This window comes from Christiangramia aestuarii (genome assembly GCF_009735585.1).
In the GTDB taxonomy this organism is placed as follows: domain Bacteria; phylum Bacteroidota; class Bacteroidia; order Flavobacteriales; family Flavobacteriaceae; genus Christiangramia; species Christiangramia aestuarii.
In genome coordinates, this window is record NZ_VJVW01000002.1 from 230,686 (window position 1) to 288,356 (window position 57,671).

Consider the following 57,671-nt stretch of genomic DNA (forward strand, 5'->3'; position numbering starts at 1 on the left):
GCCGGAGGAAGCCCTAAAAACCCACAGGAGGTGAAATTCGCCCGGATGGCTGCTGCCAGGGGTTACGCCGTAGGTCTTATTTCCTACAGGCTTTCTCGCAAAGGCCAGTCTTTTGGTTGCGACTATGATGCTGAAGGAAAGATGGAAACTTTTCAAAAAGCGGCTACAGATCTTATGGATGGCTTCAAATACCTTAAGGATCATTCTGCTGACCTTAAAATCGATCCCGAGATCACCGTAGTTGGCGGCAGCAGTGCCGGGGCCGAAGCCGTTCTGAATGCCGTTTATAATCCACAGCTCATGTTCAAGAATTCTGAAAATTATTCTGAGATCAATATTTCGGCGGTAATGTCGCTGGCCGGAGCACTACTAGACGTAAGGTATATAACAGAAGACCTGGCCATCCCGGGTATCTTTTTCCATGGAACAAAAGATAACCTGGTGCCCTATGCCACCGCCCCGCATCATTATTGTAAAACTTCAGATCCCGGGTACCTCATCCTTGATGGTTCCAAGACGATAGTTGAGAGACTGGAGCAGTTAGACACTTCTTATTTGTTCTACAGTTTCCAGGACGCCCGGCATGAGATCTCAGGAATGCCATTCGAATATTTACCGGAAGTTTTCGAATTTCTTCAGAAGGTAGTTTTCGACAAGACAAAAATTCAATCAAGTATCTATAAATGAAAAAGTATTTAATTCTAAAGGCCGTTATAATTTGCCTTTTCAGTATTAATCAAAGTTATGCCCAGCAGAAAAACTGGTATAAGGGAAACCTGCACACGCATTCCTACTGGAGCGATGGGGACGAGTTCCCTGAAATGATCATGGAATGGTATAAGGACAGGGATTACCAGTTCGTGGCATTATCAGATCATAATATCATCGCGGAAGGGGTGAAAGCAAAAATGGTCCCCCAGGAACCGCTATACGAGAAGGCTTTTGCAGAATATCTGGATAAATATGGGGAAGACTGGATAAACTACAGAAAGACCGAAAAAGGCATACAGGTTCAGCTAAAGACCCTGCAGGAATTCCGGCCGCTTTTCGAGGAGGATGGGAAATTCATGATCTTCAAAGCTGAAGAGGTAACCTCTTACCTGGATAATAAGGCCGTACATATGGGAGCCATCAATATCGAGGAAGTTATTAAACCGAAAGATGGCGAGAACATCGTGGAGCTTATTCAGAATAACCTGGATGCCATCATAGAGCACGGTGAGAATACCGGCCGCCCCGTGCTGCAACATCTTAACCATCCAAATTTCACCTATGCCATTTCAGCAGAAGACATCAAGCAACTTGATGGAGAAAGATTCTTCGAGGTATTTAACGGTCATCCTTATGTTAACAATTATGGAGACAGCATTCACGACAGTACCGAGGAGATGTGGGACCAGGTGAATATCGCCTACCACGCTATGAAAAAGCCTCTCTTGCTGGGAATCGCCACAGATGACAGTCACCATTACCATAAATTTGGATCTCAATGGAGCAATGCCGGCAGAGGCTGGGTAGAGGTCAGGGCTTCAGAACTTACTCCCGAAGCCATTATCGAAGCCATGCAGAAGGGAGATTTTTACGCCAGTACCGGGGTGGAACTTTCTGATGTGAACTTCCAGGATCATACCTTATCGATCAAGATCAGGGAAAAAAAGGACGTGCATTACGAGATAAGATTCATCGGGGTAAAAGAAGGCAGCCTGAAAAGCGAAGTCCTTCAAATTACTGAAGGCAGCGAAGCCAGTTTCAATATCCCAGAAAATGTCCTGTTCGTTCGCGCTAAGATCGTTTCAGATAAACTGAAGAAGAATCCGTACCGAGAAGGTGATACCGAAGTCGCCTGGACGCAACCGGTCACCAGAAATTAACCTCTGTAATGAAAATTTTCAATCTCCTACTGCTCTGCCATCTATTTCTGAGTTTTGGAGCACAAGCTCAAAGGCAGGTAAAAACAATGAATTCCGGCTGGGAATTTAAATTAGAGAATTCAGCCGAAAGTGAAACTGTAAACATCCCTCACACCTGGAATGCCCGGGATGCCTTTACGAAAGGCCAATATTTTCGGGGGAAAGGAGTTTACCAAAAGCAGATCTTTATCCCGCAATCCTGGGAAGAGCGAAAGGTTTTCTTAAAATTTGAAGCGGCCAATCAGGTTACAAAACTGTTCGTGAATGATAAACTGGCTGGAGAACATACAGGCGGGTATACCGCTTTTGTTTTCGAGCTAAGCGATAAGCTGAAATTTGGACAGGAAAACCAGATCAGGATAGAAGTAGATAATTCTCATGATCTGGACATTCCACCTCTCGAAGCCGATTTTAATTTCTATGGTGGTATCTACAGGGATATCAAAATGATAGTTACCGGGAAGAGCCATTTCAAACTGACCGGAGAACGTGCCGGGAATCTGCTCATCAAAACTCCCCAGGTAAGCAGGGAGAAAGCCCGGATCACTTTTGAAGGAGAGGTTGAAGGCATTTCTAAAGAGCTAAGGATTGAACTAAATATTAGGGATCCGAAAGGCGAAAATCTTAGCAGCCAGAAAAAGGATATCACTTCAAAAGATTTCATTTTCGAGCTCGATATCGACCAGCCAAACTTATGGTCACCAGACAACCCGAACCTCTATAGCCTTGAAGCAAACCTGATAGACCGGGACGGAAAGATCCTGGACAGTTTCACTTCGAAATTTGGCTGTCGCTGGTTTAAAGCCGATCCAGAAATGGGCTTTATTTTGAATGGAAAACCAATTAAACTTATTGGAGCCAATCGCCACCAGGATTTCGAAAATATGGGCAATGCCGTTCCCAATTCCATCCACCAAAAGGATTATAAAATGATCAAGGAAATGGGAGCAAATTTTATAAGGACTGCACATTATCCCCAGGATCCCGAGGTATACAGGATTTGCGACGAACTGGGCTTACTGGTCTGGACAGAAATACCCGTGATCAATGATGTAACAGATACAGACGCTTATCACCAGAATTCGATTAATATGCAACGTGAGCAGATCTTACAGTTATATAATCATCCTTCCATTGTATTCTGGGGATATATGAACGAGATCTTCATTAGGCTGGTGTTCACCGGGAACATGAGCGAAGCTGCCAGGAAGGCTAAGATCGAAACTAGTGTAGAACTTGCGAAAAAGCTGGAGGCCGAAACCAAGAAACTGGATTCCAACAGGCTGAGCGTAATGGCCCTGCACGAGAATGAGATCTATAATAGCTCGAAAATAGCCGATATTCCAGACGTGATCGGCTGGAACCTTTATTTTGGCTGGTATACCCCGGGGCTTGAGAACCTGGGTAAATTCCTCGACGAGCAGCATAAAAGGTTTCCAGACCGGCCGATCCTGATTTCAGAATATGGCCCTGGAAGTGATTCACGTATTCAGACCAATACCCCCAAACCCTGGGATTATAGCGAGTCTTACCAGCTTAAGAGCCATGTGAGCTATTTTAACCAGGTATTGGAAAGAGATTATATGCTGGGGATGGCGGCATGGAACTTTGCCGATTTTGGCTCTTCCGGAAGGCAGGATAGCAGGCCTTACATCAACCAGAAAGGCCTGGTGAACTTTAACCGGGAACCCAAGGACATTTACCATTATTACCAGGCGAGGCTGCTAGAGGAGGATTTCGTCTATATCGCCGGAAAGGATTTCAGCAGCTGTTACCTCAATAAAATAGAAAATGTGGCGGTCAAGGTGTTTTCGAATTCAGATGAAGTAGCGCTTATAGTTGATGATAACGAGAAATTAAAAGCACAGGTTAAAGACAATATTGCTGAATTCAACCTCGACCTGCCCGAAGGTAAACACAGGCTGAAAGCTATTTCAGGAAAGGCAGAACACCAAAGAGATATAGAGGTGATATTCAGAAAAAACTTGCTTGCGAATATTCAGAAGGAGCCTTTAAGAATAAATGTGGGTGCTCATACTTATTTTACTGAGGAGCAAACCGGGGAGGTCTGGATCAGAGACCAGGCGTTCCAGGGAAATCAATTTGGATACTCAGGCGGAGAAATATTCCAGCAATCTGCCAGCAAATTCCAGGGTACGGCCTCGAATATTGCACTTACCGACAAGGAACCTTTATTCCAAACCATGAGAGAGGGCCTGGATAGTTATAATTTCGAGGTTCCTGCAGGGAATTACCGGGTCAGCCTTTTCTTTACAGAGCCTAATCGAAAAGTTTCTGCCAGGAACATTTATAACCTGGGGTCTGATGCAGCAGAGATCAAAGAGGAAATAAGAAGTTTCGACATCCTGATAAACGACCACCTTGTTGAAGAAGACCTTAACCTGGCGCGGGATTACGGGATTCTACAGGCAGTAGAGCTCAATTATGAGATCTCCATAGAAGAGGACCTGTTGAGAATTGAGTTTAAGCCTAGAAATGGCAAACCCTTACTTTCAGGGATAAAACTGGAAAAGCTTTAAATAAAAAAAGCCCCGGAATGAAACAATTCCCGGGGCTTTCACAACTAAAACTACAATTATTACTTTTTCAGGGTAAAAGACGCCTCAAAATCGGCATCAGAAGAACCTGCTATGAAGAATTCAAATTCTCCTGGTTCAGCTACATGCTCCAGGCTGGAATTATAAAATTTGAGATCTTCGGCGCTAATTTTAAAGCTAACCGTCTTAGACTCTCCTTTTTTCAGCATAACCTTCTTAAAGCCTTTCAATTCCTTTCCGGGAGGAGTTACGCTTCTCACCTTATCATGAATATACAGCTGTACGATCTCCTCACCGTCGCGGTCACCGGTATTGGTCACGGTGGCACTTAACTGAATGCTGCCATCTTTCGCCAGGTCCTTAGAACCGGCCTTCACGTTGGAATATTCAAAAGTGGTGTAGCTAAGACCAAAACCAAATGGAAGCAGTGGTGAATTTGGAGAATCCAGGTAATTCGTTTTGAACTTCTGGAAATCTCCATTTTCGGGACCGGGCCTTCCGGTAGTTTTCATACGATAATGGATTGGCACCTGGCCTACACTTCTCGGCCAGCTATTGGTAAGTTTCCCAGATGGGTTATAATCACCAAAGATAACATCAGCCACGGCATTTCCGGCTTCCACACCCGGATGCCAGACCTGCAGGATACTCACCGGAAGGACCATCTCCTCTGAAATATCCAGTGGGCGACCACTCATAAGAACAAGTACCACAGGCTTGCCGGTTTTAGCCAGTTCATTGATCAGTTTTTTCTGGCTGGCCGGGATCCTGATATCGGTACGGCTGGCCGCCTCTCCACTCATTTCGGTAGCTTCACCCACCACGGCCACGATAATATCTGAATTATTAGCCAAATCAAGAGCCTCCCTTAGTAGGGCTTCAGGAGACTCTTCTGAGATTTGGATACGTTCTCCAAAGACATTCACCTTCTTCGCGAAGCTGGTGTCATTAGAAATATTCGCTCCCTTAGCGTAGCTGATCTTTGCTTGTGGAGCCACATTTTTCATCCCCTCAAGAATGGGTACAGATAATTGCGGATTCCCGGTAGGTGCCCAGGTTCCCAGCATATTATTCTTGTTATTCGCTAACGGACCTACCAGGGCGATCTTCGCATCTTTGGCCAGCGGTAGGGTATTGTTGTGCTTTTTCAACAAAACAAAAGACCTGGTAGCAGCTTTTCTGGCGAAATCCCTGTTTTCCCTGGTAAGTATATCTTTTTCTGGTCTGCGTTCATCAGAATATCTGTAAGGATCGTCCAAAAGGCCAAGCTTGTGTTTAGCTTCCAGTATCCTCCTGGCGGCCTTGGTAATCTGTTCTTCGGAAACCTTTCCTTCTTCCACAGATTTTTTAAGGGTGGTAAGGAAACCTTCCCCAACCATGTCCATATCCAGGCCGGCATTAATTGCCATAGCCGAAACTGCCTGCAGGTCGCCCATGCCATGAGCGATCATCTCGTTTACCGAAGTATAGTCTGAAACTACGAATCCGCCGAAGCCCCATCTTTCTCTTAAAAGATCGGTTAGCAACCATTTATTTCCAGAAGCGGGAATACCGTCAATATCGTTAAAAGAGGTCATGACACTTTCCACGCCCGCATCTACAGCGGCCTTATAAGGAGGCAAGTATTCATTGAACATTTTAAGTCGGCTCATATCTACCGAGTTGTAATCCCTACCAGCTTCAGGCGCACCATAAAGGGCCATGTGCTTTACAGTAGCGATCATGGTATTAGGCTGGGTAAGATCTTCTCCCTGGTAACCCTTCACCATGGCTTTAGCCACCTGGGATCCCAGGTAAGGATCCTCACCGGCTCCTTCGGCGATACGCCCCCATCTCGGGTCCCTGGCGATATCTACCATGGGCGAGAAGTTCCAGTTGATCCCATCTGCCGTAGCCTCTTTGGCGGCAAGTTGAGCAGCTTCCTGGATAAGTTCCATATCCCAGCTGGAAGAAAGTCCCAGCGGAATTGGATAAGTGGTTTTGTAACCATGTATGATATCTGAGCCTATCAAAAGCGGAATTCCCAAACGAGAAGATTTTACAGCTATATCCTGAGCCTGTCTAACCTTTTCCGGGCTTGATACCCCAAATACTCCCCCAACATTTCCGGCCTTGATCTTAGCCTCTACATCTTCACTAACCACAGAGCCTGTGGCCACACCCCCTCCGGGAGTTAAAAGGTTAAGCTGCCCTATCTTTTCTTCAAGGCTCATCTTTGATAATAATTCTTCTACTTCGGGAATATTCTTGCCGGTTTGGCCAATTGCCAGGCCGGTACTAAAAATCAGGAATAACCCGAAAATCTTTTTTAACGTCATAGTTTATTTTTTTGAATTTTTGAATAGCCACTCCAGTAAATAGGGTTCAGAGAATGCTGAATCCCAGCTGTTATGATTGTCATCTGGATAAAGTGAAAGCTTGGCATTTCCCCCATGATGGTTTATCTCCCGGGCCATGGTTTTGGAAAGTGCCGGCGGAACCACGTCATCCTTTTCTCCATGAAAGATCCAGATATTGAAAGCATTGGGATAGTCTGCAGCGATCTCTGGATTCGCCCCGCCGCAAATGGCAAAGGCCGCAGCGAACATTTCTGGTTTCTTGTAAATGATCTCGTAGGTACCCATTCCGCCCATAGAGAGTCCACCAACATATACCTTATCTTTATTTACGAAATCCTGGGCTACCACCGAGTCCATCATTTTCATGACCAGGCCTAATGACCTGGTTGGTGCCTCCCTGTTCTTAAAATCGAACTGGTAGGGCATACTGTCTCTTTTCACTTCTACCTTTGCCCAGTAATCCTCTTTCGGTGCCTGTGGGAAGATCACTATGGCAGGGAATTTCTCCCTGTTCTCTGGCTTAAGGAAAAGCTCACTTCCATGCACCAGTTGAGCTTCATTGTCGTTTCCTCTTTCACCCGCACCGTGCAATACTAGCACTACCGGGTATTTTTCAGATTCTGAAAAATCTTCCGGATATAATACCCTGTAATCAAGGGTATCACCCTCTGCAATAAAATGTTCCCTCTTAAAGTCTTCCTTAGTTTGAGCCTCCAGGGTAAGAGGCAGCATCAAAAGAATAGAGCCGAACATGATCATCAAATATTTGAGTCTATTTTTCATAACTAAAACCTAGTTTATTTAATCCGTTTTGTACTTCAGGAGCACCCATAAAAAGGTCCCAAAGCAAACCGGTTCTATAATTTTCTATCATAATAACCTGAGGCGCCTGGTCTATTGAAAGGTAACGGGGTGTCACCCATTTCTCGCTATCTTCGAGACTAAAGGCATCATAAAACCCGGCAGGCCCCCAGAGCAGCTCATTGAGATCTGTAAAGAAATAACGCATTGCTCTAAGCGATTTTTCCGGGGTATAAGGGATAGAACTAATGGCCGCAGTAGGAGAAACAACTCCCCGGTCATTATCTGGCGCATGGGCTGAGTAGCTTATCTCCCTGCCCTCTCGTTTAGTATAACTTGCAGTTATTCCCCACGAGGACGGACCATAGGCCCCAAAGTTCTCCGGGTTCTCCTGGCAATATTCGTAGTTAACCTTGGTATGATTTACATTCACTTTCCAATAATCAGCATATTTATCTGTTAGCCCCTTCGGATTTAGTCCCAGGTAAGAATAATGCGCCCAGAACAAAGGTCCTCCTTTGTCTCCAGGAGTATTATGCTTTAAAAGTAGAGGCATACCATAGGGAGCATTATCGGTCACTATATTGCCACTTCTTGCCCAACCCTGGTGATACACCTCAGGACTTATGGAATGATTATTTGAAGAAGCGGCCATGATATAGGTTATCAGGCATTCATTATAACCACCAATCTTAAAGTTTTTTTCAAAACCAAAATCAGGGCTCCAATGCCAGATAATTCCATTTTCGTTGTTCGTATACCAATCCCATTCTATCTCATTCCACAACTCGTTATATTTTTGAGCAACAGCCTTTTCTTTTTCGGTACCATTTTTCAGGTATTCTCTAACCGTGATAAAACCCTGCGCGAGATAAGAAGTCTCTACGATATCTCCTCCATTATCTTTAGGCCCGAAAAACTTGGTCTCACCGGTTTTTCCATTTATCCAGTGTGCCCAGGCTCCGTGATAACGTTCAGCAGAACTGAGAAAATCGGCGATCTTCTCAAGCCTTTCAAGTCCCTGTTCCCGGGAGATGAAACCTCTTTCCATACCCACCACAAGAACCATAAGTCCCATTCCAGAACCGCCGGTAGTCACAATGTGTTTATCATCCTTAGGATAATTTCCATCAGGATGAAAACGTGCTGGGGCCATGCCCGAATTAGGCTCGGAATAATCCCAGAAATATTTAAAGGTCTGTTTCTGCACAGTATCCATCAACTGCTCATCTGAGATCTCCTGTTTAGTTGGCTTCTCATGCTGTTCCAATTGTTTTTTCTTTCCGCCACAGGAAGAAAGCGTCAGGAAAACACCTATGAAAGCAAAGAATTTAAAAATTCTCATTAGCCTGCATCTTAAAATTAAAACCAAGTTTATCTAATCCGTTCTGTACTTCAGGAGCACCCATAAAGAGGTCCCATATCAACCCAGACCGATAATTTTCTATCATTACCACCATGGGTCCCTGGTCTATGGCCAGGTACTTCGGAGCCACCCATTTTTCACCTTCAAGGCTGTAGGCATCATAAAAACCGGCTGGTCCCCAAAGCAGGTCATTAAGATCTGTAAAAAAATATCTCATCGCATCCATAGACTTTTCCGGGGTATAAGGGATAGAGCTGATCGCTGCCGTGGGAGAAACCACGCCACGATCGTCATCTGGAGAATGGGCAGAATAACCAATGCCTCCATCTTCCTTTTTAGTATAACTGGCGGTTAGACCCCAGGAATTTGGCCCGTAGGTCTCAAAGTTCTTAGGATTCTCCTGACAGTACCTGTAATTAATCAGGCTATGGTTTACGTTGAGATCCCAGTAATCAGCATATTTATCTGAAAGTCCTTTCGGGTTCAAACCTAAATAAGAATAATGCGCCCAGAAGAGCGGACCTCCCTTATCTCCTACAGTATTATGTTTCAATAATAAAGGCAAACCATATGCTTCTGCGTTGGTGGTAATATCACCCCCACGGGCCCAGCCTTCGTGATAAGCTTCAGCATCTATGGCATGCTCTGGTGAAGAAGCGGCCATTACATAGGTAATGAGGCATTCGTTATATCCCTCGATCATGAAATCCATTTCCCACTCATAAATTGGCGACCAGTGCCAGTAAATACCGTCTTTATTGTTGGTATACCAGTTCCATTCTATGCCTTTCCATAACGCATCATATTTTTGAGCTACCTTCTTCTCTTCTTCTGAACCATTTTTGAGGTACTCTCTAACCACGATAAATCCCTGTGCCAGGAAAGAGGTTTCCACGATATCACCACCGTTGTCCTTTTCTCCGAAGGCCTGAACCTCTCCTGTCTCACCGTTAAGCCAATGAGACCAGGCGCCGTGAAACCTGGGAGCATTATCCAGAAAGTCGGCGATCTTATCCAGCCTGGCAACTGCAGAATCTCTAGGGATAAAACCCCTTTCGATTCCTGTAACAATGCCCATCAATCCAAATCCGCTGCCACCGGTAGTCACTACATGGGAGTCATTTTTAGGATAATTGCCATCCGGATGAAATCTTTCCCGGGCCATACCACTGTTAGGCTCGGCATAATCCCAGAAATATTTCAGGGTTTGTTTCTGAACAGTGTCCAAGAGAGCCTCATCTGATATCTCTTGTGAAGCAGTCTTCTCTCCTGAAAGATCCTTTTCTTTGGTTTCATTCTTACAACTCATAATGCTTAGAGCTACAAGCAGAAATATTGAAATTTTTCTTTTGATCATTTTAATGTTTGGTTGTTAGATCTTCTTAATAAGAAAATCCAAGTTTGGTCAAGCCTTGCTTGACTTCTTCATTTGCCATAAAAAGCTTCCAGGGCAACTGGGTACGATAATTCTCGATCATGGCTATAATGGGTCCCTGGTCAATCGCCAGGTATCCATCGGCATACCAATTATAATGTTCTGAATAAGCATCGTAAAAGCCCATTTCTCCCCAGAGCTTTGCTCCCTGATCTTCATAAAAATACCTTAGGGCATCCATAGATTTTTCAGGAGTATAAGGAAAGGAGGATAATGCGGCGGTAGGAGTAATCACTCCCACATCATTGGTAGGGCTATGCGCCGCATATCCTTCTTTGCTGTCTGAAGCGGTAAGGCCCCATGAATTTTCAGAATAGCCTTCGAAGTTCTTGGGGTTTTCCACGCAATAATTATAATTGATCAGGCTGTGTGCCTCATTCTGCTGCCAGTATTGTGCATACTGATCCTGCAATTTCCTAGGATCCAGCCCGATGAACGAATAATGGCTAAAGAACAAGGGGCCACCATACCTGGGGCCCAAAGGCATATTGATCCCGTAATGATTCCTGTTGGTCACCATCGCTCCATTAGAAGCCCAGCCATCAGTATATACTTCCTTAGAAATAGGATGAGTAGGAGATGAAGCCGCAAGTACATAAAGGACTAGAGCTTCATTCCAGCCTTTTACCGGCAGGTTGATCGCAAAGCCATTATTAGGTGACCAGTGCCAGTAAAGCACGTTCTGTCCCTGGGTATACCAGGTCCATTCCACATCTTCCCATAACAGGTCGATCCTGGCTTTAATCATATTTTCCTTTTCAGAATCCATATCAAAATACTGCCTGCAAATTAGCAGGCCCTGCATTAAAAAGGCGGTTTCCACCAGGTCTCCTCCATTGTCCATAGCACTAAAAGGCCTGGTTTGAGCTGTGCTTCCCAGGTACCAGTGTGCGAAAGCTCCATGATAACGCGGTACGGTTTCTAGGAAATCAAGGATCTTACCCAGCCGGTCTGTGGCCTGTTCCCGGCTAATCCAGCCACGTTCTACCGCGGTTGGGAAAGATGCCAGGCCAAAACCTGTACCTCCGGTGGTAACAATGTCATCTCCCTGGCCGCCGTAAGCATCATCCTGAGATCTTTCTCTCGCCATCCCGCTATTGGGTTCGGCAAAATCCCAGAAATACTTAAAGGTACGTTCCTGAACGAGGTCTAAGAGTTCCTCATCAGAAAGGGAAGGAACCTCTTCTGAAGGTTCCTCCGTTACTGTTTCTGGGGCAGGTTTCCCAGGCACCTCATCGGCAGCCCGGTCACTACTGCAGCCTGTTATGACTAATAAAAACAAGAAACTAAATGCTCTAGCCTTTAAAATCATGAATTACCATCCAGGGTTTTGTTCTAATAGTCCACCGCTTTGTGCAATTTGCTCCTGAGGAATTGGAAACAATTCATGTTTGTTTTCGACAAACGGAACTCCAAAAGCTTGCATTACCTCAGCTGCACGGCCTTGTCTTCGCAGGTCGAATATTCTATCTCCTTCCATGGCAAGTTCAAGACGTCTCTCCTTATAAATATCGAGCACGGTCAAAGATTCAAGATCCTCCAGACCAGCGCGGTCCCTAATTTGATTAACTCTTTCCAAGGCTATGCCTGTATTTCCTAATTCAAAGGCCGCTTCAGCATTGATAAGCAATACCTCACCGTACCTGATCAACCTTACATTCTTTTCAGCATTACTCTGAGCATTGATATTAGTATATGCTTTTTGATTGTATCTTTCATTGGTCACAGTTTCCGGAACAAATCTACCGTCATATAAGGTTTCCCCCTGGAAGATAATGGTACCGTCCATTCTTTCGTCTCCTTCTTCGTATGTATTAACCAGGTCTTCGCTAGGAGAATTGAATCCCCAGCCCCAGCCACCCTGGCCGCGAGCACCTTGAGAAGTACTGTAATTACCTACACCAAGGGTTGGAAGTTCACCTCTTCCCTGAATTTCAAAAATAGATTCCACTCCATTTTCGAACTCATCTTTCCAAATATCCTCATAGTTAGGTTCAAGTTGATATTCTCCGGAATTGATCACCTCCAGGGAATAATCATAGGCAGCCTGCCACTCTTCCTGGTAGAGCTTAACTTTAGACATCAAAGCCAAAGCCGCACCCTTTGGTGCCCTTCCCAGATCTGCAGGAGCATACTCACTTTTTAGAGGTAAATTATTTATGGCAAACATTAGATCTGCCTCAATAAAATCGTATAATTCCTCAACACTGGCTCTTTGGTAAGCTCTATTGATATCTTCCTCGCTATTAGGGTCTGGAATAAAATCTATAAGAGGAACACCTCCGAACATCTGAACCATCCTGAAATACATTAAACCTCTTAGAAATCTAGCTTCTCCAATTAGTCTATTTTTAAGGTCTTCCTCAATATCTACATCTGGAAGAAGAATGATCGCCCGGTTAGCTCTGGCAATACCCTGGTAATGATTTTCCCATAATAGCCTGAAGGAAGCTTCTGTTTCAGTATAGGTATAATCTGCATGATTTTTCTGATAGGTTCCTGTATCTCCAGGATCACTACCTTTATCGGCATTATCTGAAGTTATTTCAGTGGCTCCATACCACGGAAAAGAACTCATGTTAAAACCTAAAAACTGGTTGTAGATAGCATTTACTAACTGCGGAGCAACATCTGGATCTGATAATGCCACTTCTGGTGTTTCCTGAGACGGATTTACTTCAAGGAAGTCTTTGGCACAAGAAAAACTCGCAAAAACAGCTCCTATTGCAATAATTACTAATATTTTTCTATTTATAGTTCTCATAGTTTTTTGTTTATAGACTTAGGTTTACCCCTAAAATGAATGATTGTGTTGCTGGATAGGCATTAAGCTCAATACCTCCATTAGAAAGTGGCCCACCAGTAATTTCTGGAGTATAACCAGAATATGCCTGAGCAATCACCGGATTTTGGGCAGTAAAGTACACCCTAGCATTCTGAATAAATAGCTCTTCAGCAAGAGGTAAGGTATACCCCAGTGTAATGTTGTTTATTCTAAGGAAATCTCCTTTTTCCAGGTAGTAGTCAGATGATAAGGGTACTGCATTAAATGGTGCCGGCTCTGTATTTGAAGGATTTTCTGGAGTCCATCTATTGTCAAATACTTCTTGTTCAATATTCTCATTACTGAACCTATTCGCCTTTTTACCATTGTAAACATAATTACCCCAATTGCCATAACCATCTAAATTGAAGTCCCAATTCTTATAATTGGCAGAGATATTGAAACCTCCGAAGTTTTTAGGAGTATAAGCTCCAAAGAACTTTTTATCTGCATCGTTAATAGTTCCACTATTATCTACATCGTCATATATAAACTGACCATTTTCATCCACTCCTGTAACATCAAGCAACCAGAAACTACCTAGTGGCTGACCTTCAACTACTTTCTTAGTGATCTGGCCATTTCCTATACTTCCTCCGGTATTTTCAGCGAAAAATTCATTAGTTACTTTCTCTAGCCTGTTATTATTGAAGGTTAGATTTCCTCCAATGCTATAGCTAAAATCGTCTCCAATATTATCGCTCCAGTTTAAAGAGATCTCAACCCCTTCATTAACTACCTCACCGGCAGGAGTAAGTGTGGTACCACTAAAACCAAAAGCATCTGGCAATTCTACCGGAAGTATAGCATTACGGTTCAAACGGTTGTAATAATCAATTTCTCCAGCAAGCTTGTTATCCCAGAATCCAAATTCCAGGCCTATGTCGAATTCCTCTGTTGTTTCCCAGGAAAGACTAGGATCGATCAATTCATTAATGGTTCCACCTTCATTGATGGATTCATCTGGGCCGAAAGGATAATTAAGCCCGGTATTGAACGTAAGAATATTTAAAGGAACATTCTGGTTACCTAATTCTCCAAAACTACCTCTTAACTTCAGGAAGCTAATAGTTTCTGAGTCCTTTAAAAAGGCTTCTTCAGAAATAACCCAACCTGCACCTACAGAGAAGAAGTTACCCCATTTATTTCCTTCCTGGAATTGGCTGGAACCATCTCTACGGAAAGTACCGGTTAGAAGGTATTTACTTTTATAATCATAATTAACCCTGGCGAAATAAGAATTCAATCTAATGAGGTTACCCGCTCTTCCTTCGGAAAGTTGAGGCTCTTCATCTCCATTATTCAAATACCAGAAATCACTTTGCCTTGGAACATTGTATCTTGTACCTCTTAAATACTCACCATTCATTATTCCGTTAAAGCCCAGTAGCTCTTCTACCGTAGTACCTAAAGTAAGCTTGAAATTATGAGCATCATCTAAAGTGTGGTTCAAGGTGACAAAATTATCAAGAACCCATCTATAATTATTGTTCTTGGTGACAGTCAAAGTATTCTTCGGACTATCTGGAGCATAATCGTCAACAGTTCTTGTTGGATCTCCAGATAGGAAAAGGTCCAAATTCGGCACAAAAGATCTACTTCTAAAGTATTCAGTTTCAATACCGAATCTTGAGGTGAAGTCGATCCATTCAGCGATATCAGCCTCAATGGTGAAAGTTCCCTGTAACTTTAGATTCTTTTGTTGTTGGTTATTATAGTACAGATCGCGGAATGGATTTCCAACATTATTTATACCTGTGGAAGATCCAAATTTACCAGCAAATTCATTCCCTTCAGGATATCTTACCGGGATAATTGGAGTTTGCTTGTAGGCATTATTGAAAGCCCCGAATGGTTTCGGGATCTCATCAGATAAAGCAGCACTAACCTGTTGGCTAAATTTTATTCTTTCTACTATATCAAATTCGGTATTACTCCTTAAGGTAAGTCGATTAAAATCGTTGCCTTTAAGAATTCCTTCTTCTTCGTAATAACCGGCACTAAAATAGGTTCTAACCTTTTCGCTTCCCGCGGTAATAGACAGGTTATTAGAGGAAATACTTCCTGTTCGGGTAATTTCATCGAACCAGTCTGTATTGAACTCTTGATTAAGGTCGAATCTAGGTTCTTCCCCATCTGCCTGTAAAGCCTCGTTGGAGTAAATGGCGAAAGATCGGGAATCGGCCATTTCTACTTTTCTTAGTTCAGATTTGATACCATAAGAAGACTGGATGCTGATTTCTAATGCGCCCGCCTTACCTTTCTTAGTAGAAACGATAATAACTCCGTTGGCACCTCTATTCCCGTAAATGGCCAGGGAGGAAGCATCTTTTAAGATATCGATGTTCGTTATATCGTTTGGATTAATATTATCGATATTATCGGTTAGAATTCCATCTACTACATATAATGGATTCTGTCCACCAAAGGCGGTACCTAAACCTCTAATAAAAACATCTGGAGTAGAACCTGGAGCTCCCGAAGGGGTGATCTGGACTCCCGCAGCTCTACCCTGAATAGATTGCATAGGAGATGCAGCAGGTTGCCTGGTAATTTCCTCTGTATCTACCCTACTTATACTACCAGTAAGGTCTTGTTTCCTTTGGCTACCATATCCCACTACCACTACTTCTTCCAATTGACCGGCATCTTCCTCTAGTACAACCGAATAAGTATCATTTTGGGTCACTTCAACTTCCTGAGCTTTAAAACCAAGAAAAGTTACTCTAAAAGTATCTCCAACTTCAACGCCTTCAAGACTGAAGTTCCCGTCGAAATCGGTTACGTCATAAATTTCCTTACCGATTACTTTTACTTCCGCCCCCGGTAAAGGAACCTGGTCTGTAGCGGTTACGGTACCACTAATGTTTTTAGTTTGCTGTGCGAATGACAAACCCGAAAAGACGAGAAAGAATGCACCAGCTAAGAATAGTTTTAGTTTCATATTCGTTAGGTGTTTTACTTAATTGATAAGGGAAGGTACGTTCAATCGGCTTTTTTACGAAATCGTTAAAGTACACATCTACTACATCACAGGAAATAATATTCTATTCAACTCTATATCAATTCGTTAAACCCTTACTGAAGTATGGTTTTTAGGATAATTTTAACCCGTGATGTACTACTGTAGTAGTATATTTTTGAAGATTTTTGGGGTGAATTTTATGAATTTAAAAATTCTTGATCAAAAATTTTGTCAAATTCACATCGCTATCCAGCTCCATCTTTTTTCTTAATCTGTATCGATGAACTTCCACTCCACGAACAGAAATTCCCATCAAGGGAGCGATCTCTTTTGAGCTTAAATTCATTTTTAAGTAAGAACATAATTTAAGGTCCTTGCTGGTCAGTTTTGGATAACGCGCCAGGAGATCCTTGAAGAAATCTTCATGCACCTCGTTAAAATTAGTTTCGAAGAGTTTCCACTCGTCTTTGTTCTTAACCGCGTTATTGATCTTGGTCATTATATGCTTAAGGCGAAACTGGTTGGAGAATTTGTTTTTATCCTTATTTAATTCTCCCTGAATTTCCATTAGAACTTCGTTCTTCTTAGCAGCCATCATGGTAGTATTAGCCAACTCCTTTCGCTTAAGGTCAATTTCATTCATCAATCTTTCCTTTTCTATCCTGTTCAATCTCTCGGCATGCTCCTGCTCGAATTTAGCCTCAAGCTGTAACTGATGTTTCTTTAATTTCTGCTGGTTAAGCCAGTAGATCAAAAATCCTGTAGATAATATTAAAAACGCATAAACTAATTTCATGGAGAGGGAAAGGTACCAGGGCGCAGCTATACTAAAATCCAGAGTTGTGGTAGCAGCCTCTTCTGAACCATTACCAAGCGCGGTAAGTACCAGATGATAATCGCCATGATCAAGGTTTCGAAGATTCAGAGTGCCAGTTTCAATGTAACCGCTTAAGTATTCTTCTCCAGATAATTCATAATGAAGCATGGTAGCGGTAGAAACAGGCATTCCCACCTTTAGCGTGAGATTCTTAGAATTTTTAAAGGGGATCACCGGTGAGGAAGCAACTTCATATCGCTGGGATGCATCTGAAAACTCCTTTATAAAAGGAGTACTTATCCAGTTATCCTGTTTCGATCTTTTAAGCTGATCCAGATTGATCCTGGCGAACCCATCATTCAGGGTAACAAAGAATATAGAATCGTTCTGCCGGATAAAATTCTCGTTGGTCTTAACCAGTCTATGCTTGAGTTCTTTCGAGTCCAGGTTTATCACTTCATCTTTAAGATCGGTGATCATTAGACCTCCCTTGTCTGCATCTGCAAATACATAAGTATCATCCCCCTTATTGATTAATCTATGATCTTTGAATTCATTCAACTCCTCAAATGGCTTAAAGGAGTTCTGAAATGGATTATACTGGTACCATTGTCCGTTCACGTAAGCTATTACCTGATTATTCAGGTTATAAAGCCGCGGATTAAAGTTTTCCTTTTCACCCAGAGCTTCAATCTTTTCTACTTTGATATCCTCAAAATTCGTATGAGAGATTTTATATATCCCTTCGTAGGGATGGGCAGCCCAGATCACCTGATCATTTTCGAAAACAACCTCCTTTATGGGAAAACTGATCTCTTCCAATTCCCGAAGTTCCTCTTTTTTGATATCATACAGACTCAGCCCGGTATAGTGGGAGATCAATATATCACCCGAAATATCACTTATTTTCTTAACCGAAAAACTACCGGTACGTGTATCTATAGGAATAAAATCACCGTCACTTATCCGGTAGATCCCTGTATTATGATTTGCGTAAAGTACGCCATCAATTTCTTCCAGGTTCCAGGTGTGGTCCCCGGCATTCTCTATCAATTTCAGGTTTCCGTCCTTAAAATTATAAACCCCTGTATTACTGGCCAGGTAACATTCATCTTCAAATTTCTGAAGATCATACACCGCACCCAACTCACCAGAATTATCGCTATAAAACATGAGTGGTGCATGCAGGTTTACCATATCTACTCCCTTGTCCAGAGCCAGCCACAAACGGTTGTTCGCAAAGGCCATTCCCAGAACTGTATTATTCTGCAAACCCGAGGTATGATTGTAAACCTTGAATTTATCCTGCTTTAAATTGTACTGGACAATACCATTTTTAATAGTTCCTAGGATGATCTCATCCTTACTTACCGAAATTATATGGTTGAGTTCAGAGCTCTTTAAAAGCTCGTTTAGCTCAGAGTTCTTTACCAGTTCAACTTTTTGGTCATGGTAAAAATAGAGGGATTCTTTACTGGCAATAAACAAACTGTCACCATGAGATTCAATATCCCTTATGTTAATATCATCTATTGCTTTCAGGTCACCTTCCAGAGTTTTCACCTGGTCCCTGCCGGTTAAATATACCAGTCCCCTTTTCCTGGGAGCAAAGATGAGCCGATCCTGAAATTTGTCCATAGCCGTGGAAACCACATTAGTGACCTGGCTTATGCTGCCATTTTCATATTTGAATACAGCTCCAAAAGACCTGAAGTATATGGCATCTTTAAAAGCGGTGATCTCCCAGAATTCATCGCTTTGCAAATTAAAGTCCTCCATTAAATGGCCAAGCGAAGTATATTGCATCTGGCCATCGGCCTGCCTTTCCCAGTATCCGAATTCCTGGTAAGAACCTGTATAAATTCGACCATTATGAGGCAAGACTGACCTGATGATAGACTGACTCTCTAAGGGAAATAATTCCCAGCTCAATCCGTCAAATACAAGCAACCCCTGGTTATTTGCGGCATAGACCACCCCTTTTTCATCGAGAGCTATATCCCAGTTCTGGCTGGCGGCCATATATTCTGAAGGAGAATAGTTCTGTATAGGTGGAACCAATTCCTGCGAATAAGTGTAATTATTTAATAAGACCAGTAAAACCAGGCATTTAAAGACTTGCTTGATCATAATGTAGGGACTTTTGTGCAGTTTTTGAGCAGGTGAAATTTAAACATTTTTAGCGAAAAGTTTCGTAAGTTTCGGTTTTTAAACCAAAACCATGAAAACTTTTCGCGCCCGTATCCAGCACTTCACTTTCTATTTCCTTTCCGCAATCGTTTTATTAAGCTGCCAGGATAAAAAAGAGAAGGGAAAAGAAGAAGAAGAAGATAAGATCAATAAAAAACCGAATATCGTCTTTATAATGACCGACGATCATGCCGCGCAGGCCATTAGTGCTTACGGGCACCCGGTTAGTCAGCTGGCCCCTACTCCCAATATTGACCGGATCGCGAATAACGGAGCCAGGTTTTTGAATAATTTCTGTACTAATTCTATTTGCGGCCCTAGCCGGGCAGTGATACTTACAGGGAAATTCAGCCATATAAATGGTTTCAGAATGAACGGTGAAGTATTCGACGGTTCCCAGCCCACCCTTCCAAAATTTCTTAAAGAGGCCGGTTACCAAACCGCCATCGTTGGGAAATGGCATTTACACGGAAGGCCACAGGGTTTCGATTACTGGAAAATACTTAACGACCAGGGTAATTATTATAACCCCGAATTCATCCATCAAAAAGACACGAGCATTGTTAACGGATATGCCACAGATATCATTACCGATATGGGCATCGACTGGCTGGAGACAAAAAGGAAGAAGGAGGAACCCTTTTTCCTGATGGTACATCACAAAGCTCCTCATCGAAACTGGATGCCCCCGATAAGGCATATCAGTACTTATGATTCTGTGAATTTCCCCTTACCTGACACCTATTTTTCCAAACATGAAGGGCAGGTTGCTGCGCAGGAACAACTGCAGACCATTTATGAAGACATGTATGAAGGCCATGACCTTAAAATGACAGTTGCAAAAGGAAGTGATTCATTAAGACATAATCCATGGACCTCAGATTTCGACCGTATGAGCGAGCAACAACGAAAGGCATGGAATGATGCTTACCGTCCTAAGAATGATGCTTTTCACGAAGCGAATTTAAGCGGGAGAGAACTGGCAGAATGGAAAGGACAAAGATACCTTAGGGATTATATGGGGACGGTTAAGGCTGTAGACGAAGGAGTTGGAAAGATCCTCGACTACCTGGAAGAAAATGATCTTACTGAAAATACAATTATAGTATATACCACAGACCAGGGCTTTTACCTGGGTGAGAAAGGCTTCTTCGACAAGCGTTTTATGTATGAGGAATCACTGGCCATGCCTCTCATGATTCAATATCCTCCGGCGATCGAAGGGGGAACCACGATAGATGCGCTTACCCAAAACCTGGATTTCGCTCCAACTTTTCTTGATTTTGCAGGTGCCGAGATCCCGGAAAGCATGCAGGGAAAATCTCTCCGACCATTGCTTACTGGAGAGAATGAGCCAGATTCAGAATTCAGGGATGCGGTATATTATCATTACTATGATTTTCCCGCCTTCCATATGGTAAAAAGGCATTACGGAATAAGAACGGAAAGGTATAAGCTCATACATTTTTATGATGATATAGATGAATGGGAACTTTACGACCTTAAAAAAGATCCCAAAGAGGAAAATAACCTATATGGAGATCCTCAATATGCCGAGATCCAAAAAGAACTGCATAAAGAATTAAAGGAACTTCAGAAAAAATATGAGGTCACCGAAAAGGAATTTGCCACTACCCCGAAAGAAAAAGTAGATCGGGCTTATCGAAATTTCGCAAGGCTTGCCGGAGAAAACCCTGAAACATATCCTGAAGAGAAATCTATCGAGGTGGATTAAGTTCACTTTTTCTGTAAATCAGCTAATTCTTTTAAGATATGTTCATTCCATAAATTTGGATTATTTCCTAAATTTGGAAAAATTCCTATTCTATGGATTTCGACCGAATAAAGGAAAAACTGAGCATCCTGGCCGATGCAGCCAAATACGATGTCTCTTGCTCCAGCAGCGGGAGCAAAAGGAAAAATACAAACAAGGGACTGGGAGATTCCTCGGGTATGGGTATCTGTCATTCCTTTACCCAGGACGGCCGTTGCATCTCCCTTTTAAAAATACTACTTACCAACCATTGCATCTTTGATTGCGCCTATTGCGTGACCCGAAAAAGCAATGATATCAAAAGAGCTGCCTTTAAGGTGCAGGAGGTGGTAGATCTTACCATAAGTTTTTACCGAAGAAATTATATTGAAGGCCTTTTCTTAAGTTCAGGCATTTTCAAAAGTCCAGACCATACCATGGAAAGACTTATCAGGGTGGCTAAGAAGCTAAGAGAAGAAGAAAACTTTAATGGATACATTCATCTAAAAAGCATTCCCGGGGCAAGTGATGAACTTATGCGCGAAGCCGGCCTCTACGCAGACAGGTTAAGCGTAAATATAGAGATCCCTACCAAATCTGGTTTAAAATTACTAGCTCCAGATAAAAACCATGAAGATTTCATGAAACCTATGGAAAAGGTGAAAAATGAGATCATTCAATACAAACAGGAATCTAAACTTATAAAAAGCACCCCGAAATACGCTCCGGCGGGGCAAAGCACGCAAATGATCGTTGGCGCCACTGGGGAAAGCGACCGGGATATCATGTATTCTTCCGCTTTCTTCTATAAAAAATACAATATGAAAAGGGTTTATTATTCTGGTTACGTGCCGGTGAGCAACGACCCAAGGCTGCCGTCGCTGGGATCGGCAGTTCCCATGCTCCGGGAAAATCGATTATACCAGACAGACTGGTTAATGCGTTTTTATGGCTTCGACATAAGGGAGCTTTTGAACAATGACTTCCAGTTCCTGGATATGGACATAGATCCCAAACTCAGCTGGGCGCTTCGCAACCGTCACCTTTTCCCTGTAGATATCAATCGTGCGGAAAAACAAATGATCTTACGCATACCGGGTATAGGTCTTAAATCTGCCAATAAGATCATACAGGCACGTAAATTCAGAAAACTCACCTGGGGTCACCTTTCGAGGATCGGAATAGCGTCCAACCGAGCCAAATACTTTATTACCTGCGCATCCAGGGAGATGGAATTAAAGGATATTTCCAGCGAAGATCTCAAGCAGATCATCCTGAAGAATTCTACCAGTAAGTTCAGAAAAGATCTGAGCCCGCAATTAAGTCTGTTCTAATGAAAGAGGTGGTTCTAAAATATGACGGTAGTTTTAAGGGGTTCCTAACCTGTATCTTCCAGGCCTATGAGCAAAAGCTCAAAGTAGTTGAAATTGTACCGGCCGGCGAAGACCAGCAACAATTGTTCAGCCAGACCGAGGAGGTCACCACCGAAGAATTAAAAGCCCTGAGAGTACTTAAAGCCTTGCAGAAAAAGACTTCGAAAAATGGATTTACCAGGATAAAGTGGGCTTTCCTTAGTGAAGCGCCAGGGATAGAAATGAAATTATACGAGGTGATCAAATATGTTTTTGCCAGTAAGCAGGAGGTAGATAAAGATTATTCCCATCCTGCCGTGTTGTATATTACCGATATCGCCAAACAGGTAGGCCGCGAAAAGCATCGTATGGAAGCATTTGTAAGGTTCAGGCTTACCAGGGATGATATTTATTTCGCCATCATTGAACCAGATTTTAATGTGCTACCCATAATCCTGAAACACTTCCGCAGCCGTTATGCCGATCAAAAATGGCTTATTTATGATATAAGACGGAAATTTGGCCTGTATTATAACCTCCAGGATACCGAATATGTATCGATGGAATTACCCGAAGACATGGGAATTTCAGGCGCTAATCCCGAATATTTTGAAGAAGGAGAAATCTATTTTCAGAAGCTCTGGAAAGAATATTTTGACTCGACCAATATTAAAAGCCGAGTAAACATGCGCCTTCACGTTCAACATGTCCCAAAAAGATATTGGAAATATTTAAGTGAAAAGAGTCCTTTTGCATAATCAAAATTTGTTTAACTTTGCTTCCTCAACTAATTAAACATTTTAACAATGAAAAAATTATTCGTACTATTTGCTGTAGCAACAATGTCTCTTTCTATCTACTCTTGTAGAGAAACTACTGAAGAAAAAACCGAAGATGCTGTAGAAGCAATGGGTGAAGATGTAGAAAACGCTGCTGAAGAAGCAGGAAATGAAATGGAAGAAGCTGGACAGGATGTAGAAAACGCTGCTGAGAACGCAGAAGAAGAAATGGAACAAGAAGTTCAGGAAGAGGTTAACGAAACTGATGACAACGCTTAATCACTTTCTTTCTTAAAAGATAAAAAGCCATTCTTAACTGAATGGCTTTTTTTGATTAACCCTAAATTTAAAACTAATGAAAAAAGCAATTATCCTGGTAACGGCTGCAATCTTCAGCCTTTCTATCTATTCATGTAGAGAAACCACCCAGGAAAAGACCGAGGAAGCTGCCAAGGCTATTGGTGAAGATATCGAAGCCGGAGCAAAAGAAGCCGGTGAAAAGATCAAAAAAGGAGCTGAAAAAGTAGAAAAGGAGATCGAAGAAGAAATTCATGAGACCGACGACCTGAACAACGAAGAAGCAACCGATGATGCTGCCTAGGTAATATTTAAAATATTGAATTGATGTGTAAAGCGAAGGAATCTTCGCCTTTTTTTATTTCTTACGTTCTATCACGTAATTTACCATGAGCTCCAGGCTTTCCCGGTATTCAGAATTTGGATAATTTTCCAGGATAAGCAGGGCTTCCTTCTGGAATTCTTTCATTCTCTTTACCGCGTAATCCAGCCCGCCATTATCCTTTACAAAGGCAATGACCTCCTTTACCCGTTGCCGGTCCTTATTGTGGTTCTTCACAGAATTGATGAGCCAGTCCTTATCTTTTTTCGAAACATTGTTCAGGGTATAGATAAGCGGAAGGGTCATCTTTTGCTCCTTGATGTCTATTCCCGTAGGCTTGCCTATTTTTTCTGTTCCGTAATCAAAAAGGTCGTCTTTTATCTGGAAGGCCATCCCTATAAGTTCTCCGAACCTTCTCATCCTGGCGATCTCATCGCTTTCAGGTTTAACTGAAGCTGCGCCAAGACTGCAGCAGGCGGCGATAAGGGTAGCGGTCTTTTGCCTGATGATATCATAATAGACAGCTTCGGTAATGTCCAGCCTTCTGGCCTTTTCGATCTGCAACAACTCACCTTCGCTCATTTCCTTTACCGCTACAGAAATGATCTTCAGAAGATCGAAGTCGTTATTGTCAATGGAAAGTAACAAACCCTTAGAAAGCAGGTAATCCCCTACCAGCACCGCGATCTTGTTCTTCCACAAAGCATTGATACTGAAAAATCCTCTGCGTCGATTAGAATCGTCCACCACATCATCATGCACCAGGGTAGCCGTGTGAATAAGTTCGATCACCGAGGCACCGCGATAGGTCCTTTCGTTCACCTTCCCGTTAGAAACCATTTTAGCCACCAGGAAAACGAACATAGGGCGCATCTGCTTCCCCTTGCGGTTCACAATATAATGGGTAATTCGGTTAAGAAGGGCGACTTTGGAAGACATGGATTCGAAGAACTTTTTCTCAAAAAGTTCCATCTCCTTCTCCACGGGAAGTTTTATTTGGGAAATTACCTTCATAAAGGCCGTAAATATACATATTTATACGGAAGGAATTCCCCGTAATTGATCACTGAATTTAGGCCGATTTATTCGCCAGCTGGCCGCAGGCAGCATCTATATCCTTACCCCTGGAACGGCGTACCGTTACCGTGATCCCGTTTCTCTCCAGCATATCTTGGTACATATCTGTAGCCTGAGAAGGGGCCTGCTGAAAATCACCATCGTCTATTGGATTATATTCGATAAGGTTTACCTTGCAAGGAACATATTTACAGAATCTCACCAATGCCTGCGCATCCTCGCGAGTGTCATTGATATCTTTCCATACAATATATTCGTAAGTGATCCTGCTCCTGGTCTTGGAATACCAGTACTCCAAAGCTTCACGAAGATCTTCTAAAGGGAAAGTTTCGTTGAAAGGCATGATCTGGGTTCTCACCTCGTTCCTGGCCGAATGAAGGGATACGGCTAGTTTGATCTTGGCCTCATCATCGGCGAGCTTCTTGATCATTTTGGGTACTCCCGAGGTAGAAACCGTGATTCTTTTTGGAGACATCCCTAGTCCCTCTGGTGAAGTGATTTTTTCAATTGCCTTCATCACGTTATTGTAATTCATCAATGGCTCTCCCATTCCCATGAAAACAATATTAGATAGTGGCCTGTCAAAATATAAGCGACTTTCGTTATCTATGGCTACCACCTGGTCGTAGATCTCATCGGGATTCAGGTTTCGCATCCTCTTAAGCTTGGCGGTTGCACAGAACTGGCAGTCCAGGCTACATCCTACCTGAGAGGATACACAGGCAGTGGTCCTGGATTTGGTGGGGATAAGTACAGATTCAACGGTTAGCGTATCATGAAGTTTGACCGCATTCTTGATCGTACCGTCGCTACTACGCTGCATGCGGTCTACCCGAATGTGGTTGATCACGAAATTATCTTTCAGCATTTGCCTGGTTTCCTTCGAGATATTGGTCATATCGTCAAAAGAATGCGCTGCCTTGTTCCACAACCACTCGTAAACCTGGGTTCCTCTAAAGGATTTGTCTCCTTGGGAGACAAAGAATTCCTGAAGTTGCTCCTTGGTTAATGCTCGTATGTCTTTCTTCTTATCCTTCACGCCGCTAAATTACGAAGTTAAAACTGAATGCTTCAGTCTTTTATATTTCAATAGCTTACAAAAAAGGCCATAAACCGGAAAATCAGTTTATGGCCTTCAATTATCTTTAAGATCTTTTATAAGATCAACATGGCATCGCCATAAGTATAGAATCTGTATTTTTCCTTAACTGCTTCCTCATAGGCCTTTTTCATGAAATCATGACCGGCAAATGCTGAAACCATCATCAATAAGGTCGATTTTGGAGTATGGAAATTGGTGATCATACAGTTAGCGATATTGAAATCGTACGGAGGGAAGATGAACTTGTTCGTCCAACCACCAAATTCGTTCAGGGTTTGCTCAGATGATACCGCGCTTTCCAGCACTCTCATTACCGTAGTACCTACAGCACATACCTTTCTTTTCTCCAGTTTCGCCTTGTTGATCACTTCAGTAGCATTCTTTTCAATAAATGCCTCCTCACTGTCCATTTTGTGCTTGGAAAGATCTTCCACCTCAACAGGGCTGAAAGTTCCCAATCCAACATGAAGGGTAACCTCTGCGAAATCAACTCCTTTTATTTCCAATCTTTTCAATAAGTGTTTGGAAAAGTGAAGTCCAGCCGTTGGAGCCGCTACAGCACCTTCTTTCTTCGCGTAAATAGTTTGGTATCGCTCTTCGTCTTCCGGCTCTACCTCACGCTTGATATATTTTGGAAGTGGAGTTTGCCCAAGTTCCTTCAGTTTTTTTCTGAAATCACTATAAGATCCGTCATAAAGGAATCGAAGCGTTCTACCTCTTGAGGTCGTATTATCTATCACTTCAGCAACCAGACTTTCGTCCTCACCAAAGTAAAGTTTATTTCCAATTCTAATTTTTCTTGCTGGATCTACTAAAACATCCCATAATTTGGTTTCAGGGTTCAACTCTCGCAACAAAAATACCTCGATCCTGGCACCGGTTTTTTCCTTATTACCATATAACCTGGCCGGAAAAACCTTGGTGTTATTAAGAACCATCACATCTTCAGGTTCAAAATAATCGATTATATCCTTAAACATTTTGTGCTCAATAGTTTGCTCTTTCCTATTAAGAACCATTAACCTTGCTTCATCCCTGTTTTCTGAGGGGTATTCAGCCAAAAGTTCTTTAGGCAGATCAAAATTGAAATTCGAAAGTTTCATTCCCATAGTTCCTGTTTTAAAGGCTGCAAATATACAATCTCAACATAGGGGTTGTCAAGTAAATGACTATTTATTTGAAAATTAAATAATTTCCTGGGCCTGGAATCCAAGATTCTTAAGATCCTTCCAAAAATCTGGATAGGATTTTGAAACCACGCCGGCATCTTCCACTTTTATAGGGGTTTTCATGGCCATAGGCGCAAAGGCCATAGCCATTCTATGGTCATTATAAGTTTGTATGAGCACATCCTTATTCAGGGAATTTCCGGGAACCAGATGTAGACTATCCAGGGTAATCTTCACCTTCCCTCCCAGTTTCTCTATTTCGGTTTTTAAAGCTTGCAAGCGATCTGTCTCCTTGATCTTCAGGGTATGCAAACCATCCAGCTTACACTCCATACCTAAGGCAAGGCAGGTTACCGCAATGGTCTGGGCGATATCTGGAGAGTTACGAAGATCTTCGTGGATACACTTTGGTCTTTTTGAACTTACTTTCTTCAGCAGGATACTGTTTCCGTGAAACTCCGTTTCTACCCCAAAAGACCTGTAGATCCTGGCCAGGCAGGAATCTCCCTGCCGGCTGGTCTTCCGGTAATTGGAAAGTCTGATCTCGGCAGACTGCGCGATGGCAGCAATACTATAGAAATAAGATGCAGAGCTCCAGTCTGATTCTACCGCAATTCGGGTTGGCTCAATTTCTTTTGTTGGCTGGATATAGATGCGGTCGTCCTTGAATTCCCCTCTGATGCCCGCGTGCTGCAGGATCTCGAGGCTCATTAAAATATATGGAGTAGAGGTTACCTGGCCTTCCAGGATGATCTCGAGCCCGTTAGGCAGCGAAGCCCCAATAAGCATCAGGGCTGAAATATACTGGCTGCTTACATTGGCCTTTAATCGAACTGAATCTACATGAAGCTTTTTACCTTTTATAAGTAATGGAGGGAAACCTACTTCATTTTTATATTCAATATCGGCGCCCATACGTTGGAGGGCATCCACCAATAGCCTGATAGGCCTTTCCTTCATCCTTTTGCTCCCGGTAATTTCGACCTCGCAATTTTCCTTTGCAGCGAAATAGGCTGTTAAAAAACGCATGGCGGTACCGGCATGGTGAATATCTATTAAGCCCCCCCCTTTTTCAAGGGCTTTTTTCAGCACCACAGTATCATCACTGTTAGAAAGGTTTTCGATCTCTATCCCGGGATATAAGGCCTGCAGAATAAGCAGTCGGTTCGATTCGCTCTTGGATCCGGTAATTTTCAGATCGGCTTTTACCTCAGGATTTTGATGAGTCAGGGATAGGTTCATTTCTAGGATTAAAAAAGTTAATTACGAATTTAGTCTTTCTTTTCTTTACCTCGAAACTGACCAAAGGCTAAAATGAAACCATACAAGAATGCGGCAAGAAGCTGGCCTATTATGAACCTTAGCAGTTTTCCATCTGCCGTACGCTCTTCAAAGAACCTTAGCAAGGCAAATTCTCCATATTCAAAGAACATGGTGATCACGTTGTAAAGCACCAGAAAAGATAGGCCCAGCCAGAATACCGATTTCCAGAATGAGCTTTGTGAAATAATAGATTTGAATTTCATTATTTCAGCTTTTCGTTATTCTTGTGGCGATCCTTGTCCCTTTTGGTCTTGATATCCAGCTTTCGGTCAAAGGCTTCCTGCAGGTCCACTCCTGTTTGATTGGCCAGGCAAAGCACCACGAACATCACATCTGCAAGCTCTTCTCCCAGGTCCTTATCCTTATCGCTTTCCTTCTCGCTCTGCTCACCATAACGACGGGCAATGATGCGTGCAACTTCACCTACCTCTTCGGTAAGTTGCGCCATATTGGTGAGCTCGTTAAAATACCGAACTCCGTGTTCCTTGATCCAGTTATCTACCGCTTTCTGCGCGTTCGCTAAATTCATCTTCTATAGTTTTCTCCAAAACTATAGCTTCGCCGTGTTTTTTAATAATATTCGCGTAAAACTTTTTCAAGGTTTCATATTCAGTAGGCTGATAGGCGATCTTATTGAAGCTGATGTGTGAAATAAGCCTGATGATACGGTTATTGCCGTTAATGATGAATTTGAATTCGCCATCTCCGTTCCCCAGTTTTACCATAATACTTTCTGGTAAAGAGGTGATCTTATATCCTTCAGGGATCATGATATTGATGGTATAGGATTTTGTTTCTGGAAAGTCGAAAAAAATTGGATAATTCCTTTCGTCGCTTTTGAAAGGATTCTCGACCAAAGCCTCGAACAATAACGGCTGTAGGAAGATCTTGTCTCCAATAACCTCGGCAGCATCAATAATCTCAAAGTCGAAACTTTCCTGAATATCTGCTCCCGTGGTAGTTTTATTTTCAATCTTATAATCTTTGACAGCTATATCATCAACAGTCTTTACTCTGTTATCTATATCATTATTAACCTCTGTCCCAGAATGATCTTCCCTGAATTTTTTCGCATACAGGCCTTTGTAAGTCGAAGTATTATTTCCAATAAGTTTAGATTCCGTTAGCTGCATGTTCATACCTACAGAATGTTCCGATAGATAAGTTGGTATAAGGCTTACCCAGGTTGACGAACCATTTTCCTTGATCAATCTACCCTGCCAGTTCCGAGCTCTTTTCGGCAACTCACCAATCCCGGCAGTAGGGTCTGAAGCATCTAACATCACCAACTGCTCTCCTACTTCAAGCCCCGCGATCAAGTAATTGAACCCGTCGCGGGTAGGAAAAATAGGGATTCCGTTGGAAGGAGTGCTTAGAAGGATTGGATGCGCCTTAAGGTTGGCATATCTCAACATTGAAATTAAAAGTAAATTGATATCACCAATATTTCCCACTCCGTTCTTATAGGCGTTTTTTGTACCCTCGTCGGTATTAAATCCTGTAAATTGGTTCCACTTAACCTTTTGCTTTACAAATTGATAAATTTTTGCAGCCTTCATCATAGGATCTGAAAGTCCAGAAATAAGCATATCTACCTCATCATCATAAAAGCCATGACGGTCTATCTCATCTTTTAGCCCCACGTCTGTATATATAGACTTGGCAACTCCCTCCCAGGTCTGGGAAAAGTTCTCTATAGGAGAATTAGGGAATTTAGTGTACTGTAACTCCCAGTCTAAGAATGCCGCGTAGTTCTGCAGATGGTCTACATGAGGCTCCAGTTTTAATGCTGGAATATTGTCTTTTTCTACAGAATATATGTTCATCATATATTCAATCTTATTAACCCGTGTATTGGATTGAGTTACATGACTCCGAGTACTCCTGTGGGTAGTGGTAAAGTTATAAGTAAAGTTCTTTCTCCCTTCTTCCAGTTTAAAATTAAGCGGAGATTTGAGATTCTGATATTTACTGAATATCAGAAATTCCGGGATCTTAACATCGAGTTCCAGCCTGTCTATAGGAATGGTGGTTTGCATCGGGGTTTTACCTATAGACCCGAGGTATGGAGATTTAATCTTATAGGTATATTCTATCACACTGCCTTCAGTTACTGCCGGCATGGTAAACTTTGTGATTTTCCATAGTTTAGACTTATCCTCTTCAAAAACCTCGTTGTTCCTAAGTTTCTCATCTTCCAGCTTTCCATCAACGATATTATAGGTATAGCCTTTTAAATAAGCTACTTCTTCCTCATCGCTGCCACCAATGTACTTTCGAATTTCCTTTGTAGCCCAGTCAAAACCCTCCTTATTATATATTTTGATCCTTTCATGTATTTCCTTCACCAGTTCAATTCCCGTATGCTTACTAACATCATAATAAACTTTCTGGCTTCGGTACAGGATTGCCGCGTTGGCCTCTTTGTCTAAAGGATGTTCTTTTTGAAGTACCTCTTCTTCTGAAACTTTTCCGAACTTATAGTTCTGGGCACTTAGCTGAAAATTAAATAAAATTAAAAGGGAAAAAATTAAACCGATCTGGCGCATAATATTAGGTTTTACTGGTTGGGACAATCACTGCCTTTTGATTGTTTATTTTATGTATCTCGTTTATAAAGCTTCTGAAATCTTCAAATTTATCGGGAGTCCATTCTCCATCTAGAATTTGCAAATACTTCTCTACCGCAATTTGTACGCGGCCTTCTTTTTCCAATACTTCGGTGGAGAAGGAGATGAGCCCAAATTCAGTTTCGATCTCACGGTTTTCAGGGAGAGCCTCAACTTCATATGATTCGGGTAAGGTATAGGTATATGAATCCTTGAAGGTCTTCCCCCTGTTTATTTTAATATTGTTCTTACGGTCTGTATCCTTGTCTACTTGCATACCGCCAACTTCAAGAAAACTCAAGGGAAGCAGTAGCCTGTTCCCGGCCAGCCTGCAGAAACGATCTGCCTTGATTTTAAGATTTTCAGTGAACTCTATTTTTCGCTTATCGTTAGTGTAGTTTAATTCTTCTATTGTTATATTCTGAAAATGTCCCCAGTTCTCTCGGTAATAGTTCTCCTGAACCTCTTTTTTCTGTAACTCTATAGGGTAAATGTTGCCATAAGGAACTCCGGAACTGGTCCTATGTATTTCCGCACTAAAACCACCTGTCTCATTTAGCATAACCTCAGCATTTACACTTTTTAAATTGTCGTCTGCCGAATATTTTGGCGTTCTTACAATTTCGCCTCCGGTAGGCCTTATCTTTAGGGCATACCTGTCATCCGTGGAATCTCCCAGGTAATTGAATGGAATGTCCTGGTTGGTGCATTCTAACCAGATATCTTCCTTCCCTTCCTGGGGAAGGCTAAGGACCACATGATTCCCCTGCATCTTGGTAAACCCAGGATCTATATCTCTTTTAGGCCCTCCGTAAATAACGGTATAATCGGCCTCTATGCCCTGGGAAGCAAGAAGTGCTTTGGTAAAATTTGAAAGTCCCTTACAGTCTCCGTAACCGAGTCTATCAACTTCGGCGGCAGGATACGGCTTCCAGCCTCCAATCCCGAGCATCACCGCAATATACCTGGTATTTTCCTGGACATATTTATAAATGATGCGCGCTTTTTCTTCGGTGGTCTGGGCATTCTTAGTAAGCTCTGTGATCGTTCTAACGATCTCGTCTGATAATTCTCCGGTGCCAGCAACCAGGTTCTCGTACTGCCATTTTCCGAAACTTTTCCAGTCCTTAGCCCTTCCCTCGATGCCTTCCAGGGAATATTCTTCCAAAGCCACCATGACCCTGGGCGCAAGGCCTTCGAAAGCAGGACTATAGTCCTCGTAGTTCCTGGCAGGAATATTTTTTGCGGAATATTTAAGCTCATTATTCGAATTAGAGGAAATCACCTCCAGGCCCTCCAGGTTCCTTTCAGAATACCTAACAGGAATATTCTTTTCATTTTTAAGCTCATATGAAGAATTCTCCACGCTCACCTTATAGCCTTCTAAAGGCCACCAGTCTGGTAGAAAAATGCTGGTATTCGTACGAATTCTGGATTTGTAACTAACAGTATAGGGGTAACCCCGGGGTGTAAAATTGAGGTAGCTAACCTGGTTGTCTGAAAACAAGACAAAATCCTGAAAATTGCTCTGACTGGTAAAATGCCTCTTTTTGAATTTCTTGATTTCCCTGCCGTTCCCATCATAGATAATGGCTTCCTGGTCCAGTATAGACCGGCCCTCATCAAAGTTTTCAAAGGCATCTATATATTTTTCTCCGGCCTCATTCAGCACGGTTACTATCCTGGTGGTAGTGATCTCGACATCATCGATATCATCTATTTCTATCACAACGTTATGCGCGCGAACAACCGCATTGGCATTCACGAGCATCTCTGGATCAATATCAATAATCTTAATGTTTTCCTGGCTGAGTAGGGATGAAAAAATGCCAAGAAAACAAACAATAAAAAGTTTGCGCATTCCGGGGGACTTGCTTAAGAATTTAGCGCAATATATAAAAAATTAACGTTTTTTAACGTTTATCCTTTGAATCTAATAAAATTGTTACCGGTCCGTCATTTAGAAGGGAAACTTTCATATCTGCCCCAAAGCTTCCGGCACCTACATTCTTGCCAAATTCCTTTTCAAATTTTTGGATGAATTTTTCGTACATAGGCTCAGCAACTTCAGGCTTGGCAGCCTTGATATAACTTGGCCTGTTGCCTTTTTTGGTACTGGCATGTAGGGTGAACTGGCTCACCACGATGGCATCTCCGTCCACGCTTTTCAGGGATTCGTTCATTACCCCGTCCTCGTCGTTAAAAATTCTCATATTGATTATCTTCCGGCATAACCAGTCTATGTCCTCATCCCCATCTTCGTCCTCTACTCCAAGTAGGATCAATAATCCATCCTGCATTACCGCGCAAACTTTATGGTCTACGGTTACAGATGCCTCAGAAACTCTTTGTATTACTGCTCTCATTATTTTTGATATTGATCTATTCGGTAATTGTCTTCCTCCCCTTCCATGATCTGCAGGTAACTCTTATAACGGGACCAGGCAATCTCCCCGTCTTCCAGAGCCTGCTTTACCGCGCACTTAGGTTCATTTAAATGCAGGCAGTTATGGAACTTGCAGTCCTGTTTTCTTTCAAAAAACTCCGGAAAATAATCACCTATCTCTTCCCGATCCATATCTACCACACCGAAACCTTTAATTCCGGGAGTATCTATGATTCTGGCATCGAAGCTGAGATCGAACATTTCGGCAAAGGTAGTAGTATGCTGACCCTGGCTATGTTGTTTGGAAATTTCTGAAGTTTTAAGATCCAGGCTGGGCTCGATGGCATTGATAAGCGTGGATTTTCCCGTACCGCTGTGACCTGAGATCATACTGGTCTTACCCGTCATCCTATCTTTTACCTTTTCGACATTCTTCCCATGTTTGGCGGAAATTCCAATACATTCATAGCCGGCACCACGATAAAGCTCTGCAAGGTATTTCACCTCGCCCAGTTCTTCTGGAGAATAGGTATCAACTTTGTTGAAAAGCAAAATCGCCGTAATATCATAAGCTTCGGCCGTAACCAGGAACCTGTCTATAAAAGTGGTAAGGGTTGGCGGGTTGTTTAAAGTCACCAGCAGAAATACCTGGTCTATGTTCGCGGCAATGATATGGGTTTGCTTGGAAAGATTAACAGACCGCCGAATTATATAATTCTCGCGGTCTTTTATCTTTTTAATAACGCCGGTCTTACCTTCAACACCTTCTTCAAGGTCAAAGCTTACCTCATCACCCACCGCCACAGGATTGGTACTTTTAATGCCCTGGATACGGAATTTTCCCTTGATCCGGCATTCGTAGAATTCACCATTTTCAGCCTTGACCTGATACCAGCTACCTGTAGATTTATAAACCGTTCCCTGCATTAATTATATATTATTCATATCACCAACATTCGATTTCACGCTACAAATCTAAAAATAAAATCACTACAGCCACTAAGCAGAGCCAATCCCATCGAGGATCTTTTGCTGATGGTTGATAGATTCTTGGTGGATAGCCTTGAACATCCTAAGTACGAATTCTTCGCTTAGGCCTTTGCTCTCGCCTTCAAGCACCATTTTACCAAGTATCTCGTTCCACCTTTTGGTTTGAAGAATGGCCACGTTCTGGTCTTTTTTAACCCTTCCTATCTCCTCGGCGATCTTCATCCTTTTAGCCAGGATCTCCAGGATCTGGGAATCGGTAATATCTATCTTAGACCTTAAGCTTTCCAGTTTGTTCTGAAATTCCTCGCTCGCAGAGATCTCTTTTCTAACCTTTAAATCTTCCATGATCTTGATAAGTGTTTCAGGGGTGATTTGCTGGGCGGCATCGCTCCAGGCCTTATCTGGATTGTGGTGTGTCTCTACCATCAGTCCGTCATAATTAAGGTCAAGTGCAGTCTGGCATAGATCGAATATGATATCCCTTCTACCTGCGATATGTGAAGGATCCAGAATTAGCGGAAGGTCTGGGAACTTATTCTGAAGTTCGATCGGGATCTGCCATTCCGGGTTATTCCTGTATCCGGTCTTTTCATAAGCCGAAAATCCGCGGTGGATCACTCCAAGTTTTGAAATATCTGCCGTGTGCAGCCTTTCAACGGCTCCCAGCCATAACGAAAGATCGGGGTTAACCGGGTTTTTCACCAGTACGATCTTGTCGGTCCCTTTAAGTGCATCCGCGATCTCCTGAACAATGAAAGGAGACACGGTGGTTCTCGCCCCAATCCATAGAATATCAACATCATGTTTTAAAGCCAGGTCCACATGGGTTGGGTTGGCCACCTCGGTAGTGGTAAGCATTCCGGTCTCTTCTTTAGCTTTCTGAAGCCATTTAAGTCCCAATGCGCCTACCCCTTCAAAATTCCCCGGCCTGGTCCTAGGTTTCCAGATCCCGGCCCTTAGCACGGTTGCATCACTATCTTTTAACTGGTGAGCGATCGTTAATACCTGCTCTTCGGTTTCGGCGCTGCAGGGTCCTGCAATCACCAGTGGATGAGATAATCCGAAATCATCCAGCCAATTTCTAAGTTCCTTTTTATTTTCCATTTTCCGCGATTTTAAGTTCGTTCTTATTTATTCCGTTTAATACTTCTTTGATATGATTTGTTTTTTCCATTTCTGAATAGACCTCCTCGAAATTATCTTCCTGTATCAATTTCCTGAAATTTTCCAGGTTAGAGATATATTCATCCAGGGTTTCCAGTACATTCTTTTTATTCAGATTGAAAATTGGGGTCCACATTGCCGGAGAGCTTTTGGCTAGCCTTACCGTAGATTCAAATCCACTGCCGGCCAGATCGAAAATATCCCTTTCGTTCTTCTCCTTCTCCAGTACAGTTTTCCCCAGCATGAAAGAGCTGATATGAGACAGATGGGAAACGTAAGCGATATGCCTATCGTGGGAAACCGGGTCCATATACCTTATTCTCATGCCTATATTCTGAAAAACTTCCAGCGCTCTTTCCTGAAGTTTAAAAGCTGTTTTTTCTACTTCGCAAATAATATTGGTCTTATTCCTGAAAAGTTCGTGAATAGCAGCTTCGGGACCAGAAAACTCGGTTCCGGCAATGGGATGTCCCGCCAGGTAATTCCTTCTTTTAGGATGATCTTCGACCATCTTGCAAAGATGTTCCTTGGTGGAGCCGGCATCGGTTACCACGCAGTCGTCATTTACCAGGTCGAGCACCTGAGGAAGTAATTTTAGGGAAGCATCTACCGGAATGGCCAGGTAAACCAGGTCTGCCTGAGAAATATCTTCCAGTTCTGCCTGATAGTCTATCACTCCCAAAGCCAAAGCCTTATCCAGGTGTTTCTGGCTCTTATCTATTCCGTAGATCTCAACGTCTTTCATGACTGTCTTAAGGTCCAGGGCGAATGAGCCTCCTATGAGTCCGGTTCCTATTACAAATACTTTCATTTTTTGATCCTGTTTAATGCTTCATCAATAACCTCTTCACTGGCGCAAAGGGAAAACCTTATATAACCTTCTCCCTGGGAGCCAAAAATAAAACCAGGCGTTATGAAAATGTCCTTTTCATATAACAATTCATCTACTACCGCTTCCGAGCTTTTACCTTCAGGAACCTTAACCCAAAGAAAAAGGCCTACCTGCTCAGTTTCTATGGTTCCTCCTATTTCGGCGATCAATTCTTCCATTTTCGACTTCCTGCTGGCATAGATCTTATTCTGACTTTCGAACCATTCTTCAGATAATTTAAGGGCTTCCACGGCACCGGCCTGCACCGGGTAGAACATCCCGCTATCCATATTCGACTTCACTTTTAGAACGGAATTGATATTCTTCTCACTTCCGCTTAGCATCCCAACCCGCCAGCCGGCCATATTGAAACTCTTGCTCAGAGAGTTAAGTTCCATCACGTAATCACTAAGTCCGTTATTCTTCAGGATACTTTGGGGATGATCGTTCTGAATAAAACTGTAGGGATTGTCATTAACCACCAGGATCTCCTGTTCCTCGGCAAACCGGGTGATTTTCTCGAAGAACTTTTCTGAAGCGCTGGCTCCCGTAGGCATATGCGGATAATTCACCCACATGATCTTTACTTTGCTAAGATCCTCTTTCGCGAGTTTCTCCAGATCTGGCAGCCAGTCCTTTTCAGCCTTAAGTTCATAATTCCTTTCCTGGGCTCCAAGTAATTTAGTTACCGAACTATAAGTTGGATAACCGGGGTCTGGCAGTAAAACCTCGTCCCCCGGGTTCAAAAAGGCCATGGAAATATGCATGATCCCTTCCTTGCTCCCCATAAGTGGAAGGATTTCAGAATTAGGATCGAGCTCAAGGCCATAAAATTTCCTATAGAACCCGGTCATGGCGTTGCGCAGTTCCGGAATCCCCTTATAAGGCTGATATTGATGTGCGCCCGAATCGGTTAGTGCTTCATTAAGTTTTTCAACTACCTGCGGCGGGGGCGGAAGATCGGGACTACCAATACCAAGATTGATAATAGGCTTCCCGGTCTTACGCAATTCGGCCACCTCCCGAAGCTTTTTCGAAAAGTAGTATTCCTGTACCGTGTCCAGTCTTTTTGCCGTTATCATGACAAATTATTTTTATAGATCCCTAATATTTTTAAATCTTCGGTCATAAGTTTCAATACATCCATGGCTTTCTGAAAATCTTCAGGCTTCTCAAAGATCACATCTACGAAAAAGGAGTATTTCCAGGGTTCATCTATAACCGGCAGCGATTGAATCTTGGTCATATCCAGGTAACAATCCCTGATAATGTTCAGCAAAGAAACCAGACTGCCGCGCTCACTTTTCAGGTCGAACTTTATTGAAGCCTTGTCCAGCATCTCCCCATTCGGTTTTTTCATTTCGTTCCCTAAAACCAGAAATCGTGTCGCATTGCTTTTAATAGTATGTATCTCCCTGGCCAGGATCTCCAGGCCATACATCTCGGCTGCTGCCGGGCTTGCGACTGCTGCGGTCTTTTTAAGTCCTTCTTCAGAAATCCTTTTGGCTGCCTCGGCCGTATCTGCGTCTTCAATCAATTTGATGTGCGGATGTTTCTTGAAAAACTCCTTACACTGCAACAGGGCCATGGGATGTGAAAACACTTTTTTGATATCTTCTATCTTTTGTCCTTCCAGCGCCATCAGGTTCATATTTACCGGGGTATAATGCTCTCCCACTACCTTCAGGTCATATTCATCGATAAGAGCATAATTGGGTAAAATAGAGCCGGCTATACTGTTCTCGATAGCCATCACCGCCTCGGTGGTCTCCCGCTGGGCCAGCTTCTGGGCAAGTTCATGAAATGACAAATGCTCCATAACCTCTACTTCCTTATGAAAATAGTCCATCGCCACCAGGTGGTGAAATGAGCCCTTAATTCCCTGTATTCCTACTTTTTTGTTCATATAGATATCAAAAAAAAGTCCCGATCAAGGATCGAGACTTTTATATAATTTAGCTTTAATTAATCATATAGCATTCCCGATCCTATCTCTGGTATAGAAATAAAAATAATAGAATGCGTTCCAGTTAATTAAAGTTGCCATTTCGAATTGTTACGAATGACCAAAGTAGGGTAAAAATTTAATATTCAAAATCTTTTCCTATCAAAAATTTTCAGTTTTCAGGAATTCGGAAAATTGTCTGGCATTTAGCTAAGAATACAATTTAATATGAAAGGAATTCGTTGATAATTTGAAATATTTTCAGATACCAGCCTGCAGATTTATTCCTAATTTTGAACCTCTATGTCTATCAAGGTAACTAACATAACAAAACATTACGGAGCTCAGAAAGCACTGGATGATATCAATTTTGAGATCGAAAAAGGCGAGATCGTAGGTTTCCTGGGGCCTAATGGTGCGGGTAAATCCACTCTTATGAAGATCCTAACCGGTTACCTGGATGCCGACTCTGGTTCTGCGGAAATAAGCGGACATTCCCTGGACAGTGAAATTGCACTTGTCCAGAAAAGCATAGGTTATCTTCCGGAACACAACCCTTTATATACTGAAATGTATGTTCGTGAATATCTTCGTTTCAACGCATCAGTTTATAAAACTGATAAGAACCGTGTTGAGGATGTGATCGAACTTACCGGACTTAAACCCGAAGCCAACAAAAAAATAGAACAACTTTCCAAGGGTTATAGACAAAGAGTAGGACTTGCAGCAGCACTGCTGCATGACCCTGAGGTGCTGATCCTGGACGAACCAACAACCGGCTTAGACCCCAACCAGCTGGTAGAGATACGCAGCCTCATCAAGAATATTGGCAAGGAACAATCTGGTTCCGGAAAAGGAAAGACCGTATTCCTTTCTACTCATATTATGCAGGAAGTTGAAGCCATTTGCGACCGGGTGATCATTATCAACAAAGGAAAGGTGGTTGCAGATAAGAATCTGAAAGAGATGAGATCGGAAGGTGAACAAGTGATTTTCGTGGAATTCGATTACAGGATCGAAGAAATTGCCCTTAATGATCTGCCTCACCTCGCCTCGGCTAAGAATACCGGTGGCTTCACCTATGAACTGATGTTCGACACGAAAAAAGACATGAGGCCGGCAGTTTTCGATTTCGCCCATGATAACGGCTTAAAAACACTTCAGCTTAACCAGAAAACAAAGAACCTGGAAAGCCTTTTTGCTGAACTAACCTCCTCCCAGAACAAATAAGTAGGAAATCTGATTTTCATCGAGTATAACTGAGGTATTTCAAACTCATTGATCTGGGTCGTTTCAAATATGGTTTTAATAATTTAAGTATTTTAGAAAGCTAAATTTATATTTCGAAAGCTTTCAATGAAAAAAGACCGCATCCTATTCTTTTTATTTCTGCTCATCTTTCTGGTATCAGCCACCTTATTAATTAGCGGTTCCTCGATATTAGTGGTTTCATTACTTGACGTTCCCGCCGGCACGCCAATCACCTGGCTTGGCTTGATTTCCCTGGCTTCGATGGTCTATCTGGGCATCCGGGCGATTCGACATCCCGAAACCGGTATCTATAAAATCTTAAACTGGATCTTGAAGCTGAATATTTTGCTGGCGATTCTTTGGGTGCCCATCTGTTATTTCCTGGCTGGAAACCTCTCCTTTAATTTTTCAGAAAAGGCAACTTTCCAGGGCGGCCAACTGGCGATGAGAATATTCTGGATCTTTACCTATTCGCTGGTAGCTACTCCCTTGCTTCTAATTCTGTTTCATTACATGATCTCTTTATTCCGGGTCTTATGGAAGAAAAGTCAGAAATAAGAAATAGAATCTATTCGAAAATAAGCTGACCCTTAAAATGTTCGGTCACATTCACCACAGGGGGACGATTCACCGAAATGATATCTCCGTAACTGTAAATATCTCCTTTTAAACTCTGCTGCGGATTGATGATAAGCTTATTCGTACCTCGGTGAAAGAGATCGTAATGCTGTACAATGAGGTCCCTTGCTTCCAGCCTGCCGTCCCCGGCAGCAAAGAAACCATCGAAATTCTCCACCTTACCGGTGAGGAAAAAATTGGCGATGTGATCTGAAGTAATTCTCAGGTTCTCGACTTCGAGATCCAGTTTAAAATCACCATCGGTATGGATGCTCATATCACGCTCCTGGTTAAGGGATCGCAACCAAAGCTCGGGAAATTTCAGCGTCCCAATACTTTCAATGGTCCACTCGGTACTGGACTGCAGCCAGGTTAAATTCGGAGTGGTGACATAGATCTTCGTGACCGCGTAATCCCGGAAGAGGTTACAGGAATTTTCATTCCTTAGCATCAACCTGGAGTCGATCACCTCCACCTTCACCTCATTGATCAGGTTCTCTCCGGTTTCGATGACCACCTTTTGCTCTTCGCCCTGCTCGATAAATAATTTTATGCGCTCATAGGCGATGATCTCGTTAAAGGAATCAACCTCAACTTCCTGCTGAATTATTTTCCCGGTGGTCTGCAGACAATCTGGGGCCGACTCGGTACTGCAACCAAGCACTAAAATCATGACAATTGCTCCTAATAGTTTTTTCATAACCTGTATCCGATTGAAAATTCGACTGCCTCTGCATTAGCCCCGTGCGAACGAACGGTCACCGATCCCCATAGATCCTTGTAAATTTCACGCTGCAATCCTATCCTGTTATAGATTTGCTCCACGTAACTCGTATAGGGATAATAGGCATAATAGCCCAACTGGGTGATCAGCGACATTTTATTAAAAGTTAGCTGGTGCCCAACGAACACTCCAATTCTTTTAGCATCGGCATCCGGATCATTATTTTCCTGAGGAAATGCCACTGCCTGGTATTCGATAAATTCCTCAAGCGACCTGGACATGATAAGCTCAGCCCCGGCCTGCAAGGTACTTTTCCTGTTGATCACCTTATCGGCATAACCCGAAACTGTTAGAAATGGCAATTGCGGAGAGCCTACCACCCCGGTGGTATTCACCCCGCTCCTCAGCGCTAAATTGAAATGAACCGGCTCGGTATATTTTTCTTTAGGACCACGCGGAACATAATCAGGGTGCTGCTCATGATCGAGCAGGTAGTTTACCCCAAGATTAAAGGTAAAGGTATTGGTGCTGTTATTAGGAGATTTGAAATCGGCATTGGAATAATGGATAATGGAGATCCCCGCCTGTAAACCAAACCCATCTATGATATCCTGCTTATGATAATTCCCCATTAAATAGGTGGTGCTTAACAGGTGAGAACCATAGGCATTGTTGATGTAATTCTCATCAGAATGATACGGATTGGTATTATAGGCCAGCCCTTGCCCTATTCTGAACATCAGGTTTCTTTTCAGAAAATAAAAACTAAAGTGAGCATAAAGCCCAAAGGTTTCCCCCAGGTATTGGTTTTTCATATCCTGGTAGGTAAAAGAATATCCAAAATCCGGGTAATTGTAGCGGCGCTCCCAATCCTTTAGCCCATAGGTTTTCTGGTTCCAGCTAAGGATCACTCCCGTGGGATGCCCCGTAATAAGATGGGCAATATCAGGGTTATGCTCCATGATACTACCGTAAAAATAGTTGGCGTCCAGGGAAAAATACTTTTCAGGCTTCTCTTCCTGGGCCTGTAGGAACAGGCTAAAAAATAAGAAGAGACAGGGGGCAATTCTTTTCATACGAAAGCAAATCTAACATATTTACGAAAAAAACAGCCCGTTAGATTACTAACTAAATTCTTAAAAAACAGCCTCAGCTATCTGCTGAATATTTGTGCTTTTTCCCATAGAATAATAATGTAACACCGGGACTCCGCCGGCAATAAGTTCCTTGCTTTGCTGTATACACCATTCTATCCCCACCTGTCTTACTGCGGCATTATCTTTACATTTTTCAACTTCTCTTATCAAACAATCTGGCATATCCACATGAAATCTATGCGGAATAACGCTTAACTGTTTTTTGGTGGCAATGGGCTTTAAACCAGGAATAATGGGAACATCAATACCGCTCTCCCTGCATTTTTCAACGAAATCGAAATATCTGTCATTCTCAAAGAACATCTGGGTAACCACGTATTCTGCACCGGCCTCGATCTTTTCTTTTAACCGCTGAATATCCTTATCTATACTTGGTGCTTCCATATGCTTCTCAGGATAACCGGCAACACCCACGCAAAAATCTGTGTTATGCCCCTTTTCAATGACCTCATCAAGGTATTTTCCAGAATTAAGATCGTAGATCTGGTCTACGAGGTTTTTAGCAAAGCAATTCCCGTTCTTTTCAGGTTTAAAGTAAGTTTCGCTTTTTACCGCATCCCCGCGCAAGGCCATCACATTTTTAATTCCAAGGAAATCCAGGTCGATCAGGAAATTCTCGGTATCCTCCTTAGAGAATCCGCCACAGAGAATATGCGGTACCGCATCAACTCCATATTTGCTCTGGATAGCCGCACAGATGCCTACGGTTCCGGGACGTTTTCTCACGATCTTCTTTTCCAGCAGTCCGTTCTCCTTTTCCGAATACACGTATTCTTCCCGGTGATAGGTCACATCAATAAACGGCGGATTAAATTCCATCAACGGGTCTATGCTCTCGTAGATAGAATTAATGTTTTGTCCCTTCAATGGAGGGAGTATCTCAAAAGAGAATAAGGTTTTATCCTTCGCTGCTTGTAAATGTTCGGTAATTTTCATTGAAACTTTTTTCTTTTATTATCTGGGCGTTTCCCTTCGGGCCGGGCTTTTCGCTCTATCCCCGATCTCGATCGGGGGATGCCGCTACAATCCCTAACGCGGTTTAATCGGTTTTCAGCTCTTAGCGATAAGTTTTAAGCCAAGCTATTTTTTCTTGTTTTTCACAGACCTCACAGGTTTTTAAAACCTGTGAGGTCTTTACTATTCTAATTTCTTAATACTAACTACTCATTACTAATCCGCTATATTCGGATTCAGCCATTTTTCCGCCTTCTTATATCCTATTCCTTTTCTATTAGCGAAATCCTTCACCTGGTCTTCTTTAATTTTTCCCAGTCCAAAATATCGAGCTTCAGGATTAGCAAAGTAGTAACCGCTTACACTCGCAGCCGGCCACATGGCCAGGCTTTCGGTAAGTTCAACTCCTATTCTTTCCTTAACCTGCAATATTTCCCAGATGGTTAGTTTCTCCAAATGATCTGGACAGGCCGGATAGCCCGGGGCAGGCCGAATTCCTTTGTAAGCTTCCCTGATCAGCTCTTCATTGCTAAGGTTTTCTTCAGAGGCGTAACCCCAATGTTGAGTTCTTACCTTTTTATGAAGGTATTCCGCGAAAGCTTCCGCCAGACGATCGGCCAGCGCTTTGATCATGATCGAATTGTAATCATCATGTTCTTTTTCAAATTGAGCAGCAAGATCATGAGTTCCAAACCCGGTAGTCACGCAAAAACAGCCAATATGATCCTGAACTCCCGTTTCTTTTGGTGCAATAAAATCTGAAAGTGCGAAATTTGGTTGATCCCCATGTTTCTTCAATTGCTGCCTAAGTGTTCTGAAAATTGCTGTTTTCTCTGTAGAATCCTGCTGAAATTTCACTTCGATATCGTCGTGATTGATCGTATTTGCTTCGAACAATCCAAAGATCGCTTTAGCCTTCAGCAGTTTTTCATCTAAAATTCTTTCAAGCAGAATCTGGGCGTCACTAAAAAGGCTCTGCGCTTGCTCGCCTACTTTCTCATCCTTCAAGATATCCGGATAACGACCATGCAGGTCCCAACTTCTGAAAAACGGACTCCAGTCTATATAATCAACCAGTTTATTCAGGTCAAAATCCTCGATCACCTGGATTCCTAATTCAGCAGGCCTAGTGATCTGTGAATCTTCCCAGTTGATCTGAAATTTATTTTTCCGGGCTTCCTCGATACTTAGGAAAGACTTGATCTTACTTCTTTTTCCAAAATTCTTTCGGAATTCGTCATACTGAACCTTTAGCTCGTTCTTGTATTTCTCCCTGGTGCTTTCCTTTAAAAGATCTCCCACCACAGTCACCGCGCGAGAAGCATCATTCACATGAGCCACCGCATGTTTATATTGCGGGTCGATCTTTACCGCGGTATGAGCTTTGGAAGTGGTTGCTCCACCAATTAAAAGCGGAACAGAAAAATCCTGTCTTTCCATTTCCTTGGCCAGGAAAACCATCTCATCCAAAGACGGAGTAATAAGTCCGCTAAGGCCTATCACATCTACATTCTCTTTTTTGGCAGTTTCAATGATCTTTTCCGGCGGTACCATCACCCCAAGATCGATGATCTCATAATTATTACAGCCCAGGACCACGCTCACGATATTTTTACCAATATCATGCACATCGCCTTTTACTGTTGCCATCAATACTTTCCCTGCAGATTGTCTTTTATTCGATTTATCGGCTTCGATATATGGTAAAAGATGGGCTACCGCCTTTTTCATAACCCTTGCCGACTTCACCACTTGTGGCAGGAACATTTTCCCGCTTCCGAAAAGATCACCAACCACATTCATTCCAATCATAAGAGGACCTTCAATTACATCCAGAGGCTTTTCAGCTTCAATTCGTGCCTGTTCAATATCTTCTAGAATATAGGCGTCGATTCCTTTTACAAGTGCATGGGTGATCCTTTCCTGTAACTGATTTTCCCTCCAGGAAAGATCAACTTTATTTTCTTTTTTAGTCCCTACCACATTTTCAGCAAAAGCCAGTAAACGCTCGGTCGCGTCATCTCTTCGGTCGAGAATCACATCTTCCACATGTTCCAGCAGGTCCTTAGGAATCTCGTCATAAACTTCCAGCATGGAAGGATTTACGATCCCGATATTCATCCCCGCTTTAATTGCATGATATAGAAATACGGAATGCATCGCCTCCCGCACCGGATTATTGCCCCGGAACGAAAAGGAAACATTACTCACGCCTCCACTCACACTACAATGCGGTAAATTTTCCTTCACCCAGCGCGTACCTTCAATAAAATCTATCGCATTCCTTCTATGCTCTTCCATTCCAGTTCCAACCGGGAAAATATTGAGATCGAAAATGATATCTTCAGGTGGGAACTTCACTTTATTGACCAGGATATTATAGGAACGTTTTGCGATCTCAATTCGTCTCTCATAATTATCTGCCTGGCCTACTTCATCAAATGCCATCACGATCACGGCAGCTCCATATCGCTTAATCTTTTTCGCATGACTTATAAAATCTTCTTCGCCTTCCTTCAAACTGATAGAATTCACCACACATTTTCCCTGTACCACTTGCAGACCAGCTTCAATAATTTCCCATTTGGAACTATCTATCATGATAGGAACCCTGGAAATATCAGGTTCTGCCACTACGAGATTCAGGAATTTAACCATGGCTTCCTTGCCTTCAATGAGCCCATCATCCATATTTATATCGATGATCTGAGCGCCATTTTCTACCTGTTCCCGGGCAACTTCAAGAGCCTCATCATATTTCTCTTCCTTGATCAATCGCAAAAATTTGCGGGAACCGGCCACGTTCGTTCGTTCCCCAACATTTATAAAATTGCTTTCAGGAGTGATCACCAGAGGTTCCAGTCCGGATAATTTTAACGGTCTGATTTCTGACATTCTTAAATACTTTGAGTTTGAAGAGTTCTTTTAAGTTTTCTTGGCTGGTAATCTTTGGCAATTTCTGCGATCGCTTTTATATGTTTTGGAGTGGTTCCGCAGCAACCGCCGAGAATATTCACGAGACCTTTTTCCAGGTACTCACAGATCTGATTTGACATTTCCTGAGCATCCTGATCGTATTCTCCAAAGGCATTGGGAAGTCCGGCATTGGGATAAGCTGAAACACCAAACTCGGTATTCCTGGCAACCGCTTCCAGGTGGGGAGTCAGTTGTTTGGCTCCTAAAGCGCAGTTAAAACCAATGCTTAAAAGCGGAATATGAGAAATTGAGATCAGAAATGCTTCGGCAGTCTGGCCAGAAAGTGTTCTGCCGGAAGCATCGGTGATCGTCCCACTAACCATCACGGGAATATCAACATTCAATTCTTCCTTCAATTCGTCTATCGCAAAAAGAGCTGCCTTGGCATTCAGGGTATCAAAAACCGTTTCCACTAAAAGCACATCTACTCCACCGTCTATCAATGCTTTTGCCTGCTGTTTGTAAGCCACTTTCAATTCTTCAAATGAAATGGCACGAAACCCAGGATCGTTCACATCAGGGCTCATACTCGCCGTTTTATTGGTTGGACCTATTGCTCCTGCAACGAATCTCGGTTTTTGAGGATTTTCAGCAGTGATTTCCTGCGCTACTTCTTTAGCAATCCTGGCCGACTCATAATTCAACTCATAGACCAGCTCTTCCATTTTGTAATCGGCCATGGCGATGGTGGTTCCGGAGAAGGTATTCGTTTCAACAATATCGGCCCCGGCTTCGAAATATTTACGATGAATAGTGGCGATAGCTTCCGGCTGGGTAATAGACAGCAGGTCATTATTCCCTTTTAGAGAAACCGGCCAGTCGGCAAAACGTTTTCCACGGAAATCCTCTTCAGAAAATTTATATTCCTGAAGCATGGTCCCCATGGCACCATCAAGTATTAATATTTTTTGTGAGAGTAACTCTTCAATTTTTGACATATTCTATAATATGAACGTTATCAAAAAAAGAAGACAGAAAAGAATTCTTGTTTGTTATCTATCCGAGACTGAACTCAGTAGAATGTAGCACCTTCTCCAAAGGAGGGTTGCTAAGGTTTCACAGGGTCTATTCCCTCAACCTTTCTTGATAACGATTGTTAGTAAACAATGAACTTACATGGCAAATATACATTTATAATATACCCAAAAGCAAGGAATTAAGAAAATTTTCTATAAGACCTTTTCACCATTCAGGGTGATAGAGTAGCTGATCTCAGCCGCTTTTTCCAGCATTTTGGAAACGGAACAATACTTATCCATTGATAATTTTACCGCTCTTTCTACTTTGGCTGGTGGGATATCTCCTTTCAAAATAAAATCCAACTGAATCTTCTTAAATACATTCGGAATAGCGCCATCCTCGCGATAGCCATCAACTTCTACTCTAAGATCTTCCAGCTCATGATTCTGTTTTCTAAGGATCATTACCACATCTATACTGCTGCAACCTGCGATACCACGAAGTATGAGATCCATTGGACTTGAACCTTTAGGCTCATCATCAGTTTTATTGTCTAGAAGAACAATGTTCCCGCGTTCGTTTACGGTTTCAAAAAGGTAATTATCGTTGATTCGTTTTAAGCTAATCTTCATGTTTTCGAATTTTCATCAAAGATAGGAATTCTGCTTTTTCCCACGGGTAACAAAGGTTACCTTTAAATTTTTCTCAAAATACGTCAAGCTGAACTTGTTTCAGCTTCTCTACTTGAGATCCTGAACCAAGTTCAGGATGACCTTCTAAACACTGATACTCTGGACGACTTCTCTTTTAGCTTCTTTCTTTGAACCATCAAATCCTTCCACACCGCCAACAGTGGTGTATTTCAATACATATTTCTTATCCGGATAAATTCGTTGATATGCACTCTGACACATGATCGCCGCCTCATGAAAACCGGAAAGTATCAGCTTCAGTTTTCCTTTATAGGTATTTACATCGCCAATCGCATAAACGCCGGGAATATTGGTTTGATAATCATAAGAATTATCAACTTTAATCGCATTCTTTTCAATCTCGAGTCCCCAGCTTCCAATAGGTCCTAGTTTTGGTGATAATCCAAAGAGCGGAATAAAATCATCTACCTCCCTGAACTCTTCTCCACGAGCCTTGTCCTTATGACGAATTACCACCTGCTCCAGTTCATCTTCTCCTTTTAATCCAACAACTTCGGCATTCGTGATCATTTCAATTTTTCCAAGTTTTGCCAGTTCTGAAACCCTTTCTACGGAATCCAGTGCTCCCCGGAATTCTTCCCTTCTATGTACCAGGGCAACTTCTGAAGCAACATCCGATAAATAAATAGCCCAGTCTAAAGCGGAATCTCCACCACCGGCAATAACTACTTTTCGATCGCGATAGACTTCAGGATCTTTAATAAAATATGAAACTCCTTTATCCTCAAAGTCTGAAATATTGGCAATAGGTGGTTTTTTAGGTTCAAAAGATCCAAGTCCGCCGGCAATTGCTACTACAGGTGCATGATGCTGAGTTCCTTTGTTGGTGGTCACAATAAAAGTCCCATCATCTAGTTTTTCCAGAGTTTCCGCACGTTCACCAAGAGTGAATCCGGGTTCGAAAGGTTTTATCTGTTCCATGAGATTCTTCACCAGATCTCCCGCCAGGATCTCCGGAAAAGCCGGAATATCATAAATGGGTTTTTTTGGGTAAATTTCTGAACATTGCCCACCAGGTTGTGGAAGCGCATCTATCAAATGCGTTTTTAGCTTTAATAATCCCGCTTCAAAAACGGTAAACAATCCGGTTGGCCCGGCCCCGATTATCAGGATATCTGTTTTAATCATCACTCTCTTTTTTTACGATTAAGGATTCTGTTATGGTATTCATCTGTTCCACTTTGGCTTCAAAATCACCTTTAATGGACTTTCTATATTCATTTAAATTTTCGACCATCTGGTTCACATTCTCAGGGATCACCTCCTCGAAGAACTGGCGTAACCGCTTTGCCGTGGTTGGCGACTTCCCGTTGGTTGAAATCGCGATTTTTACATGGCCTTTATTCACAATTCCGCCCATGTAGAAATCACAGAGTTCGGGGGTGTCGGCGATATTTGCCAGTAAAAATCTCTTTTTCGCGTGGCGGTGAACCCGTTTATTAAGTCTCGCATCGTTGGTCGCGGCGATCACGAAATGTTTTTTTCTCAGATATTTCTTTCTATACCTGCCTTTGATCAGTTTCGCGCCGTGTTTCTTTGCCAGTTCTTCCGTTTCCGGTAAAAACCATTTTGCGACGATCTCAACCTGTGCATTGGGGCTAGATTTGAACAGAAAATGAAGTTTTTCATGTCCCACATTTCCACCCCCCACCACCAGGATATTTAGTTTATTGACCTTTAGAAAAACCGGGTATAGTTCGTTTCTTTCTTCCATTTTTCATTTATTAAGGTCTCGACTCCGCTCGACCTGACCATTGTATTTTGTCATCCTGTCCCGAAGCCTCGGGAGTTTCAGGATCTATTGAGAAGCTGAAACAAGTTCAGCTTGACGTATTTTGGTTTTAAGCTGCTCCTGCATTTATAAAATTCGATTTCTTTGGAATGCTTTTCACATCCTGAAAAGCTTTCTGTAAAGCATTCGCTTCTTTTACCACTTCACCAATTACTATAATTGCCGGAGCTCCCATTTGTTTTTCTGAAACGATCTTTTCAATAGATTCGATCGTTCCAAAACCTGATCTTTCATTAACTGTCGTTCCGTTCTGAATAATTCCCACGGGAATATCCTGTTTTCCGAAGCCTTTAAAAACCTCAACAATTTCCGGGAGTTTTCCCATTCCCATTAATATCACAACCGTTGCCGTAGATTGAGCCGCCAGACGAACGTCATTTGATAAATTTTTCTGAGATGTGGTTCCTGTGATCACCCAGAAACTCTCCGAAGTTCCTCTTTGTGTAAGCGGGATCCCAACATTTGCCGGCACCGCGATCGAAGACGTGATTCCTGAAACTACAGCTGTTTCAAGCCCGTTCTTCCTTGCAAAATTGATCTCTTCAGATCCTCTTCCAAATATAAATGGGTCACCACCCTTGAGTCTTACTACGTGGCCTCTTTCCAAAGCATATTTTACAATAAGTTCATTGATCTCATCCTGCGAAAAACGATGTTTGTCCTTTCGTTTTCCGACGAAAATATGTTCCGCTTGTGGCGCATATTTCAGCAGATCCCGATTGATAAGCGCGTCATATAACACCACTTTGGCAGACTTCAATGTATTCAAAGCCTTAACGGTGATCAATTCCGGATCCCCAGGTCCTGCTCCAACGACGGTTAATTTTGGTGAATTATACATTTTGTACCTCCTTTGTTCTAAATGCATCCACCCTCTTCAGGAACAAATGCGCGTCCTCTAAATATTTATTTGCAAAAGCCTCTGTCGGCTCATTTTCGTTCAATTGATAAGTGAATTCCTTGAAAGTTGTTGATAATTCTATCTTTCCGGTTTCTACAAAAAGTTCATCAAATTGTGCAATGATACCTGCCTGAGTATTGGTTTTCACATCTTCAGCCAGCAATAAGGCCTTAGCGGAATTCACAATTGAAGTATAGGAATGATAAATACTATCGGCCCAATCCTTTCTCTCCAGTGCAGATTTTGCATTATCGATCTTTTCCTCACTTTCGAATAAAAGCGTCGCGATCAAATCGATAACCACTCCCGCACATTCGCCTACACCTACAGCTTTTATATATGGCGATTCGTGGCCCCAGTCCACAAAATCATTCTCGCTAAGATTGGAAGTGTCTGCAAGGTCTTTCAGCAGATCATAGAAATAGGTTTTCTCCTTGCGGTCGTAATATTCCGCGAATTTTTCATCTGCTTTTGAATTTGCTTCAAAATCGTTCAGTAAAACCCTTAGTGCTTCAGGTCCTCTTTTACTTGGGACCTTCACCACTTTATCTGCGAATCTTCCCTGTCCGTTTCCAATTGTTCCGCCACCAAGCAATACCTGAAGTGCCGGAGCCACAGTTTTACCAACCTTGATAGACATTCCCTGGAAGCCAATTTCAGCCATATTATGCTGGCCGCAGGCGTTCATACATCCGCTGATCTTAATAGTAATATCCTTACCGTTGATGAATTGAGGATATTCCTCTTTTAAAACATCTTCCAGAACATCTGCAATTCCCGTACTGCTCGCTATTCCAAGATTACAGGTATCGGTTCCCGGGCAGGCCGTAATATCGACCGTTTTGTTATAACCGGTTTCAGCATAACCCAGTTTTTTTAATTCAGAATAAAAGAATGGCAGAAAATCTTCCCTTAAATGACGTATCAGAATGTCCTGCCTTAGCGTTAACCTTAGCTCGTTACCGGCATATTTTTTCACCAGATCTGCCAGCTTCCTGGCGCCACCGGTATAAAAATCACCTAAGGGAACACGGATTCCAATAGCATATAATCCTTCCTGCTTCTGTTTGAAGACATTGGTTTGCTTCCAGGTTTCAAAATCTTTCTGATCTTCGATTTCCACAGAAGGAACTTTTACGTCTTGTAATAGTGGAGCAGCTTCAAATTTCTCAATTTCGAATTTTGGTTGTTTTTGAGATAAAGCCGTTTTCTGTGCTTCCACCAATTCCATAAAGGCTTCTTTCCCAATATCCTTGGTCAGGAATTTCATTCTTGCTTTTAATCGCTTTGCACGTTCGCCATGACGATCAAAAACGCGAAGCACACCTTCAATTAGCGGAATGATCTCCTCCGCCGGAAGAAAATCGTAAAGCTCATCAGCATGTCTTGGCTGAGAACCGAGTCCGCCACCAAGCATTACTTTAAAACCGCGTTTTCCATCTTTCAGTTTCGCGATAAACCCGAGATCATGGATATAACTTAAGGCTGTATCCTCATCTGAAGAGGAGAAAGACATTTTGAATTTCCTGCCCATTTCCTGGCAAATAGGGTTCCGTAGAAAGAATTGAAATGCAGCGTACGCATAAGGCGAAACATCAAACGGTTCGTTTGGATCTATACCCGCGGTTGGAGAAGCGGTAATATTTCTTACCGTATTTCCGCAAGCTTCCCTAAGGGTAACATCATCTTTTTCGAGCTGTGCCCAGAGTTCAGGAGTCCGGTCCAGGCTCACATAATGTATTTGGATATCCTGTCTCGTAGTGATATGCAATCGCCCTTTGGAATATTCATCAGAAACATCGGCGATTCGATGTAACTGTTCTGAAGTAACCTTTCCAAACGGCAGTTTTATACGAACCATTTGAACACCAGCCTGTCTTTGTCCGTAAACTCCACGTGCAAGACGCAGGCTCCGGAATTTCTCTTCATCAGCCTTTCCTTCCCGGAATAACCTTATCTTTTTCTCCAAATCCAGAATGTCCTGTTCGACAATGGGATTTTCAATTTCGGTTCTAAAACTTTGCATGATTAAATTGATTAAAATGAAAAAAGTCCTTTTAGGTGGATCACTTAAAAGGACTTTTTATAATTCAGTTTATAAAATAGGCTTCTAAGTGTGAGGCGAATAGCACATACACATATAACAAATCGTATTCATCGAAATTTTAAACATCAGTTTCTTCTAATTAAGCGTGTAAACCACATTCCCTATTAGACAATACCTTGGTTGGATCAAAGTATTTAAACTCGTTCGGTAGCTTATGTTTCTTTAAATATTCGTCCAGTTTTTCATCGGTCCAGTGGTAAAAAGGACTCACTTTTAAAAGCCCGTCCTTACTATAGCTTAGGATATCAATACTATCTCTAAATGCGGTTTGTCCTTTTCTTAAATTAGTAAACCATACATCTGGCTGCTGTTGGGCCATAGCTCGTTGAAAAGGCTCCAGTTTTACCTGCCTGGTAAATTCTTCATGCAGCGGACTGTTCACATCGGGAATACCTTCATTGAGCGCATCACGGTAAGCCGCGGTTTGTTTAGGGGTATACAATTTTACGTTTAGGCCCAGTTGCCTGATAACCGCATCGGCATGTTTGTAAGTTTGAGGAGTATTATATCCGGTATCGCACCATACAACGGTTGTATCTGGCTTCTCACTTACCACCGCATGTAATATCGCCGCTTCATAAGGGCGGAAATTCGTGGTAATCACCGGTTTTTTGCTATTTACCAGCACCCATCTTATTACTTCTGAAGGGTCTATCCCCTTTAGCTGGCTGTTTAGAGCTCTTAACTCCTTTGCTGAATACTTTCTCATAATACCTCTATTTTCCAAAGTCGCTTCCATAAAACTATAATCCTATCGGTTTACTAGGTTTTAAACAAAACTAGACTTCGTGCGTTTAAACACCAATTATTTCTCTAATAAAAATCTTATTTTAACACTTCAACCTATTGCAGGCTCGCAATATCTTCTAAAGTGTTCTCACCAAGTACCTGAAGTGAGGCGTCCCGAACCTGTATCATCAGCTTATGAACTGAACAGGTGTTCTCATCCGGGCAATCATCACATTTTTCATAGTAATTAAGGCTTACACAAGGGACCATTGCAATGGGACCTTCCAGGACCCGGATCACCGCAGTCATCCTTATTTCACCAGGCTCTTTAATAAGATAATAGCCTCCGCCCTTACCTTTTTTTGAACCCAGGAAACCCGATTTTCTCAACTCCAGAAGAATACTTTCCAGAAACTTCTGAGAAATATTCTCACTTTCAGATATTTCTGAAGCCTGGACCGGTTTTCTGTCCTTTTTCCTGGCGATATAGGCCAGGGCCTTAATTCCGTACTTTGTCTTTTTGGAAAGCATGGGACGAATATAAAAATATTTTCACTTGCCTTCCTTAATTCTTTAATGCTGTCTTTAAATCATTAATAATATCTTCTATATGTTCCAGTCCTACTGAGATCCTTACCAATCCGTCTGTAATTCCCGCTTCCAGGCGTTCATTTTCACTCAGTTTACTATGAGTTGTAGAAGCAGGATGCGTCACAATTGTTCGGGTATCTCCCAGGTTGGCCGATCTTGAGCAAAGCTTCAAATTATCGATAAACCTGCGACCCGCATCAATTCCTCCTTTTATTTCAAAAGCCACTATATTCCCGCCTAATCTCATTTGTTTTTTCGCCACTTCATATTGTGGATGCGATTTTAGGAAAGGATATTTCACATTCTGGGTCTGTTCAATTCCTTCCAGGTATTCAGCCACTTTCATTGCATTTTCGCAATGCTTTTCCAAGCGAACTGATAAAGTTTCCAGGCTTTTCGAAAGTACCCAGGCGTTAAATGGGGAAAGCGCCGGCCCCGTATTTCTACTGAACAAATAGATTTCCCTTACTAGGTCTTCTCTCCCAACGGTAACACCACCAAGCACTCTTCCCTGACCGTCGATCAATTTGGTAGCCGAATGTATCACCAGGTCAGCGCCGAATTTAATCGGGTTCTGAATATATGGCGTAGGAAAGCAATTATCGATTATCAGAATGAGATCATGCTTTTTTGCAATTTCACCCAGGTGTTCCAGGTCCAGGATATCAACTCCCGGGTTTGTTGGAGACTCCGCAAAAAGCACTTTGGTTTCAGGTTTTATATAACTTTCAATGGTTTCCGGTTCATTCACATCAAAATAGGAATGCGAAATATTCCACTTCGGAAAATACTTAGTGAACAAGCCATGCGTTGAGCCGAAAACAGATCTTGCCGCGACAATATGATCTCCACTATTTAGCAAAGCTGCCAGGGTGGAAAAAACCGCTGCCATTCCTGTTGCAAAAGCATAACCGGCTTCGGCGCCTTCCATTTTAACGATCTTATCAACGAATTCTGAAGTATTAGGATTGGTGAATCGGCTGTAAATATTACGCTCTTTCTCTTCGGCAAAACTCGCCCTCATATCTTCAGAATCTTCAAATAAATAACTTGAAGTTAGATACAACGGCACCGAATGCTCCTGAAATTGCGTTCTTTCACTTTGAGTTCTTACTGCTATCGTTTCAAAATTCTCCTGATAATGTGCGTTACAGTCACTTTTCTCGGTTGCTATGGCTTGTAGGTTTTCCATTTTATTCTAATTTAATCGTTCCGATATTTTTAAAATATCGCCAAATACTCCTCTTGCGGTCACTGCGGTCCCCGCTCCGGCTCCACGAATCACTAAAGGCTGATCTTTATAGGATTCGGTATAGATCTCAAAAATATTATCGGCGCCCTCTATTTGGCCCAGTGCTGAAGCCTTTGGTTCCCTGATCAGTTTTGCCTCCAGGCTGCCTTTTTCCACATCCAGTTCTCCAATATATCTAAGCACCTCATCTTTTAGCTGTTTTGATTTATATTTTGCAAAGTGTCCATCTAATTCTGAAATCCTTGAATTGAATTCTTCCAGCGTGGTATCACCGTTCAACTGATGGGGAATCAGCGATTCGATTTTCACTTCCTCGAATTCCTTTTTCAATTGTATTTCCCTGGCCAGGATGAGCAATTTTCTTCCCACGTCCTTTCCGCTAAGGTCTATTCGCGCATCAGGTTCAGTATAGTCAAGAACTCCGGCTTCTTCCAGGACTTTGGAAAATTCCTTTTGTTCGCTTGAAAACGTATTGAAAATATAGCTCAGCGAACCAGAGAACACCCCTCTTATCCTGGTGACCTTCTCTCCCGAAAGATGCAAATTCCTTAAGGTTTCTACTATAGGAAGACCCGCACCCACATTGGTTTCATAAACAAAATTCTTATTGTTCTTTTTCAACACTTTTCTCAGCTTCTCATAAAACTCGAAAGACAGTGTATTGGCCACTTTATTTGCCGCGATAATATGACTTCCGGCATTCACCAGGTCGAAATATTTATGCGGAAACTCGTTACTTGCCGTAGTGTCTATGGAAACGAGGTTTTCAAACTGATGCTTTTTGAAATACTCCTCGACTTCTGAAAAAGAATATTTCCTTGAACTTCTTTTAAAACCGCTATCCCAATCAGACTTTATCCCTTTAGGATTCAGAAGCGCATGCGAAGAATCTGCCACAAGGACCAATTTCAGGATTAGGCCGGAAGATTCCTTTAAATGTTCTTCCGAAGAGGCTAGTTGTTCCAGTAATTTGCTGCCTACCTTACCCGGCCCAAACAGTGCGAGATGTATTGTTTTCATTTGCTTGAATAGTTGATTGAAATATTGGTTTTAAAAATTTATTTAGCTGGTCCGTCTCGATCAAAAAAGCATCGTGGCCATGAATGGACCTGATCTCATGGATGCTGATATTATTCTTTAATAGAGACAATTCCACGTAAGAGTTCCAGTTCTCCTCTGCCAGAAAGAACAGGTCAGAATTAACCGTGACTATATGAATATCCCCTTTGATCCTGCTGGCTGCTTCCAGGTGATTTCCTGTACCATCGCTAATATCAATAGTGGTAAGCAGGTGGTTCATCAGTTTATAAGAAGGAAGCGTAAACCTGTTCTTAAGCTTCTCCCCATGATGTAAAAGCCAGTTCTCCACTTCAAATGCCTGGTTTTCCCTGTTCCTTTTACCCTCGAATTTCTGTGCCAGCGATTGTGGAGTTCGGTAAAAGGTCATGGCATGCATTCTCGCATCGTGCACCGGGTTGGAGGAATTATTCAGAATATGACCCTGGATCCTGCAATTCGCTACCAGCCAGTCTGTGGATTTGTAATCACAGGCGATCGGGATGATGTTCTCAGCAAGCTCAGGCTTCAAAACTGCCAGTTCCCAGGCCAATGCACCACCAATACTCCCACCTATGATGGCAAAAAGTTTAGTGATATTCAGCTTTTCCAGGGCCTGTGCCTGAATCTCCGCAATATCTCTCAGTCTGAATTCCTTATAATTTTCAAAGAACTGGTCTTCGGGCCCTTTAAATCCGTTACCAGGAATATTAAAAGCCAGTACACAAAAACGGTTGATATCTATACATTTATTTTTCCCTATTAGCTCCTTCCACCAGCCTTTACTGCCAGTCACCAGGGAGTTCCCGGTTAGGGCGTGATTTACCAGGATGATGGGAGCCTCTGTAGGTTTTTTTCCGAAGAACTGGTAGCTCAGGTGGATATCCTGCACCGTTCCCGCGGAATTTTTAAAATTCTCTATTGTAATCTCTTGAAGCATTTCTTTTAGTTTAATCCGGGAAAAGCATTTTTCAACTTTCCCCGGATCGATTAAAAACCAACATTAAACCAATGATCTCTTTTTAATTTGTGCAAAGGCCTCTTTCAGATCCGACTTAAGATCATCTACATCTTCCAATCCAACAGATAACCTGATAAGATCTGGAGTCACTCCGGTTGAGGCCTGTTCCTCCTCGGTTAACTGCTGATGCGTAGTACTCGCCGGATGAATAATCAGCGATTTAGTATCTCCTATATTTGCAAGTAATGAGAATACTTTAGCTTCATCTACCACGGTTTTCGCAGCTTCATAGCCACCTTTAACGCCGAAGGTTACGAGTCCGCTTTGACCTTCTGGAAGATATTCCTTGGCAAGACCATAATATTTGCTGTCCTCTAGTCCCGGGTAATTCACCCATTCCACTTCTTCCTGTTCCTGAAGCCATTTGGCCAGTTCCAGTGCATTCTTACTATGTTCTTTAATTCTGATCTTTAAAGTTTCCAATCCCTGAATGATCTGGAATGCATTGAACGGACTCAGTGCCGCACCGTGATCTCTCAATCCTTCAATTCTAACTTTGGCGATAAAGGCAGCTTCCTCTAAGGC

At 42.4% G+C, this 57,671-nt stretch carries 48 protein-coding genes and 1 riboswitch (2 of these 49 only partly in view); of the genes, 10 read left to right on the forward strand and 38 right to left on the reverse strand.

The genetic code is table 11. From position 1 onward, the window contains the following. The 3 genes in view from FLP08_RS05105 to FLP08_RS05115 are tightly spaced (at most 8 nt apart) and all read left to right on the forward strand, a layout consistent with a single transcriptional unit that may run on beyond the window. Positions 1–687, forward strand: partial view of an alpha/beta hydrolase gene (locus FLP08_RS05105; RefSeq protein ID WP_238388443.1) — the 3' portion only. 216 nt of this gene lie to the left of the window's left edge; the window shows 687 of its 903 coding nt (coding positions 217–903); its start codon lies beyond the left edge, outside the window; its stop codon occupies positions 685–687. After that, complete coding sequence (locus FLP08_RS05110) at positions 684–1,871, forward strand: CehA/McbA family metallohydrolase domain-containing protein (protein WP_156274710.1); 1,188 nt, start codon at positions 684–686, stop codon at positions 1,869–1,871. The genes FLP08_RS05105 and FLP08_RS05110 overlap by 4 nt, the downstream gene beginning before the upstream one ends. An 8-nt stretch (positions 1,872–1,879) precedes the next feature. Further along, positions 1,880–4,450 (forward strand): glycoside hydrolase family 2 TIM barrel-domain containing protein, encoded by a 2,571-nt coding sequence (locus FLP08_RS05115; RefSeq protein WP_156274712.1) that lies wholly within the window; start codon positions 1,880–1,882, stop codon positions 4,448–4,450. A 59-nt stretch (positions 4,451–4,509) separates the two neighbouring features. Here the strand turns inward: FLP08_RS05115 and bglX are convergent, their stop codons facing one another. From bglX to FLP08_RS05155, 8 genes are all read right to left on the reverse strand, one after another. Beyond that, positions 4,510–6,786: a beta-glucosidase BglX gene (gene bglX / locus FLP08_RS05120; protein WP_156274714.1), complete on the reverse strand. Its 2,277-nt coding sequence runs from the start codon at positions 6,784–6,786 to the stop codon at positions 4,510–4,512. A 3-nt stretch (positions 6,787–6,789) separates the two neighbouring features. Beyond that, positions 6,790–7,590 carry a carboxylesterase family protein gene (locus FLP08_RS05125; RefSeq protein WP_156274716.1) on the reverse strand — a complete coding sequence of 267 codons (801 nt, stop codon included), beginning with the start codon at positions 7,588–7,590 and terminating at the stop codon, positions 6,790–6,792. Then, complete coding sequence (locus FLP08_RS05130) at positions 7,580–8,953, reverse strand: glucoamylase family protein (protein ID WP_156274718.1); 1,374 nt, start codon at positions 8,951–8,953, stop codon at positions 7,580–7,582. Before FLP08_RS05130 ends, FLP08_RS05125 begins: the two co-directional genes overlap by 11 nt. Then, positions 8,940–10,331, reverse strand: coding sequence for a glucoamylase family protein (locus FLP08_RS05135; protein ID WP_156274720.1), 1,392 nt, complete (start codon positions 10,329–10,331; stop codon positions 8,940–8,942). The genes FLP08_RS05130 and FLP08_RS05135 overlap by 14 nt, the downstream gene beginning before the upstream one ends. 25 nt (positions 10,332–10,356) lie before the next feature. Then, positions 10,357–11,721: a glucoamylase family protein gene (locus FLP08_RS05140; protein WP_156274722.1), complete on the reverse strand. Its 1,365-nt coding sequence runs from the start codon at positions 11,719–11,721 to the stop codon at positions 10,357–10,359. A gap of 3 nt (positions 11,722–11,724) precedes the next feature. Then, positions 11,725–13,173: a RagB/SusD family nutrient uptake outer membrane protein gene (locus FLP08_RS05145; RefSeq protein ID WP_156274724.1), complete on the reverse strand. Its 1,449-nt coding sequence runs from the start codon at positions 13,171–13,173 to the stop codon at positions 11,725–11,727. A 10-nt stretch (positions 13,174–13,183) separates the two neighbouring features. Further along, a complete protein-coding gene (locus tag FLP08_RS05150; protein WP_156274726.1) occupies positions 13,184–16,177 on the reverse strand; it encodes a SusC/RagA family TonB-linked outer membrane protein in 2,994 nt (997 codons plus the stop codon). Positions 16,178–16,403: 226 nt separating this feature from the next. Further along, a complete protein-coding gene (locus tag FLP08_RS05155) occupies positions 16,404–19,145 on the reverse strand; it encodes a helix-turn-helix and ligand-binding sensor domain-containing protein (RefSeq protein WP_156274728.1) in 2,742 nt (913 codons plus the stop codon). A 91-nt stretch (positions 19,146–19,236) separates the two neighbouring features. Between FLP08_RS05155 and FLP08_RS05160 the strand changes: the two genes are divergently transcribed. From FLP08_RS05160 to FLP08_RS05180, 5 genes are all read left to right on the forward strand, one after another. Next, on the forward strand, positions 19,237–20,940 hold the full coding sequence (locus FLP08_RS05160) for a sulfatase family protein (RefSeq protein ID WP_156274730.1): 1,704 nt from the start codon (positions 19,237–19,239) through the stop codon (positions 20,938–20,940). Between the two features lie 92 nt (positions 20,941–21,032). Beyond that, positions 21,033–22,292: a putative DNA modification/repair radical SAM protein gene (locus tag FLP08_RS05165; protein WP_156274732.1), complete on the forward strand. Its 1,260-nt coding sequence runs from the start codon at positions 21,033–21,035 to the stop codon at positions 22,290–22,292. Beyond that, a complete protein-coding gene (locus FLP08_RS05170; RefSeq protein ID WP_156274733.1) occupies positions 22,292–23,068 on the forward strand; it encodes a TIGR03915 family putative DNA repair protein in 777 nt (258 codons plus the stop codon). Before FLP08_RS05165 ends, FLP08_RS05170 begins: the two co-directional genes overlap by 1 nt. Before the next feature lie 48 nt (positions 23,069–23,116). Further along, complete coding sequence (locus FLP08_RS05175; protein ID WP_156274734.1) at positions 23,117–23,368, forward strand: hypothetical protein; 252 nt, start codon at positions 23,117–23,119, stop codon at positions 23,366–23,368. A 76-nt stretch (positions 23,369–23,444) separates the two neighbouring features. Next, the gene (locus tag FLP08_RS05180; RefSeq protein WP_156274736.1) at positions 23,445–23,690 is read left to right on the forward strand and encodes a hypothetical protein; all 246 of its coding nucleotides are present in this window, start codon (positions 23,445–23,447) and stop codon (positions 23,688–23,690) included. 54 nt (positions 23,691–23,744) lie between these two features. Here FLP08_RS05180 and FLP08_RS05185 read toward each other — a convergent pair whose 3' ends face one another. The 14 genes from FLP08_RS05185 to FLP08_RS05250 form a co-directional block, all read right to left on the reverse strand. After that, positions 23,745–24,722 (reverse strand): polyprenyl synthetase family protein, encoded by a 978-nt coding sequence (locus FLP08_RS05185; RefSeq protein WP_156274738.1) that lies wholly within the window; start codon positions 24,720–24,722, stop codon positions 23,745–23,747. A 58-nt stretch (positions 24,723–24,780) separates the two neighbouring features. Continuing rightward, positions 24,781–25,824, reverse strand: a complete 1,044-nt coding sequence (gene rlmN / locus FLP08_RS05190; protein ID WP_162430936.1) for a dual-specificity RNA methyltransferase RlmN — start codon at positions 25,822–25,824, stop codon at positions 24,781–24,783. Positions 25,825–25,940: 116 nt separating this feature from the next. Beyond that, positions 25,941–26,990: a tRNA preQ1(34) S-adenosylmethionine ribosyltransferase-isomerase QueA gene (queA, locus tag FLP08_RS05195; RefSeq protein WP_156275664.1), complete on the reverse strand. Its 1,050-nt coding sequence runs from the start codon at positions 26,988–26,990 to the stop codon at positions 25,941–25,943. A gap of 81 nt (positions 26,991–27,071) precedes the next feature. Further along, entirely contained in the window at positions 27,072–28,298 is a 1,227-nt protein-coding gene (gene aroA, locus FLP08_RS05200) for a 3-phosphoshikimate 1-carboxyvinyltransferase (RefSeq protein ID WP_156274740.1), read from the reverse strand. A 29-nt stretch (positions 28,299–28,327) separates the two neighbouring features. Then, the gene (locus FLP08_RS05205; RefSeq protein WP_156274742.1) at positions 28,328–28,582 is read right to left on the reverse strand and encodes a hypothetical protein; all 255 of its coding nucleotides are present in this window, start codon (positions 28,580–28,582) and stop codon (positions 28,328–28,330) included. Next, complete coding sequence (locus FLP08_RS05210) at positions 28,582–28,908, reverse strand: nucleotide pyrophosphohydrolase (RefSeq protein WP_156274744.1); 327 nt, start codon at positions 28,906–28,908, stop codon at positions 28,582–28,584. Before FLP08_RS05210 ends, FLP08_RS05205 begins: the two co-directional genes overlap by 1 nt. Continuing rightward, positions 28,874–30,928, reverse strand: a complete 2,055-nt coding sequence (locus FLP08_RS05215) for a DUF3858 domain-containing protein (RefSeq protein ID WP_156274746.1) — start codon at positions 30,926–30,928, stop codon at positions 28,874–28,876. Before FLP08_RS05215 ends, FLP08_RS05210 begins: the two co-directional genes overlap by 35 nt. 4 nt (positions 30,929–30,932) lie before the next feature. After that, positions 30,933–32,849, reverse strand: a complete 1,917-nt coding sequence (locus FLP08_RS05220; protein WP_156274748.1) for a DUF3858 domain-containing protein — start codon at positions 32,847–32,849, stop codon at positions 30,933–30,935. A gap of 52 nt (positions 32,850–32,901) precedes the next feature. Next, on the reverse strand, positions 32,902–33,354 hold the full coding sequence (gene dtd, locus FLP08_RS05225) for a D-aminoacyl-tRNA deacylase (RefSeq protein WP_156274750.1): 453 nt from the start codon (positions 33,352–33,354) through the stop codon (positions 32,902–32,904). Beyond that, on the reverse strand, positions 33,354–34,301 hold the full coding sequence (gene rsgA, locus FLP08_RS05230; protein WP_156274752.1) for a ribosome small subunit-dependent GTPase A: 948 nt from the start codon (positions 34,299–34,301) through the stop codon (positions 33,354–33,356). Before rsgA ends, dtd begins: the two co-directional genes overlap by 1 nt. Before the next feature lie 72 nt (positions 34,302–34,373). After that, the gene (locus tag FLP08_RS05235) at positions 34,374–35,468 is read right to left on the reverse strand and encodes a bifunctional 3-deoxy-7-phosphoheptulonate synthase/chorismate mutase type II (protein WP_156274754.1); all 1,095 of its coding nucleotides are present in this window, start codon (positions 35,466–35,468) and stop codon (positions 34,374–34,376) included. After that, the gene (locus tag FLP08_RS05240) at positions 35,458–36,339 is read right to left on the reverse strand and encodes a prephenate dehydrogenase (RefSeq protein WP_156274756.1); all 882 of its coding nucleotides are present in this window, start codon (positions 36,337–36,339) and stop codon (positions 35,458–35,460) included. Before FLP08_RS05240 ends, FLP08_RS05235 begins: the two co-directional genes overlap by 11 nt. After that, positions 36,336–37,481, reverse strand: coding sequence for a pyridoxal phosphate-dependent aminotransferase (locus tag FLP08_RS05245; protein ID WP_156274758.1), 1,146 nt, complete (start codon positions 37,479–37,481; stop codon positions 36,336–36,338). Before FLP08_RS05245 ends, FLP08_RS05240 begins: the two co-directional genes overlap by 4 nt. Next, the gene (locus tag FLP08_RS05250; protein WP_156274760.1) at positions 37,478–38,305 is read right to left on the reverse strand and encodes a prephenate dehydratase; all 828 of its coding nucleotides are present in this window, start codon (positions 38,303–38,305) and stop codon (positions 37,478–37,480) included. The genes FLP08_RS05245 and FLP08_RS05250 overlap by 4 nt, the downstream gene beginning before the upstream one ends. A gap of 342 nt (positions 38,306–38,647) precedes the next feature. Here FLP08_RS05250 and gldA point away from each other — a divergent pair, with 342 nt between their 5' ends. Beyond that, positions 38,648–39,574 carry a gliding motility-associated ABC transporter ATP-binding subunit GldA gene (gene gldA / locus FLP08_RS05255; RefSeq protein ID WP_156274762.1) on the forward strand — a complete coding sequence of 309 codons (927 nt, stop codon included), beginning with the start codon at positions 38,648–38,650 and terminating at the stop codon, positions 39,572–39,574. A 126-nt stretch (positions 39,575–39,700) separates the two neighbouring features. Continuing rightward, a complete protein-coding gene (locus FLP08_RS05260; protein WP_156274764.1) occupies positions 39,701–40,153 on the forward strand; it encodes a hypothetical protein in 453 nt (150 codons plus the stop codon). A gap of 10 nt (positions 40,154–40,163) precedes the next feature. Here the strand turns inward: FLP08_RS05260 and FLP08_RS05265 are convergent, their stop codons facing one another. The 16 genes from FLP08_RS05265 to FLP08_RS05340 form a co-directional block, all read right to left on the reverse strand. Continuing rightward, positions 40,164–40,913, reverse strand: coding sequence for a head GIN domain-containing protein (locus FLP08_RS05265; RefSeq protein WP_156274766.1), 750 nt, complete (start codon positions 40,911–40,913; stop codon positions 40,164–40,166). Then, positions 40,910–42,013 carry an acyloxyacyl hydrolase gene (locus FLP08_RS05270; RefSeq protein WP_156274768.1) on the reverse strand — a complete coding sequence of 368 codons (1,104 nt, stop codon included), beginning with the start codon at positions 42,011–42,013 and terminating at the stop codon, positions 40,910–40,912. Before FLP08_RS05270 ends, FLP08_RS05265 begins: the two co-directional genes overlap by 4 nt. A 60-nt stretch (positions 42,014–42,073) precedes the next feature. Further along, the gene (gene metF, locus FLP08_RS05275; protein WP_156274770.1) at positions 42,074–43,030 is read right to left on the reverse strand and encodes a methylenetetrahydrofolate reductase [NAD(P)H]; all 957 of its coding nucleotides are present in this window, start codon (positions 43,028–43,030) and stop codon (positions 42,074–42,076) included. Positions 43,031–43,264: 234 nt separating this feature from the next. Continuing rightward, the gene (gene metH, locus FLP08_RS05280) at positions 43,265–45,943 is read right to left on the reverse strand and encodes a methionine synthase (protein ID WP_156274772.1); all 2,679 of its coding nucleotides are present in this window, start codon (positions 45,941–45,943) and stop codon (positions 43,265–43,267) included. Between the two features lie 2 nt (positions 45,944–45,945). Then, positions 45,946–46,962, reverse strand: coding sequence for a homocysteine S-methyltransferase family protein (locus FLP08_RS05285; protein ID WP_156274774.1), 1,017 nt, complete (start codon positions 46,960–46,962; stop codon positions 45,946–45,948). 51 nt (positions 46,963–47,013) lie between these two features. Continuing rightward, positions 47,014–47,117, reverse strand: a riboswitch (SAM riboswitch). Positions 47,118–47,193: 76 nt separating this feature from the next. After that, entirely contained in the window at positions 47,194–47,616 is a 423-nt protein-coding gene (locus FLP08_RS05290) for an OsmC family protein (protein WP_156274776.1), read from the reverse strand. A gap of 144 nt (positions 47,617–47,760) precedes the next feature. After that, positions 47,761–48,825: an NAD(P)/FAD-dependent oxidoreductase gene (locus FLP08_RS05295; protein ID WP_156274778.1), complete on the reverse strand. Its 1,065-nt coding sequence runs from the start codon at positions 48,823–48,825 to the stop codon at positions 47,761–47,763. Continuing rightward, entirely contained in the window at positions 48,818–49,411 is a 594-nt protein-coding gene (locus FLP08_RS05300; protein WP_156274780.1) for a precorrin-2 dehydrogenase/sirohydrochlorin ferrochelatase family protein, read from the reverse strand. Before FLP08_RS05300 ends, FLP08_RS05295 begins: the two co-directional genes overlap by 8 nt. A gap of 127 nt (positions 49,412–49,538) precedes the next feature. Next, positions 49,539–50,330 (reverse strand): uroporphyrinogen-III C-methyltransferase, encoded by a 792-nt coding sequence (gene cobA / locus FLP08_RS05305; RefSeq protein WP_156275666.1) that lies wholly within the window; start codon positions 50,328–50,330, stop codon positions 49,539–49,541. Then, the gene (locus FLP08_RS05310) at positions 50,323–52,416 is read right to left on the reverse strand and encodes a ferredoxin-like domain-containing protein (protein WP_156274782.1); all 2,094 of its coding nucleotides are present in this window, start codon (positions 52,414–52,416) and stop codon (positions 50,323–50,325) included. The genes cobA and FLP08_RS05310 overlap by 8 nt, the downstream gene beginning before the upstream one ends. Positions 52,417–52,576: 160 nt before the next feature. Further along, positions 52,577–53,206 (reverse strand): phosphoadenosine phosphosulfate reductase domain-containing protein, encoded by a 630-nt coding sequence (locus tag FLP08_RS05315; protein ID WP_156274784.1) that lies wholly within the window; start codon positions 53,204–53,206, stop codon positions 52,577–52,579. 134 nt (positions 53,207–53,340) lie between these two features. Beyond that, on the reverse strand, positions 53,341–53,757 hold the full coding sequence (locus FLP08_RS05320) for an RrF2 family transcriptional regulator (RefSeq protein WP_156274786.1): 417 nt from the start codon (positions 53,755–53,757) through the stop codon (positions 53,341–53,343). Between the two features lie 34 nt (positions 53,758–53,791). Further along, positions 53,792–55,009 carry a trans-sulfuration enzyme family protein gene (locus FLP08_RS05325; protein WP_156274788.1) on the reverse strand — a complete coding sequence of 406 codons (1,218 nt, stop codon included), beginning with the start codon at positions 55,007–55,009 and terminating at the stop codon, positions 53,792–53,794. A gap of 6 nt (positions 55,010–55,015) precedes the next feature. Further along, on the reverse strand, positions 55,016–56,089 hold the full coding sequence (locus FLP08_RS05330; RefSeq protein ID WP_156274790.1) for a homoserine dehydrogenase family protein: 1,074 nt from the start codon (positions 56,087–56,089) through the stop codon (positions 55,016–55,018). Continuing rightward, positions 56,052–57,065, reverse strand: a complete 1,014-nt coding sequence (locus FLP08_RS05335; protein ID WP_156274792.1) for an alpha/beta fold hydrolase — start codon at positions 57,063–57,065, stop codon at positions 56,052–56,054. Before FLP08_RS05335 ends, FLP08_RS05330 begins: the two co-directional genes overlap by 38 nt. 63 nt (positions 57,066–57,128) lie before the next feature. Further along, a protein-coding gene (locus FLP08_RS05340) for an O-acetylhomoserine aminocarboxypropyltransferase/cysteine synthase family protein (protein ID WP_156274794.1) crosses the window boundary here: on the reverse strand, positions 57,129–57,671 show its final stretch. It continues 750 nt past the right edge of the window; the window shows 543 of its 1,293 coding nt (coding positions 751–1,293); its start codon lies beyond the right edge, outside the window — the gene reads right to left on this strand; its stop codon occupies positions 57,129–57,131.

Excerpts from the sequence above, each read along its gene's own strand:
- FLP08_RS05110 (WP_156274710.1), top strand. The coding sequence starts at position 684 with ATGAAAAAGTATTTAATTCTAAAGGCCGTTATAATTTGCCTTTTCAGT.
- FLP08_RS05115 (WP_156274712.1), top strand. The coding sequence starts at position 1,880 with ATGAAAATTTTCAATCTCCTACTGCTCTGCCATCTATTTCTGAGTTTT.
- bglX (WP_156274714.1), bottom strand. The coding sequence starts at position 6,786 with ATGACGTTAAAAAAGATTTTCGGGTTATTCCTGATTTTTAGTACCGGC.
- FLP08_RS05125 (WP_156274716.1), bottom strand. The coding sequence starts at position 7,590 with ATGAAAAATAGACTCAAATATTTGATGATCATGTTCGGCTCTATTCTT.
- FLP08_RS05130 (WP_156274718.1), bottom strand. The coding sequence starts at position 8,953 with ATGAGAATTTTTAAATTCTTTGCTTTCATAGGTGTTTTCCTGACGCTT.
- FLP08_RS05135 (WP_156274720.1), bottom strand. The coding sequence starts at position 10,331 with ATGATCAAAAGAAAAATTTCAATATTTCTGCTTGTAGCTCTAAGCATT.
- FLP08_RS05140 (WP_156274722.1), bottom strand. The coding sequence starts at position 11,721 with ATGATTTTAAAGGCTAGAGCATTTAGTTTCTTGTTTTTATTAGTCATA.
- FLP08_RS05145 (WP_156274724.1), bottom strand. The coding sequence starts at position 13,173 with ATGAGAACTATAAATAGAAAAATATTAGTAATTATTGCAATAGGAGCT.
- FLP08_RS05150 (WP_156274726.1), bottom strand. The coding sequence starts at position 16,177 with ATGAAACTAAAACTATTCTTAGCTGGTGCATTCTTTCTCGTCTTTTCG.
- FLP08_RS05155 (WP_156274728.1), bottom strand. The coding sequence starts at position 19,145 with ATGATCAAGCAAGTCTTTAAATGCCTGGTTTTACTGGTCTTATTAAAT.
- FLP08_RS05160 (WP_156274730.1), top strand. The coding sequence starts at position 19,237 with ATGAAAACTTTTCGCGCCCGTATCCAGCACTTCACTTTCTATTTCCTT.
- FLP08_RS05165 (WP_156274732.1), top strand. The coding sequence starts at position 21,033 with ATGGATTTCGACCGAATAAAGGAAAAACTGAGCATCCTGGCCGATGCA.
- FLP08_RS05170 (WP_156274733.1), top strand. The coding sequence starts at position 22,292 with ATGAAAGAGGTGGTTCTAAAATATGACGGTAGTTTTAAGGGGTTCCTA.
- FLP08_RS05175 (WP_156274734.1), top strand. The coding sequence starts at position 23,117 with ATGAAAAAATTATTCGTACTATTTGCTGTAGCAACAATGTCTCTTTCT.
- FLP08_RS05180 (WP_156274736.1), top strand. The coding sequence starts at position 23,445 with ATGAAAAAAGCAATTATCCTGGTAACGGCTGCAATCTTCAGCCTTTCT.
- FLP08_RS05185 (WP_156274738.1), bottom strand. The coding sequence starts at position 24,722 with ATGAAGGTAATTTCCCAAATAAAACTTCCCGTGGAGAAGGAGATGGAA.
- queA (WP_156275664.1), bottom strand. The coding sequence starts at position 26,990 with ATGAAACTTTCGAATTTCAATTTTGATCTGCCTAAAGAACTTTTGGCT.
- aroA (WP_156274740.1), bottom strand. The coding sequence starts at position 28,298 with ATGAACCTATCCCTGACTCATCAAAATCCTGAGGTAAAAGCCGATCTG.
- FLP08_RS05205 (WP_156274742.1), bottom strand. The coding sequence starts at position 28,582 with ATGAAATTCAAATCTATTATTTCACAAAGCTCATTCTGGAAATCGGTA.
- FLP08_RS05210 (WP_156274744.1), bottom strand. The coding sequence starts at position 28,908 with ATGAATTTAGCGAACGCGCAGAAAGCGGTAGATAACTGGATCAAGGAA.
- FLP08_RS05215 (WP_156274746.1), bottom strand. The coding sequence starts at position 30,928 with ATGCGCCAGATCGGTTTAATTTTTTCCCTTTTAATTTTATTTAATTTT.
- FLP08_RS05220 (WP_156274748.1), bottom strand. The coding sequence starts at position 32,849 with ATGCGCAAACTTTTTATTGTTTGTTTTCTTGGCATTTTTTCATCCCTA.
- dtd (WP_156274750.1), bottom strand. The coding sequence starts at position 33,354 with ATGAGAGCAGTAATACAAAGAGTTTCTGAGGCATCTGTAACCGTAGAC.
- rsgA (WP_156274752.1), bottom strand. The coding sequence starts at position 34,301 with ATGCAGGGAACGGTTTATAAATCTACAGGTAGCTGGTATCAGGTCAAG.
- FLP08_RS05235 (WP_156274754.1), bottom strand. The coding sequence starts at position 35,468 with ATGGAAAATAAAAAGGAACTTAGAAATTGGCTGGATGATTTCGGATTA.
- FLP08_RS05240 (WP_156274756.1), bottom strand. The coding sequence starts at position 36,339 with ATGAAAGTATTTGTAATAGGAACCGGACTCATAGGAGGCTCATTCGCC.
- FLP08_RS05245 (WP_156274758.1), bottom strand. The coding sequence starts at position 37,481 with ATGATAACGGCAAAAAGACTGGACACGGTACAGGAATACTACTTTTCG.
- FLP08_RS05250 (WP_156274760.1), bottom strand. The coding sequence starts at position 38,305 with ATGAACAAAAAAGTAGGAATACAGGGAATTAAGGGCTCATTTCACCAC.
- gldA (WP_156274762.1), top strand. The coding sequence starts at position 38,648 with ATGTCTATCAAGGTAACTAACATAACAAAACATTACGGAGCTCAGAAA.
- FLP08_RS05260 (WP_156274764.1), top strand. The coding sequence starts at position 39,701 with ATGAAAAAAGACCGCATCCTATTCTTTTTATTTCTGCTCATCTTTCTG.
- FLP08_RS05265 (WP_156274766.1), bottom strand. The coding sequence starts at position 40,913 with ATGAAAAAACTATTAGGAGCAATTGTCATGATTTTAGTGCTTGGTTGC.
- FLP08_RS05270 (WP_156274768.1), bottom strand. The coding sequence starts at position 42,013 with ATGAAAAGAATTGCCCCCTGTCTCTTCTTATTTTTTAGCCTGTTCCTA.
- metF (WP_156274770.1), bottom strand. The coding sequence starts at position 43,030 with ATGAAAATTACCGAACATTTACAAGCAGCGAAGGATAAAACCTTATTC.
- metH (WP_156274772.1), bottom strand. The coding sequence starts at position 45,943 with ATGTCAGAAATCAGACCGTTAAAATTATCCGGACTGGAACCTCTGGTG.
- FLP08_RS05285 (WP_156274774.1), bottom strand. The coding sequence starts at position 46,962 with ATGTCAAAAATTGAAGAGTTACTCTCACAAAAAATATTAATACTTGAT.
- FLP08_RS05290 (WP_156274776.1), bottom strand. The coding sequence starts at position 47,616 with ATGAAGATTAGCTTAAAACGAATCAACGATAATTACCTTTTTGAAACC.
- FLP08_RS05295 (WP_156274778.1), bottom strand. The coding sequence starts at position 48,825 with ATGATTAAAACAGATATCCTGATAATCGGGGCCGGGCCAACCGGATTG.
- FLP08_RS05300 (WP_156274780.1), bottom strand. The coding sequence starts at position 49,411 with ATGGAAGAAAGAAACGAACTATACCCGGTTTTTCTAAAGGTCAATAAA.
- cobA (WP_156275666.1), bottom strand. The coding sequence starts at position 50,330 with ATGTATAATTCACCAAAATTAACCGTCGTTGGAGCAGGACCTGGGGAT.
- FLP08_RS05310 (WP_156274782.1), bottom strand. The coding sequence starts at position 52,416 with ATGCAAAGTTTTAGAACCGAAATTGAAAATCCCATTGTCGAACAGGAC.
- FLP08_RS05315 (WP_156274784.1), bottom strand. The coding sequence starts at position 53,206 with ATGAGAAAGTATTCAGCAAAGGAGTTAAGAGCTCTAAACAGCCAGCTA.
- FLP08_RS05320 (WP_156274786.1), bottom strand. The coding sequence starts at position 53,757 with ATGCTTTCCAAAAAGACAAAGTACGGAATTAAGGCCCTGGCCTATATC.
- FLP08_RS05325 (WP_156274788.1), bottom strand. The coding sequence starts at position 55,009 with ATGGAAAACCTACAAGCCATAGCAACCGAGAAAAGTGACTGTAACGCA.
- FLP08_RS05330 (WP_156274790.1), bottom strand. The coding sequence starts at position 56,089 with ATGAAAACAATACATCTCGCACTGTTTGGGCCGGGTAAGGTAGGCAGC.
- FLP08_RS05335 (WP_156274792.1), bottom strand. The coding sequence starts at position 57,065 with ATGCTTCAAGAGATTACAATAGAGAATTTTAAAAATTCCGCGGGAACG.